Origin of the sequence: Granulicella paludicola (assembly GCF_025685545.1) — a bacterium.
GTDB lineage: Bacteria > Acidobacteriota > Terriglobia > Terriglobales > Acidobacteriaceae > Granulicella > Granulicella paludicola.
Map to the genome: position 1 here is coordinate 1 of NZ_JAGSYC010000024.1, position 57,671 is coordinate 57,671.

The following is a 57,671-nucleotide window of genomic DNA, read 5'->3' on the forward strand; positions in this document are numbered from 1 at the left end:
GGTCCCGAGGCTGACCGGAAAACGAAACCCGCCGAACCAGCGTCACCGCTTGGCCAAACTGAGGATGATGAGGATAGTGAATCGTCAGAGAAACATGGGTAGTGTGTGAGTGCTTCGCAGATGCCCAAGGCCACCCGTGTTGCTGGGTTCTGGACGTGGAAGAAGCTTGGACGAAGCGTCAATGCCGGAGCCAAAGGCATCCGCATTCTTGCGCCGGTCCTGGGCGTTCGCCGGAAGAGGGACACTAGTGCCGAGAAGGACCTCACCGGGCAGAACGAGCCGATGCTGTTGGGTTTCCGCAACGCCTACGTCTTCGATATCTCACAGACCAACGGTGTTGAGTTGCCAGAGATGGAGAGCGTCAACGGCGACCCCGGCGAGAACATCGAGCTCCTGACCGCGTTCCTCACCAGCAAAGGGATTGCAGTGAGCTACAGCGAGAAGATTGCGCCAGCCCTTGGCATCAGCTATGGCGGACACATCGTGTTGCTACCGGGACAGTCGAAGGCTGAAGCCTTCAGCACGCTTGTCCATGAGGCAGGACACGAACTCCTGCACCGCAACGAACGCCGCACGGCAACGACGAAGACCGTGCGCGAGACGGAAGCCGAGGCCGTGGCGTTCGTTGTGGGGAAAGCCCTGGGGCTCGTGACCGGTTCGGCGTCTGCCGACTACATCCAGCTCTATAATGGCAATGCCTTACTCTTGGCCGAGAGCTTGGAAGTCATTCAGCAGACCGCTAGCATCATCCTTGCCGGACTGGAGCGGCGCGACGCGGACGAACTGACAGACGAGGAACTTGCGGCGGTCGCAGCATGAATACCGTGCGCGCGAGCAAGTAACAATCCTCTCGCTACACGAGACTGGGTAGACGGGATGCAGGCACTCCCGTCTACCTTTTTGGCGGCGCGGGAGACACCCTGCGGGGTTCTCCCGGCCCTCTTCCGGCGCCACGAAAGCTGTCATTCACACCGAATTCTGCACAAACGGTCTACACAGTTCCTACACAGCCACGATTAGCCGGATTAACCCATTTCGGATGAGTAATTTCTGAAATGGTATTCACCCTGCGGGAATGACAAGCCTGCGGAAATGACATGGAAAGAGGTTTGGCTGGAAGGTGAAGCGGACTGAATCAGAGGCTCTCAGCTGGCGGCGAAGAGCATGGCCTGGGCTGGTGTGGGGCGGCCCGCGGCGGCGGGCTGCTTGCGGGTGTTTATGGGGGTTCCGGTGGCGCGGGTGAGGAGCGCGTCGGAGGAGCGTTCGCCGAGGCGGTGGATGTGGCAGACCTGGCGCACGAGGTTGGCCATCTTGTTGCGGTAGTCGGTGCCGGCGAAGTCCATGGTAGCGTAGCGGCGTTCGTAGTCGGCGGCGAGGTGGGGGAACGTGTCGCGAACGAAGCTCAGCCAGGTAGGACGCGAGCACGATTTGAGGAACAGCGGGTGAGCTCCCAGAAAGCTGGCACCCGCTGCGGCAGCACGGTTCGCGACGGCGTCGAGCGACTGCAAACTATCGTTGATGCCGGGAAGCAGAGGGGAGCAGAGCACCCCGGCGGTGAGACCGGCTTCGCGCAGTTTGCGGACGGCATCGAAGCGGAGCTCGGGGCGGGGAGCGCGGGGTTCGAGCTGGCGGGCGAGCGCGCTGTCCGTGGTGGTGATGGTGATGTGGATGACGAGTGTGTTCTTCGCGGCGATCTGCTTGAGGAGTTCGATGTCGCGCGTGATGAGGTTCGACTTGGTGATGAGGCCGATGCGAAGGCCTTCGTGTTTCGCGAAGACTTCGAGCAAGGAGCGGGTGATGCCGACGCGGCGCTCGATCGGCTGATAGGGGTCGGTGGCGGTGCCGATGGCGATCTCGTCCTGATGTTTAGCGAGGTTGGGGCCGATGGCGCGGAGCTCCTGTTCGAGGAGCCAGGCGGCGTTCTCCTTGAGGTAGATCTCGCGTTCGAAGGCGAGTGCCCAGGGCTGCTGCGGACCTTCGTAGGTGCCGATGGGGATCTCGGCGATAGGGGCGGGCTGGAGGAACTCGTGGGTGTAGCGGGCGTAGCAGTATTTGCACGCGAACTCGCAGCCGCGATAGGGGTTGATGGACCACGCGAGGGAGAGCTGGCGTTTGGAGACGGACTTGTTGAGGATGGAGCGGGCGGTGAGGGACTTGAACTCGATGAGGTGCCCGTCGTCTGCGTGCGTGGCCAGCGCGGCGAGGCGGGAGAGACCTTTGGGAGCGACGGCCTGGCCGACGATGGGAAAGAGCTGGGGGGTCGTTGTCTGTTTCGCCATATCTTCGCCTCTCAATGATGCTGAGGTTAGGTTCGAACGAGGTCGATGTCAAGAGATAATTTCGCCTTAGTTTCGCTTTTTGAGCGTGGGGCGGCTAAGTTGTAGAAATGATTGGCGAGTGGCAAAACGCGAGTTTTTTAGGGAATCCGAGAAGTTAACGGCGGGAGGTGGGGGCGAAGGGAAGGAAGAAGACGAATTGGGTGCCGGTATTGCTGCCGGGGGCGGGGCTGGCGAAGGTGAAGGTGCCGTGATGGCGTTGGACGATCTCGGAGCTGATGGAGAGACCGAGGCCTCTGCCTTTGCGTCCTTTGGTGGTGAAGAAGGGTTTCAGGATCTTGTCGCGGAGATCGTCGGGGATGCCTCTGCCGGAGTCGGTGATCGAGGCGGTGAGGCCTTCGCTGTCCGGCTGGATGGAGAGTCGCAGGGTACCGCCGTTGGGCATGGCATCAATAGCGTTGCTGACCAGGTTGGCGATGACCTGGCGGATTTCGCCTTCGTGGCAGAGGACGGTGGCGAGGTTCTCGGGCCAGCAGGTCTCCACCTTGATATTGGAGGAGCGCAGCGGAACCTGAAGGAGGGCGAGGGCGGACTCGAAGAGTTCAGGGATGGAGGTGGCGGTGGGACCGGTGTCGTGGCGATAGAACTTGAGGGTGTGCGAGGTGATGCTGGCGATGCGGCCGAGTTCGGTCTGCGCCATGCCGAGATACTGTCGTTCGTCGGGACCAATCGCTCCCATGCCGATGAGGTAGAGGAGGTTCATGACGGATTCGAGGGGGCTATTGATCTCGTGGGCGACGGACGCGGTGATCTTCTCGATGGCGGCCATATTTTCGAGCTTGCGGGCAGCTTCGAGGGCCTCGAGCTGAGACTTGCTGACCATCTCGACCCAGACGGACTTTTCGCGATAGGAGGCGATGAGCAGGGCGATGGTGAAGAGGAGAGCGTTGCCGACACCGATGCGGGCCAAGGCCAGGCCACTGAAGGAGAGTGGTTGCCGGAGGCAGACGCTGCCTTCGTTGGGCATAAAGGCGGCCATGCCGACGTAATGCATACCGCAGATGGCGAGAGCGATGGCGATGGAGGCAAGGAGTCTGCGGCTGGGGCTGGCGACGCCGGTGCGGCTGCGGGCGAGGAGCTGCATGGCAGAAGAGGATGCGGCGATGGCGATGACGAGAGAGAGGACGACGAGATTGGCGTGCCACATGACGCCCTTGTCGAACTTGAGCGCGGACATACCGACGTAGTGCATGGCGCAGATGCCGCAGCCGACGAGGACGGCCTCAAAGAAGTTCGAGTCTGGCTTGCCTTTAAGTTGATTGCGGACGACGCGGTGCATGGCGAAGACGGACGCGGCGATGGCGATGAGGACGGAGAGCAGGGTTCTGTCGATGGAGTAATAGAGGGGGAAGTCGGGCTTCCAGGCGACCATGCCGACGAAGTGCATGGACCAGATGCCGAGACCGAGAGCGAAGCCGCCGAGCGTGGCCCACTGGCGGGGCTTATCGCTGAACTGAGTGTGATCGATGCATTCGAACGCGACGTATCCCGCGAAACAGGCGATCAGAAACGAGCCGAGGATGGTCCATGGATCATAGCTGCCAGGCAAAGAGAACTCCGTGTCACAGAACGGCCAGGAATGGATTGATTCAGTGGAGCGAGTCTAACCGATTGCTGCTTGAGCGGCAGGGAGTTGTGCGTGAGAAGAGTGCGGAAGTTCGCCTAAAAGAGGAAAGAGTCAGGAGGCCGGTTGACGGTGGGCGCGCACGGTTGAGGCTAGCCACAAGGTGAGGGCGAGGGCGAGGAGGACGAGTCCGGCGATGCCAAGGAAAATCGCAGGGTAGCCGTAGTAGCTGATGACGAGGCCAGCGATGGGGCCGGTGAGGAAGAGCGCCAGGTCGACGAAGGCGGAGTAGACGGCGAGGACGGAGCCTCGGGAGGCGGGCGGGAAGTTGTTGGAGACTTCGACGCCAAGGGCAGGGAAGACGAGGGAGAAGCCGAGGCCGGTGAGGCCGCAGCCGATATAGGCGAGTTCGCGGGAGTGGTTGAAGGCGAGCAGGGCGAGACCGAGGGCTTCGATGGCAAAGGAGATGGCGGCGATGGGGAAGCCGCCGAAGCGGTCGATGAGGCCGGCGAAGAGCAGGCGGGCGCAGACGAAGGCCGACCCGTAGATGGTGAGCGAGAGCGCGGCGCCTTCCCAGTGCTGGTGGGCGAAGTAGAGGGTGACGAAGGCGGCGATGACACCGAAGCCCATGCCGCCGAGGGCGAGCGCTAGGCCATAGGGGGTGACGCCGCGGAGGATGTGTCGGATGCCGAGCTGCTCGCCTTCCTGCGCGGCAGTGGAGGCCATGCGGGTGGCGGCGACGAAGGCGATGACGCAGAGGAGGGCGACGAAGAGGCCGAGGGAGGCGATGCCGAACTTCGAGGCGATGAGGATGCCTACGGGAGCTCCGACGGCGATGGGGGTGTAGGTGGCGACGCCGTTCCAGGCGATGACGCGGGCAGTGTTGGTAGGGCCGACGCGGCCGATGCCCCACATGATGGCTCCGACGGCACCGAGGCTTTCTCCGACGCCGAGAGAGAGGCGGCTGATGACGAGCGCGGTGAGGGCGATCCAGAGGGTGTGCTGGAAGAGGCCGGCGAGGACGAGGATGAGGCCGCTGGCTCCGGTGAAGATGAGGGCGCGGCGAACGGTCTGGCGGGGGCCGAGGGTGTCTGCCATGCGGCCCGCGTAGCCACGCGAGGCGAAGGTGGCGATGTACTGCAAGCTGACGAAGAGGCCGGCGAGGATGGCGCTGAGGCCGAGCTGCTGGTGGACGAAGGTCGGCAGCGTGGCGAGGAAGACGCCGATGCAGAGATAGGTGATGAAGGTGAAGAAGACGGCCGGGAGGATGTTGAGGGTGATGTGGCGGTCGGCGGTTCTGGACGCGGCGTCGGCGGGTGGGGTCGTGCTGGGCATTTCGAGTAGTTTATTCGATCGGAAAGTGGGTAGACTCGCTCCATGGAAAGCCCATGGTTCCGCATGACTTTGGAGATGCCGGAAGTTCCTTTTCGTATGCGGCCCTTACGGCCATTGACGGATGAGGAGTTGGAGCGGCTTTCTGCGCGGCAAGATGTCCTCCATATTGAGAGGGAACCGAATGGCGAGCTGGAGGTTAGGCTCGTTGGAGGCACGATAGCCGGTGCCGTCGCCACGGACCTCATGTGTGAGTTGTATGCGTGGAGTGATGATGCGGGCGTAGGCCGGGTGCTGCCGAATGTGGGCTATTTCTTGAGCGATGGTTCGATGCGTGGTCCTCGGGTGTCGTGGGTTACGGAAGCGACATACGCGGTGCATAAAGAGCGGGAAGGAGATGGCTTTCTTCGCGGGGCGCCTCCGTTTGTGATCGAGGTCGTCTCCTTGCAACGGACGCCGCAGGAGTGGCGTGAGCGCATGGAAATTTGGATGGAGAACGGCGTTGAACTTGGGTGGCTGTTCGATCCATCGCGGAAGACGGTCGAGGTTTATCGTGCGGGGCGAGCGATGGAGGAGCGGCATGAGCCGGCGACGATGTGTGGCGAGGGGCCGATAGCTGGGTTTGTGCTGGAGTTGGGGAAGGTTTGGGGGTAGGTGTCGAGTGTGGCGGCGAGGTTGAGGAAGGCAATTCAGTCGCTACGGCTGCCTTTGCTCCGGCCCTTCGACGTTGCTCAGGGCAGAGCGGTAGCGCCTGCGGCGCGGCGGTTATTGGGTCGGCTGAAGCCGGGCCCTCCTGGGTGGTGGCGCTTGTAATGTTTGGGCGCGGGACTGGTTCGTCAACCCGTTCATCCGCGATTATGCTGCTTATGAACGGGGCACCCGGCGATCGCACGAGCTAAAACCAATGGTCGTGCATGCGTTGCAAGAAAGCGGTTGTAATCGGATAGCCCGATGCAGACCCTATTACTGAATCTACCGGGCATTTTGGACATAATGCCGTTTGGTTGTCGTCCACCCATAAGACAATCTCAGCTGGAGCGAAAATAGACAAGCAATAGAAGCACCCACAAGACACGCTGGCTTCGATTTCGACTCGGTTTCGCCATGAGTGTTTGTGCGCAAGAAGATGGTCATCGTTGCCGCCGGGTATTTTTAGATTGAGGCTGAGCGTCATTCAATGATACTCAAGCGCATCTTTCGAAAAAGCGAGCCGAATTATTGACCTGAGCCACCGTTTCCGGCATACTTAGAGGGTTGTCTGCACTCCCGTGCAGGCTAGTCGAGACCACGCCCTTGCGGAACAGCGCATGTATGGGGTGGGAGACGAGGTAATGATGTCCAAGAAAGTTTCCAAGAATATTGCGAAGGCGCGCGCCCTTGTGGAGCAGCGTCCGTATGCCATCGGCGAGGCCATTCCCCTGTTGCAGAAGGCCAAGTGGGCCAAGTTCGACGAGACCGTCGATCTGACGCTGCGCCTGGGTGTCGATACCCGCCACGCTGACCAGATGGTCCGCGGCACGGTGGTTCTTCCCCATGGTCTCGGCGGCAAGTCGAAGATCGTGGCTGTAATCGCTTCGGGCGACAAGGTGCGTGAGGCTGAGGCCGCAGGTGCGGAGTTCTTCGGTGGTGAGGAGCTGGTTGAGAAGATCCAGAAAGAGAACTGGACCGGTTTCGACGCCCTGATCGCCACGCCTGACATGATGCGCTCGGTCGGTAAGCTGGGTAAGGTCCTCGGACCGCGCGGCTTGATGCCGAACCCGAAGACCGGTACCGTGACCACGGATGTAGCTGCGGCGATCGCTGAGATCAAGGCCGGTAAGGTCGAGTTCCGCGCGGACAAGACGGCTCTGGTTCATGTTCCGGTTGGTAAGTTGTCGTTCCCGATTGAGAAGATCGAGCAGAACGCGATGACCGTGATCTCGGCTGTGATGAAGGCGAAGCCTTCGGCGGCCAAGGGCAAGTACGTGAAGCGCATCATTCTGAGCTCGACGATGGGCCCCGGCGTTGAGCTGGATGCGGCAACGGCGGAAGTCGCGGCAAAGGCCTAAGAGCAGGGAATAGGAAGTAGGGAGTAGGGAGTCGTGACGCCCCGTTCCCGATGCAGCTTTCGAGCGATATAGAGATTAGCCGGAGAGATTGGAAGTCCGGCAGTGAAGGTTAGGTTTTTACCATGGCATTGACCAAGGCGAAGAAGAACGCAAAAGTACAAATGATGGCGACGGAGCTCGAGCACTCGACTTCGGCCATCATCGGCACCTTCAAGGGCATGACGGCCGCGAAGGATTTTGAGCTGCGCAAGGTTGTCCGCGCGGCGGGCGGTAACTACCACGTCGTGAAGAACAAGCTGGCTGCGAAGTCGGCTGAGGGCACGAAGGTAGAAGAGGCTCTCAAGGGGCTGAAGGGTGTGTCGTCGGTTGCGTACACCTCAGGTGACCCGGTGGCGCTGGCAAAGGCGCTGACCACCTGGATCAAGGACAACGCAGAGTTCACCTTCAAGCTGGGCATCGTCGACGGCAAGGTGATCAACGTTGCCGAGATTGACTCGCTCTCGAAGCTCCCGGGCAAGGAAGAGCTGTTCTCGAAGCTGCTGTTCCTCATCCAGTCGCCGGCACAGCGCCTGGCTACGGTTATCAACGCGACCGGCCGCAATCTGGCTGTCGTGGTGAACATGGCCGCAGAGCAGGGCAAGTTCGGCGCTCCGGCTGCCGAAGCGAAGGCTGAGGCTCCGGCTGCAGAGGCACCCGCTGCGGAAGCTGCACCTGAGGCTCCGGCCGCAGAGGCTGCTGCAGAGGCACCGGTTGCAGAAGCTCCGGCGGCTGAGGCTGTTGCTGCTGAGCCCGAGGCGACGACGCCTCACTCGGCCGAGCCGGTCGAAGGCTAACCAAGTTTCGTCGCTAGTTTTTCAGGTGCGCAGTCTGGGCGCAACGGAAACCTGAAGAGCGGCGGCAGCCTGAGGCAGACGAGCGCCGCAGGAGAACCAAATACGCAGTACCCAATTTTTAGTAATCACTGGAGAACATCATGGCAGACATTCAGCAGTTGGAAGATCAGATCGTTGCTCTCAGCCTCCTCGAGGCTTCTGAGTTGGTGAAGAAGCTCGAAGAGCGTCTCGGCGTTTCGGCAGCGGCAGCGGTTGCTGCAGCTCCTGCAGCAGGCGGCGGCGCAGCTGCTCCGGCAGCAGAAGAGAAGACCGAGTTCACCGTCATCCTGAAGGATGCCGGCGCGAACAAGATCAACACCATCAAGGCTGTACGCGAAGTGACCGCTCTTGGTCTGAAGGAAGCCAAGGACCTGGTCGACGGCGCTCCGAAGCCTCTGAAGGAGAACATTTCGAAGGACGACGCGGCTGCTATTGCCAAGAAGTTCGACGGAATCGCGACGGTCGAAATCAAGTAGTTATGTACCGGCCAGTTTATCTGGCTTGCACGGAAAGGCAGAGTGCGGTATCCTCTTGAGTGGGGATATCCGCCTCTGCCTTGGTGTGTAAGTGCAGCCGGTTTGCAGGCGGTGGGCTCCCAGAGATTGCAGTCTTTATGGCTGCCAACTTGAACTGAGCTTAAGTTTTGGTAGTAGTTTTCCGGTTCATCCTGGCAATGCGAAGCAGGTTATGGAGCCGGCCACCTTGTGGTTCGAGCGGCGGGTCCGCAGGGTGAAACGTGTGACAAGCGGCAAACTCTTGATCCCTTGGCCAAGGGATCAAAGGGCGGCGACTATTCATCGTTTTTGTTGTGGTGAGATTTCCAAGATTTGCGCATTTGCGCTCTCCGGGCGAGCTGTCCCGAAGGGCGCTTTCGTCGTCTCTGCCAGAGTTTCCAAGCACTAACTGCCTTAGATTCTTCATCTGCCTGATTTTTCAGGGAGATGCCGCATGTTGCGACGCTGTACCCGCTTGAAACGTTGTAACAGTTCGCGCCTTGTGAAGATCAAGGGCGAAGGCACGGAAAAAGTTTATGCCCCGCAGAATGCTTCGCTGGGGTTCTAGTAGCAAGCGCTTCAGGTTGTGTCTCCGCGAGGGGAGCCATGACCGGAACAGGCGCACACTGAGTCCAATGAGGGGGCGCCGCAAACTGCGGAGGCCTTCTCCCTTGAGAGATAAGCCCGCACGGTGGGTGGACGATCTCAGGGCCTCGAACCAAGCAGCCGCCGCCTCACCCGCGACCGGCAAGGAGAGAGCATGTCGAATCCAAACAACCGCGACACGAACATCGCAATGCGGGCCATCCGCCAGCGACTCGACTTTTCCAAGATCCCAACGTCGATCCAGATCCCGAACCTGATTGAGGTGCAGCGCCGCTCGTATGAGCGCTTCCTCCAGATGGACAAACTGCCGCAGGAGCGCGAGGACAACGGACTTCAGTCCGTGTTCACCTCGGTGTTCCCGATCACGGACTTCCGCAACGTTTCGGAGCTTGAGTTTGTCGATTACTCGATCGGCAACTGGGAGTGCAAGTGTGGCTACCTGAAGGGGCTGAACCACCTGCGCACTGCCTGCACCAGCTGCGGCCACATGGTCATCACCGATCCGTTCCATCCCGGCGATGTACTGTGCAAGTTCTGCGGCACGTACAACAAGAACACCCCTGACTTCTGCACCAAGTGCGGTGACCCGGTGGGCCTGCAGTTGAAGTATGACCAGGCTGAATGCGAAGAGCGCTCGATGACCTACAGCGCCCCGCTGAAGGTGACGATCCGTCTGAAGATCTACGACAAGGATCAGGAGACTGGCGTCAAGACCCTGCGCGATATGAAGGAGCAGGAAGTCTTCTTCGGCGATATTCCGCTGATGTCGGCTAACGGCACGTTCATCGTCAACGGCACCGAGCGCGTCATCGTTTCGCAGCTGCACCGTTCGCCCGGCGTCTTCTTCGAGACGGCGAACAACCGCACCTACTTCCTGGGCAAGATCATTCCGTACCGCGGCTCGTGGGTGGAGTTCGAGTACGACCAGAAGAACACGCTGTATGTCCGCATCGATCGCAAGCGCAAGTTCCTGGGAACGATCTTCCTGCGCGCTCTCGGCCTGCGTACGGATGAGGAGATCCTCAAGACCTTCTACACGGTCGATACCCTCAATGTGGCTGAAGGCAAGCTGAGCTGGACGCTGGCGACCGACGAGGTCCCGACGAACCTGCTGGGCAGCCGTACAACTGCGGCTCTGCACAACAGCAAGAAGGAAGAGATTGTTGCTGCGGGCAAGAAGATCGGTAACAACGCGCTGAAGCAGCTTCGTGCTGCAGGCGTGACCTCGGTTGAGGTGGAGACCAGCGAGCTGGAAGGCGCGATGATCGCCGCCGACGTGATCGACATGACCACCGGCGAGCTGATGTACGAGGCCAACGCCGAGCTGACCGCGGACAAGCTGCATAAGATCCTCCAGTCGGGTGTGACGACCTTCCAGGTCTTCTTCCCTGAGCGCGACGACGTAGGCAACATCATTGCCAACACGCTGCGCCGCGACTCGGTGCGCAAGCCCGAGGAAGCGCTGATTGAGATCTACCGCAAGCTGCGTCCCGGCGACCCACCGACGCTCGATACGGCGACCGCCCTGTTCGAAGGTATGTTCTTCGATCCGCGCAAGTATGACTTCTCGCGCGTAGGCCGCCTGAAGTTCAACATCAAGCTGTATGAGAACCAGGACCCGGCGGGCCTCGATCACCGCACGCTGACGCCTGAGGACTTCTACGGCACGATCCGTTACCTGCTGAAGCTGCGCAAGAATATCGGCAACGTTGACGACATCGATCACCTTGGCAACCGCCGCGTCCGCGCTGTAGGCGAGCTCATGGAGAACCAGTTCCGCATCGGACTTGTTCGCATGGAGCGCGCGATCAAGGAGAAGATGAGCGTGTATCAGGAGATGTCGACGGCGATGCCGCACGACCTGATCAACGCGAAGCCGGTGATGGCCGCGATCCGCGAGTTCTTCGGATCGTCACAGCTGTCGCAGTTCATGGATCAGACGAACCCGCTCTCCGAGATCACGCACAAGCGCCGCCTGTCGGCCCTTGGACCTGGTGGTCTGTCGCGTGAGCGCGCTGGCTTCGAAGTCCGCGACGTTCACCCGACCCACTACGGCCGCATCTGCCCGATCGAGACGCCGGAAGGACCGAACATCGGTCTTATCTCGTCGCTGTCGTGCTTTGCGCGCATCAATGAGTATGGTTTCATCGAATCGCCCTACCGCAAGGTGAAGGACGGCGTGGTGCTGGACTACGTTGCTGTGACGAATGCCGGTGAGTCCGGGCTTCGCCAGGGTGATTCGCTCGAGATCTCCGATTCCGTCAAGCTGAACAAGCAGTTGAAGAAGGACGGTAAGCGGACGATGGATCTGGAGCCGTTCAGCTTCTATCTGTCGGCATGGGAAGAGGACCGTCACACGATCGCGCAGGCGAACATCACGCTCGATGCCGAGCTGAACATCGTCGACGATCTGGTCAACGCTCGTAAGCAGGGCAACTTCGTGCTGGTGCCGAAGGCCGAGGTCGACTACGTCGACGTTTCGCCGAAGCAGCTGGTGTCGGTTGCAGCTTCGCTCGTGCCGTTCCTTGAGCATGACGATGCGAACCGCGCGCTGATGGGTGCGAACATGCAGCGCCAGTCGGTGCCGCTGCTTGTAGCTGAAGCGCCGTTCGTCGGAACGGGTATGGAAGGCGTAACGGCGCGCGATTCGGGCGCTGTGATCCTGGCCAAGCGTAACGGTATCGTCGACTCGGTCGATTCTGAGCGCATCATCGTGCGTGTGGAGGGTGAGCACCACCCAACACAGCTGTCGCGCGAGGTTGGTTCGGACATCTATCAGCTGACTAAGTTCAAGCGCTCGAACCAGAACACCTGCATCAACCAGAAGCCCATCGTTCGCCACGGCGACCGTGTGATCAAGGGCCAGGTGATTGCAGATGGTCCTTGCACGGAACAGGGTGAGCTCGGCCTCGGTCGTAACGTTCTCGTAGCGTTCATGCCGTGGCGCGGTTACAACTTCGAGGACGCGATCCTCATCTCGGAGAAGCTGGTCCGCGAGGACTACTACACCTCGATCCACATCGAGGAGTTCGAGATCGAAGCGCGCGACACGAAGCTTGGACCGGAAGAGATCACGCGCGATATCCCGAACGTTTCCGAGCACGCTCTGCGTGACCTGGACGAGTCGGGCATCATCCGCATCGGCGCCAAGATCGGCCATAACGACATCCTGGTCGGAAAGGTCACGCCCAAGGGCGAGACCCAGCTGACGCCGGAAGAGAAGCTGCTGCGCGCCATCTTCGGTGAGAAGGCCGGCGACGTACGCGATGCTTCACTGACGTGCCCTCCGGGCATCGAAGGCACGGTCGTGGATGTTCGTATCTTCAGCCGCAAGGGACAGGAAAAGGACCAGCGTGCACTGCTGATCGAACAGGAGATGGTGGAGAAGCTCGAGCGCAACCTTGCGGACGAGATTCGAATCCTGACGGACGAGCGCCTCAAGCGTCTCGACGACATCCTGGGCGCGAAGGAGGTGCTGGCTGATCTGCACGACGAGCGCACAAACAAGAAGCTGCTCTCGAAGGGCGACATCCTGACGCGCGAGATGATCGAGCTGATCTCGACGCGTAACCTGAAGCGTATTCGTTATACGGACAAGGATCCGCGCGTCAACGAGCAGATCGACGAGATCGAAGAGATGACTTCGCGTCAGATCGACGTACTCCGCAAGATCACCAACGAGAAGATCGGCAAGATGTCCAAGGGCGATGAGTTGTCGCCGGGCGTGATCAAGATGGTGAAGGTGTACATCGCGATGAAGCGCAAGCTTTCGGTCGGCGACAAGATGGCCGGACGCCACGGTAACAAGGGTGTGATCGCGCGCATTCTGCCGGAAGAAGACATGCCGTACCTGCCGGATGGAACGCCGGTAGAGATCGTGCTGAATCCGCTGGGCGTACCTTCGCGTATGAACGTCGGACAGATCCTCGAGACGCACCTTGGCTGGGCAGCACACACGCTCGGACAGAAGGTGGCGGAACTCGCTGCGAAGCACCAGGAAGCTGGTGAGGTGAAGGAGATCTTCAAGGAAGCGTTCAAGAACACGGCAGCGTTGCATCAGCTGCTGGCGCTCGATGACGAGCAGACGATGCGCGTGGCGGCTGGTATGCGTCGCGGCATCTGGTTCGGCACGGCAGTGTTCGATGGCGCGCAGGAGTCGGAGATCAAGGCGCTGCTCGCAGCGGCCGGACTTCCGAGCTCGGGTAAGAGCGAGATGTTTGACGGCATGACGGGTGAGGCTTTCGAGCAGCCTGTCACGGTCGGCTACATCTACATGTTGAAGCTCTCCCACCTTGTCGACGACAAGATCCACGCTCGTTCGATCGGACCGTACTCGCTGATCACGCAGCAGCCGCTGGGTGGCAAGGCGCAGTTCGGCGGACAGCGCTTCGGTGAGATGGAAGTGTGGGCGCTTGAAGCATATGGCGCGGCTTACATTCTGCAGGAGCTCCTCACTGCGAAGTCTGACGATGTGTTCGGCCGTACGAAGATCTACGAGGCCATCGTCAAGGGTGAGGCTGCGATCGAGCCGGGTGTACCGGAGTCGTTCAACGTACTTATCCGCGAGCTGCAATCGCTTTGCCTCGACGTCGAGCTGGTCAAGAAGAAGTCCGACGTTGCGGTAGAGGTTGAAGCTATGCCGGAGCTCGCAGTCGCCGATTAGCTTTTAGCCTCCAGCTGCTAGCTCCTAGCTTGTGTAACGGCTTGAGCTAGCAGCGGAGGCGAAGCAGAGATTGAAGAAGCGCCTGCAGTCAAAAAGCAGGCACGACAGAAGAAACGTAGAAGCAGTAGAACAGCAGCGAAGCTCGCAACAGGCCCTTAGAGTACCGACAGGGCGAAACAAAAAGTTGGCATCGAGCTAAGCACTGCAACGGAGAGAAAATACATGTTCCGCTCCAGTCCCTTTGAAGCAACGGGTCCGATCACGGACTTCGACTCAATCAAGATTCAGCTCGCCAGCCCCGAGAAGATCCGCTCGTGGTCGCATGGTGAGGTCACCAAGCCGGAGACCATCAACTACCGCACCTTCAAGCCTGAACGCGATGGTTTGTTCTGCGCGCGCATCTTTGGACCGATCACCGACTGGGAGTGCCTCTGCGGCAAGTACAAGCGCATGAAGCACCGCGGCGTGATCTGCGACAAGTGCGGCGTTGAGGTCACCCTGTCCAAGGTTCGCCGTGAGCGCCTGGGCCACATCGAGCTGGCTTCGCCCTGCTCGCACGTGTGGTTCTTCAAGGGCTTGCCCTCGCGTATCGGCCATCTGCTAGACATCTCGCTCCGCGAGCTCGAGGCAGTTCTCTACTTCGAGAGCTACGTCGTGGTCGATCCAGGCGACGCGCCCGTGAAGGAGCGCGAGGTCATCAAGGACGAGAACCGCTTCCGCGAGCTCGACCAGCAGTATCGCCCCTCTGGCTTCAAGGCGATGATGGGTGCCGAAGCGATCAAGGAACTGCTCAAGCGCGTTGAGATTGCTGAGCTGTCGATTGAGCTTCGCGAGCGCATGAAGACTGAGACCTCGCTGCAGAAGAAGCTGAAGTATGCGAAGCGTCTGAAGGTTGTAGAGGCGTTCAAGCGTTCGGACAACAAGCCCCAGTGGATGATCCTCGACGTGATCCCCGTGATCCCGCCTGAGCTGCGCCCGCTGGTGCCGCTGGACGGTGGCCGTTTCGCTACGTCGGATCTGAACGATCTGTACCGCCGCGTGATCAACCGTAACAACCGCCTGAAGAAGCTGATGGACCTGCACGCACCTGAGGTCATCGTGCGTAACGAAAAGCGCATGCTGCAGGAGGCCGTCGACGCTCTGTTCGATAACGGTCGCCGTGGCCGCGTTCTCCGTGGTGCGAACAACCGTCCGCTGAAGTCGCTCTCGGATACGCTCAAGGGCAAGCAGGGTCGTTTCCGCCAGAACCTTCTCGGTAAGCGCGTGGATTACTCCGGTCGTTCGGTGATCGTGGTTGGACCCGAGCTGAAGCTGCACCAGTGCGGTCTTCCCAAGAAGATGGCGCTCGAGCTCTTCAAGCCGTTCATCTATCACCGTTTGGAACAGACGGGTCACTGCACGACCATCAAGCAGGCCAAGGAGATGGTGGAGCAGCAGGATTCGATCGTTTGGGACATCCTCGAAGAGGTCATCAAGGACCATCCCGTATTGTTGAACCGCGCCCCGACACTGCATCGCCTGGGTATTCAGGCGTTTGAGCCGGTGCTGGTTGAAGGTAAGGCCATCAAGATCCACCCGCTCGTCTGCACGGCGTTCAATGCCGACTTCGACGGTGATCAGATGGCAGTGCACATCCCGCTGAGCCCGGAGGCGCAGATTGAAGCGTCCGTGCTGATGCTGGCTTCGCACAACATCCTTTCGCCCGCGAGCGGTAACCCGATCACGGTGCCCACACAGGATCTCGTGCTGGGTCTGTACTACCTCACGAAGGCCAAGGTCAACGCCAAGGGCGAAGGCCGCGTGTTCGCGAACATCGAGGAAGTGCTGATGGCGCTCGAGGCCAAGCAGGTCGAGACGCTCACGCCGATCCGTCTGCGCTACACCGGCCCCGTGCTCGACATGACCGTCGCTTATGACGATCAGGACATTCTGCACACCGAGGCTGTGGAGTTCAACAAGCAGTTCATCAACACGACCGTCGGTCGCGCGATCCTGAACGACCGTCTGCCTGAGGGCATGCCGTATGTGAACGGCCTGCTGAAGAAGAAGGGCATCGGTCAGCTGATCAACTACCTGTACCTGAACCTCGGTCTCGAGGTTACGGTGCACTCGCTCGACAACATCAAGGAGCTTGGCTTCCAGTACGCCACGCGCTCGGGTCTGTCGGTCGGCCTGGATGACATGGTCATCCCGGCTTCGAAGTACACCGTTGTACATGAGGCTGAGAAGCAGGTCATCGCGATGCAGCAGCAGTACCTCGACGGCTCCATCACGAACCTTGAGCGTTCGAACAAGGTGACGCAGATGTGGTCGGGTGTGACCGAGAAGGTCGCCGACGACATGTTCAACAACATGAAGCGCGCGGACAAGGAAGGGACCATGAACCCGATTTACATCATGGCCGATTCCGGTGCGCGTGGTTCGAAGCAGCAGATTCGTCAGCTGAGCGGTATGCGCGGACTGATGGCCAAGCCCTCGGGCGAGATCATCGAGACGCCGATCACTGCAAACTTCCGCGAAGGTCTCACCGTTCTGCAGTACTTCATCTCGACCCACGGTGCTCGTAAGGGCCTCGCGGATACGGCGCTGAAGACCGCTGACTCGGGTTACCTCACGCGTCGTCTTGTCGACGTCGCGCAGGACGTGATCATCTCGGAGCTGGATTGCGGCACGGTCGAAGGCATCTACGTGATGCCGATCATCGAAGCCGGTGAGACCATCGAGCCGTTGCGTGACCGTATCATCGGCCGCGTCTCGCTCGAGAAGCTCAAGGACTTCGAGGGCAAGACGATCGTCGAGATCAACGAAGAGATCGACGAAGAGAAGGCGTCGGCTGTGCAGGCTGCGGGTATCGAGAAGGTGAAGATCCGCTCGGTGCTGACCTGCGAATCGAAGCGCGGATGCTGCATTCTGTGCTACGGCCGTAACCTCGGTTCTGGCAAGATGGTCGAGATGGGCGAGGCTGTCGGCGTTATCGCAGCGCAGTCCATCGGCGAGCCTGGCACCCAGCTGACGATGCGTACCTTCCACGTAGGTGGAACGGCTTCGCGTTCGGCGGATGCTTCTCACCTCGAGGTGAAGAACGACGGTAAGGTCGTCTTCATCAACCTCGTCACCGTCCGCAGCAAGGAAGGTGGCCTGGTGGCCTTCAACCGTAACGGCTCAATCGCCGTTATCGATGCGAAGGGCCGTGAGAAAGAGCGCTACGCGATTGTGTACGGCGCGAAGCTGAAGGTAGAAGACGGTGAGGCAGTCAAACTCGGCCAGGTGATCGGCGAGTGGGACCCCTACACGTTCTCGATCCTGACGGAAATCGCCGGCACGATCCAGTTCAAGGACCTGCAGGAAGGCGTCACGCTGAACGAAGAGATCGACGAGGTCACAGGCCTTTCGCGTCTCGTCGTCGGCGAGTCCAGCGATGAAAAGCGCCAGCCGATGATCATCATCAAGTCGGCAAAGGGTACAAAGCGTTACCTGATGCCGTCGCGTGCTCACCTTATGGTGCAGGACGGCGATGAGGTCAACCCGGGCGATATCCTCGCGAAGATCCCGCGTGAAACGACTCGTACGAAGGACATCACGGGCGGTCTGCCGCGCGTGGTCGAGCTCTTCGAGGCACGTAAGCCGCGTGATCCGGCGATCATCTCGAAGATCGACGGTGTGGTTCGCTTCGGCGATGTCAGCAAGGGACAACGTAAGGTGTACGTCACTGCGGACAACGGCCAGGAAGAGGAGTACAGCGTTCCTCGCGGTGTGTACGTCAACGTGCAGGAAGGCGAGCGCCTTCGTGCCGGTGATGCGCTGATCGACGGACCTCGTAACCCGCACGACATCCTTGAGGTGCTGGGCGAGCGCGAGCTGCAGATGTATCTCGTCGACCAGATCCAGGAGGTCTACCGTCTCCAGGGCGTGTCCATTTCGGACAAGCATATCGAGACAATCGTCCGCCAGATGCTGCGCTGGGTGAAGGTCGAAGAGGTTGGCGATTCCAACTTCCTGCTCGAGCAGCAGATCGACCGCTTCCGCTTCAACGCTGAGAACCAGCGCGTGCTGATCGAAGGTGGCCGTCCGGCCATCGGCCGTCCGCTGTTGCTGGGTATCACGAAGGCGTCGCTCTCGACCGATAGCTTCATCTCGGCTGCGAGCTTCCAGGAGACCACGCGTGTTCTTACAGAGGCTTCGATCAATGGCTCTGTCGATACACTGCGCGGCCTGAAGGAGAACGTCATCGTGGGTCGCCTGATCCCTGCCGGTACGGGCATGCTGTACTACCGCAACATCCAGCTCTCCCCCGAGCTGGAAGAGGCGGCAGCTCAGGTGCAGCAGGAGGTCACTGCGGCGATCGAAGCCGAAGAGCGCGAGCTGGAACAGATGCGCATGGAAGGCGAACAGGAAGAGATGGCTGCCGAATAGGCGCTATCACAATCGAAACTACGAACGGGCGGACTCGAGAGAGTCCGCCCGTTTTTGCGTGAAGATCTGGTTCACCGATCGCAAGCATAGCCTATGTGTTTCAGCGGATACCTTACGGATCTACAGGTTACTTCTTCGTGGCTGAATGTCCGAAGCTTGTTCCGGCGAACTCGATGCTTACGACGGGGCCGCCCTGGGAGAGTTGGCCTACCTCTCGGATGAAGGCTGGGACGTCGCCTTCCAAGACCCACAGCATGATGTCTTTGGGCTGTTTATCGATGATGGGGGCGATCACTGCGGCGACTCCGCCGAGGTTTGGGTGGATGCGGAAGACGGTGGCCTTTCGTGTGCGGCCTGCGATGCGGAAGGACTGCTCGCCCGTGCTGGTGAAGTCGAGTTTGATGAGACGGCCCTTATCTGTGGTCGCTACCATGCCCACGCTGAAGGCAGCGTCTCGGCTCACGTTGAGAACGAGGCTGCCGACCATGCCGTTAGCGACGTCGTTGGGCAGATCCATGTGGTTGGACTCGGTCTTGGTCTCGCCCTTTTTGTTGGTGGTCTTCACGGTGACCATGCCGGTTGCCGCTTCGACGGTGATGTCGGTGTCTTCCTTGAAGAAGGGTCCGTGCTGTACGTGGCGATCGCGCACTAGCTGGAAGGTGCCGTGCTGACGGAAGACGGTGGTCTCTTCATCCACGGAGCCGTCCAGAAAGCGGAAGGTGAGTGTGGTGTGGACTTCGTCGCCTGTTGCGTACTGGATGAGTTCACCATCGCCGAGCTGCTTGCCTGTCTCGGAACGGACCACGAGGAAACCGCGCTCTGCTCCCAGCGTGTGCTTTACGGTGATTGGTTCGCTATGGGCTGCCCCTGCCGCCAGCATGATGGCTAATCCCGCACCTACGAGTTTCATGTATCCCTGCCTCCGCGCGGCTTTTCCGCATTCACTCTACTCAGATGCAAATGGGAGGATGGCGCGGAATCAGTTCGATAAATTCTCAGAGGCGGCGACCTCGCGCTGCTGGGTGAGGCTTGCGAGTGCGAGGCCTTCTTCGTGCTTTTGGGCGATGAACTTGCTGCTGCCGACACGCTGCGAGGTGTAGATGCCTGCGTGGCCTGAGAAGAGGTAGGCGATGACACAGGCGATGCCTGCATAGGCTCCGGCTTCTGCGCCGAAGAGTTCTACGGCCATCAGCGTAGAGGCGATGGGCGTGTTGGCGGCTCCGGCGAAGACGGCTACGAAGCCCATCGCAGCGAGCAGCGAGGGAGAGAGCGGGATGAGATGTGAGAGGGCGTTGCCAAGCGTGGCGCCGATGTAGAAGAGAGGCGTGACCTCGCCGCCTTTGAAGCCGAAGCCGAGCGTGACGGCGGTGAAGAGGGTTTTTGCAGCGAAGTCCCATGGAGCTACCTTGCCGGTGAACGAGCCGACGATGGTAGGGATGCCGAGGCCAAGGTACTTGAGCGTGTGGGCTGTGCCGAGAGCGAAGACGACTGTGGTGATCAGCAGGCCTCCGATGAAGGGACGCAGCGGGGCGCTGGGGATGTGGTTCTTGGCGAAGTGCGCGATGGCGTGGGTGAGCTTGGCGAAGATCATTGCGACCAGGCCGAAGACGATGCCTGCGAGGACCGCGTAGAGGATTCCTAGCGCGGTGATGGGCGGGATATCGGAGACGGGGTAGTGGGTGTGGCCCATGTGAATGCGGGTGAGGATCTGGTGGGTGACGAGGTCTCCGACGACGGCTGCGAGGAAACACGGAGCGATGGCGGTGTAGTCGATGCGGCCGAAGGCGAGGACTTCGAGGCCGAAGACAGCGCCGGCAAGCGGAGTTCCGAAGACGGAGCCGAAGCCAGCGGCGATACCTGCCATCAGTAGCGTGCGGCGTTCATGCGGAGCGAGACGGAGCGGCTTTGAGAGTTGGTCAGCGAGCGAGGCACCGGTCTGGAGGGCGGTGCCTTCGCGGCCCGCGGAGCCGCCGAAGAGATGCGTCATAAAGGTGCCGATGAGGATCAGCGGCGTCATGCGGGCGGGGATCGTGTCCTTCGGCTTGTGAATCTCTTCGAGGAGCAGATTGTTGCCTGCGACGACGGATGCGCCGAAGCGTGCGTACATGAGGCCAACCAGCCAGCCAGCGGGCGCGAGCAGGAGGATGAGCCAAGTGTGAGCTTCGCGGAGTCGCGTGGCGAGGTCAAGGGACCAGAGCAGGAGCGCGGAGGCGGCTCCGGCCATGAGGCCAACGAGGGACGCAATGGGGATCCAGCGACCGAGCTCGACGAGCATCAGCGACTGTTCGCGAAGGGAGTTGCGGAGGGAGGTTTTGGGCAATGGGTCTCCTTTGAGATGTAGGAGTCATCAGCACCGACCGTGAGGTCGGGCGTCTGCGGCGAACCCCATCGCCTTGATTTGATAGCTCAAGCGTAGCAGCGAGAAAAAGCAGAGTCAACGCATTAGCGAGGCAGAAACTGTTCAGACGTAAAGGTGGAGGCGGGCAGACCATCGGCGTTGTAGAGGTTGTCGGCGACATAGCCCTGCCAGCCAAAGCGGACGTACATGGGAGCCGCGACAGACTTTGCGTGGACGAGGACGGTGGTGCCCTGGATGGTGGCTTGTGCGGGGACGAAGTGGTGGTCGGCTCCGGCGATCTCGAAGCTGTTGAGCGATTTGCTGTGGGTCATGAGGCCTTCGGCGTGATCGAACCAGACGCGCATCGCGGCGCCGCCGTCGCGCTGTGACTCAGGGGTGGCCTGGTGCAACGTCGGGCCGAGGTAGTTTACGTGATCTCCGTAGACGAGTGTGCGAGCGGCCAAGGCAAGGCGTGCGGCTACGGTTTTCTTGTCTGGCGGGTGGACGTTGTCGAACTGGCCGACATCGAGTGTGACGGCCATTGCTGTGTTGGCGACGGCGAGCGATCGGCGCTGCTGGTCGCGAACGGTGCCCCAGTCTTCCTCGGGTGAGTTGAAGCTGGCGATCTGCACATAGAGGAACGGCAGATCACCTTGCGCGAAGTGGGCGCGCCAGTCGCCGATCATGGAGCTGAAAAGTCGACCGTAGTAGGGGGCGCGATCGTGCGCCGAGTTGGTCTCACCCTGATACCAGAGAAAGCCTTTGAGGCTCATCGGCGTCAGCGGCGCGATCATGCCGTTGTAGAGGCCGGCGGGTAACCATGAAGTCGGGTCGGGGTGCCAGGGGTGTTTAGGCGCGGGCTTGCCACTGGACTTGGCTTCGTCGTTTTCGCGTGTTTCGGCGGCATTGATGGCGTTGGAGTCTGCGATGGATGCGGCGAAAGTAGCACGGCTGGCGAAGGCGGGCAGCAGAGCGGGATCGCTGCCGAGTGTGTCGAGGCTGGTCCACGAATCGGCGGGTGTTCCTCCCCAGGTGCTGTCGATGAGACCTATGGGTACGTTCTCGTGGGCGGCGATCTCGCGACCGAAGAAGTAGGCGACGGCGGAGAACTCCTTGGCGGTGGCCGGTGTGCATTGCGTCCAGGTTCCACCGACGTCGTTGAGCGGGAAGTCGGAGCTCTTGCGAGTGATGAGGAGGAGTCGCAGCTTAGGGTTGGTCGCTGCAGCGATCTCTTTCTCGCTGTCGTTCATGACCGCGTTGAAGAAACCGGCAAGAGGAAACTCCATATTGCTTTGACCGGAGGCGAGCCAGACATCGCCCACGAGGAGATCGGAGACGGTCTTTTCAGGGCCGTCGCCAGTGATCGTGAGTGTGTACGGTCCGCCCGCCGATTCGGGATTGAGATAGAGACTCCACTTACCGAGCGCGTTCGCTTCAGCGGCGAGGGTCTGCTGGTGAAAGTGCGCCGTCAGATGCGCTCCCGGTGTGGCCCATCCCCAGAGGTGAATGGGGCCACCGCGCTGCAGCACAGCGTGGTCGGAGATGGCGTTGGGAAGGCGGACTTCTGCCTGAAGGACGGGCGAAAAGCACAGTGTTAGAGCTGCGGCATAGAGCAGGCGCATGGGGAACCTCGGAGAGATATCTAGGGTGTGGGTAGAAAGCCGGGCGCGTCGTCAGCGCTGGCTTCGAGCGCGACCTTCCACTGTCCGGCGACCTTCTTCCAGACGGTGATATTGCGGCCGGAGAGTGTGACGGGCTGGCCGTTCTTGTCTTTGGCGGTGGCGGTGTAATGTCCCCAAGTGAAGCCACTGTTGCCACCGGGGGACATCTGGGCGCCTTCGGCGTACCAGGCGAGTTGGTAATCCTTTGGGTCCCAGACGGCAGCAGCGGCGATGGCTGCGCGGCCCCGGACAGGCGGCTTGCCGTTCTGCAGCGTGACGCCGTCCTCGGCGAACCAGGCGGCGAAGGCTTTGCCGCCTCCAGCGATGGTGGCGTCGGAGAACTGACCTTCGAGCTTGACGAGTTCGATCTCGCCGGGCGAGAGGGTGGGCATGGTGAGCGGACTCAGCGTGGGACCCTTGCCTAGCGGAGCGGCGCTGATGCCGGGCAGCGTGGCCTGGTTCTGTGCAGCGTCGGCGAGAGACGTCGGCGCCGTCACGATCAGAAGTAGAACAGCGAAGGTGGGAACGCGCTGGATCGCGAAAGGCTTCATGCTGGCGATTGTATCGAGGCTGTGGTTTGTGATGTAAGTGAGCGGCAAATCCGGCTATACTTCCGCATCATGAACGCTTCCACCGAGATGTCTGACGCAGGGAGTCAGCCGGATGAGGTGCATGTCGAGTTCACTCTTGCGCTGGGCGAAGGCAAGGTCCATGCCGAGGCCATTGTGCCCACGGCGAAGGTGACGCTGACGCAGCTGCTGCCGGTGCTGCAGGGCTTGTCGTCAAGCATCATTGGGGCGGTGGTGGGGCAAGTAGAGGAGGAGGGCCATGCGATCTCCTGCAAAGCCGGTTGTGGAGCGTGTTGCCGACAGCTGGTGCCGATCAGCTTGTTCGAAGCAGAGGCGATGGCAGAGTGGATTCGAAGCCTGTCGCAAGAGCAGCAGGTAGGACTGCAACAGCGATTTGATCATGCCTTGCGGACGTTCGCGTCGACGGGGTTCCTGGAGCAACTCGATCCGGCGAAGCTGAAAGATTTGAGTCTTGAGGAGCGAAAAGTCATGGGACAGGAGTATGTGCGACAAGGGGTGGCGTGTCCTTTTTTACAGGATGAGTCGTGCAGCATCCATCCCAATCGCCCGCTGATCTGCCGTGAATACCTAGTGACGTCTCCTGCGGAGTGCTGCTCGCATCCGACGCCGGAGACGGTGAAGATTGTGCCAATGCCGGTGACCCTGAGCAGTGCTCTGTACCGCGCGGGCAGGATGCTGCCGGGCGAGGTGAATGGCTGGATTCCTCTCGTGTTTCTGATGGCGTGGATGAAGATGGGAGCGCGGCCTGGAGACAGCTTTGAGGCTGGCGGACCTAAGCTACTCGCGGCGTTTCTGGAGCAGTGCGGCACGGCGTAAGCTGTTATGCTTCGCGCATGAGTCATGTTTTGTGGGTTGTGCTTCGTTGCATTGCCATTGCGGTACTGGCTGCGTTCGCCTGGCGACGGAAGAGCCTTACACCGTGGATATTTGTGGGCATGGTGGTAGGGCTTGAGCTCGGCTGCGATCTACCGCATGTCGCGGTGCAGCTGCGTGTGTTTTCAGACATCTTTCTGCGGCTGATCAAGACGATTGTGGCTCCGCTGATTCTCGCAACGCTGGTGGTGGGCATCGCCGGGCATGGCGACTTGAAGAGTGTTGGGCGCATTGGGATCAAGTCGCTGATCTACTTCGAGGTGGTGACGACGCTGGCGCTTGCGATCGGACTGATTGCGATCAATGTGAGCAAGGCAGGTGTGGGTGTCGATGCTGGCACGGCTGCTTCTCCCGTTGCAGGCGTCATCGCCGCTCCTCCGATGCACTGGGATGACTTTCTGCTGCATGTGTTTCCCGAGAACATTGCGAAGAGCGTGGCGGAAGGGCAGATTCTCCAGGTCGCGGTGTTTGCGGTGTTCTTTGGCATTGCGTTATCTCAATTGAAGGAGGAGAAGCGCGAGCCGGTGGTGAAGCTGTTCGAGAGCGTGAGCGAGGTGATGTTCAAGTTCACGAATGTGGTGATGTATCTTTCACCGCTGGCGGTGTGCGCGGCGATTGCATATACCGTCGGTCACAGCGGGCTTGGCGTTCTGGTGAACCTGGGCAAACTGCTGCTGACGTTGTATGGGGCTTTGATCGCTTTTCTGCTGCTGGTGCTGCTGCCAATCATGCTGCTGTTCCGCATACCGGTGATGCGGTTTATCCAGGCGATTGCAGAACCCGCGACGATTGCCTTCGGGACGGCAACGAGTGAAGCTGCGCTGCCGACGGCGATGGAGAATATGGAGGCGCTGGGTGTGCCTCGGCGCATAGTGGCGTTCGTGATTCCGGCGGGTTACAGCTTCAATCTCGATGGTTCGACGCTGTACCTCGCGGTGGCGGGGATATTTGTGGCGCAGGCTGGCGGAATTCATATGTCGATTGGCGAGCAGCTGGCGATGATGCTGACACTGCTGCTGACCAGCAAGGGTGTAGCAGGAGTGCCGCGCGCAACGATGGTGGTGATTCTGGCGACGGCTGCGACGTTCCATCTGCCCCTGGAGCCGGTGGCGATGATTCTCGGCGTAGATGTGCTGATGGATATGGCGCGCACGATGGTGAACGTGATTGGGAATTGCCTGGCCAGTGCAGTGGTGGCTAAGTGGGAGGGTGAGTTCGGGACGGAGCTACCGAGTGAGGCTGTGCTGGAGGGTGTTGAGGCTTAGAGAGTCATCTGATTTGCGAGACAGTCGTTAGATAACGAAGAAGGCCCGGTCTTTACAGACCGGGCCTTCTTCGTCTCACGGTACTACTGCGGGCAGGGGTTTGTTGGGTCGGAGGTGTGGTTGTTGACGGAGCCTGGTTTGGCCGGGTTGCCGCCTGCGGGGGTGGTGTTTGTGGTGGGCAGTGACTCCAGCGTGCAGGGGGATCCGCCGGTGCTGGTGGGAGCGTTCGGGCTACTACTGCTGACGGGACCGGGCTTCGTGTTCTCACTGGGGAGGATGCCGCTGGTGTGCATCCAGAAGGTGGCCATGCGGGTCCAGTGCTCTGCAGGAGTTCCTATAGGGTGGACGCCGAAGCCGTGACCGCCTGAGGCGAAGTAGTGAAGCTCAGCGGGGATGTGAGCGTCCATAAGCGCGCGGTAATAGACGATGGCGTTGCGGCCGTAGGTCTTATCGTTCTCTGCCTGGAAGACAAAGGTAGGCGGCGTGAACTTGTTCGGCGTGTAGACGGGGTTGAGCTCTTTTTCGGTGGGATCGTCGGTGAGATAGGCCGGGTAGGCGACGATGGCGAAGTTAGGGCGAGCATCCCGAGGCGTACCGTTCACGGTGGGTACGTCTGGAGCTGCAGCGGTGGACAAGATGTGCGCATCGTCCGGGTGGGTGCTGAGCAGGACGGCGAGGTTGCCGCCAGCGGAGTAACCGACGACGCCGATGCGGTCAGGCGAGAAGTGCCACTCGGAGGCATGAGCGCGGGCGATGCGCATGGCCTGCTGCGCGTCTTCGAGGTCGGCGGGGTCGGTCGGGTAGTGGCCTGCGGAACCTTCAGGCTGTGGCACTCGATATTTCACGAGCAGGCACGTGACGCCGATCGAGGTGAGCCAGTCACAGGTGTCCGTGCCTTCACCATTCCACGCGAGTCGAACGTAACCGCCGCCGGGAAAGACGAGCGCGGCAACGTGAGCGTCCTTCGAGGGCACCGGAGAGTAAACGGTGAGGGTCGGCTTGGAGACGTTGGTGAGCCGCTGCGAGCGCTTGCCATTGAAGAGACCGTCGGTGGGCTTGGTGACGTCGACCTCCGCGTCGCTGGTCATCGGCGGCTCAGGTGCGCCGTGCGGCCAGAGCGGCAGAACCGTCTGCTGTGCGTGGGCGGTGGCAACGAGGAGCGTAGCGCCGAAGATGGCGATGAAGAGAGAGGTGACCCGAGTTGTCATGCGGTACATCGTATGGGAAAAGCGAGGAGTAGGGAATAGGCATAGCCCGGGAGTGAGGAATAGAGCGTAGGGAATAATGGACGCAGGAGCCAGCGTCGCCAAATAGAGCGTACAAAGGAACGTCATAAAGGCTGCGAGTTTGAGTGCGGGAGATCGTTGATGGGCTGCAGGTATGTAGTTTTTCTGTCTGTATGGATTGTGTTGAGCGCGGCAGGTGGGGCACAGAGCTTCGATTGCGAAAAGGCCGCTACAAATGTGGAGAAGGCTGTGTGTGCGGATTCGTCGCTGAGTCTCGCTGACGATCGACTGGCGGCGGCTTATAAGCAGGTGATGAGTGCTCTGCCGCCGGATGCGAAGGTGACGATCCGCGAGGGTGAGGCGAGCTGGCTGCGGTCGCTGGAGAATGCCTGCGCGCATAAGCCGGCGTTTCAGGAGAACTTCACGACGTGCCTGAAGCGGATGTACAAGGAGCGGACAGTCACGCTGCAGAAGATGGTGGTGAGTAAAGGCGGCGTCAAGTTCGTGATGCTGGAGAAGACGCTGCTAACCAGGGACAGCGCGGACGACATAGGCAATAAGGACATCGAAGAGAACCCGGGGTTCGGGACTCTGCACGTGAGCTGGCCGCAGGCGCTGACGGATGCGCCGGAGTGGAAGGCCTGGAATGCCGAGGTGCTGGCGGAGACGCAGAAGGAGGCCGGCGGCACGGGCGAGCTTGATCAGCCATGGAAGAAGGAGTGGGCTGCGGACTCCGAAACCGAGGTGACGGCGACAGTGGATGCGATCAGCGGAGGGATTGTGTCGACGCAGGTGTCGATCGAAGGTATGGGCCATGGGGCTGCTCATCCGGGGGAGGCAACGCATGAGTTTCACTGGTTGCTGAAGGATGGCCGCAAGCTAAAGACTTCCGATGTGTTTCTTCCGGGGACAGGGTGGGAGAGTGCTCTGGAGAGGCGGTGCCGCGCTTCGTTGAAGATCCAGATCGGGAAGGACTATGAGGAGTACGTGGGAAAGGAATTCCAGAAGACGCTGGATGAGGTTGTATTGAATCCAGAGAACTGGACGATGGATGGGACGGGGATGACGATCAGTTTCCCTGAGTACTCAGTGACGCCACGGATGGACCCGGCAGAACCGGTGACTGCGCCATGGGCAACGCTGAAGGGGATGCTGGCGGTGGGGTTTGAGCTGCCGAAGTAATCGCACGCTGAAGAGAGATCGTCTTATGTCCTATAGGCCAATCCGTTTGATATCGCCAAAGCTGGACAGTTCCAGGTCAGGCAGGATTGATACACTGGTTGGATGCTGCGAGCGACGCTGTTGACGCGCCGCGACTGAGCTGGGACCTCTGATCATAATGAGTGAGTATTTACGGAAGATTAAATCGCCGGCAGATGTAAAGAAGCTGGGGATGGTTGAGCTGGAACGGCTGGCTGAGGAGATTCGCGATCGTCTGATCCAGGACGTCGCGAAGACGGGCGGACATATCGGTCCGAACCTCGGGGTCGTGGAGCTGACCATCGCGATGCACTACGTTTTCGATACGCCGCGGGACAGCTTTGTGTTCGATGTGAGCCACCAGAGCTACGTCCACAAGCTGCTTACGGGACGCGAAGACAGATTTGATACGATTCGACAGCCGGGTGGTTTGAACGGCTTTATGCTGCGCACGGAGAGTGAGCATGATTCGTTCGGTGCGGGGCATGCAGGCACAGCTCTGAGCGCTGCGCTGGGCATGGCGGTCGCGCGCGACATGAGCGGCGGCACGGAGAAGATTGTTGCGCTCGCAGGTGACGCGGCGTTCACCAATGGCATCAGCTTCGAGGCGTTGAACAACGTGGCCTCGACGAAACAGATGCTCATCATTCTGAACGATAACGAGTGGTCGATCGATAAGAATGTCGGGGCGATTGCGGAGTACTTCCACAAGATTGCGACGAACCCGACATACGTGAATCTGCACGATCGCGCGACGGGGCTGATCGAAAAATTCGGTGGACGCGCGGCTGCGCATCTTGCACGCAAGGCGGAAGAGGCTGCGAAGGGCATCGTGGGTCGCGGCATGTTGTTTGAAGAGTTTGGGCTGAATTACTACGGGCCGGTTGACGGACACAATCTGCCGATGCTGATTGAGACGTTCAAATTTCTTAAGACGCAGAACAAGCCAGTGATCCTTCACGCACTGACGCAGAAGGGTCGTGGATTTGCTCCGGCGATGGAGCAGCAGAAGAAGTTTCATGGCCTCGGCTCGTTCGATCCTGAGACGGGAGCGACGAAGCCTGCGCCTCAGAAGACCTACTCGGAAGTGTTTGCTGAGACGTTGACCAAGCTAGCCAACGTGGACGATAAGGTCGTCGCGATCACGGCGGCGATGCCGAATGGCACGGCTCTCGATCTGTTCCGTCCGATGCATCCAAAGCGGTATTTTGATGTGGGTATCGCAGAGGAGCATGCTGTGCTGTTTGCGGCTGGTATGGCGACCAAGGGATATAAGCCGTTCTGCGCGATCTACTCGACGTTCCTGCAGAGGGCATTCGATCAGATCGTGCACGATGTGGCACTGCAGGAGCTGCAGGTGGTCTTCTGCATGGACCGCGGTGGCCTGAGCGGCGATGATGGGCCGACACATCATGGTCTGTTCGACATTAGCTATCTACGCGGGATTCCAAACATCATCCACATGGATCCGAAGGACGAGGATGAGCTGCAGGACATGATGCAGACAGCGTTGGAGCACAAGGGGCCGAGCGCAATCCGTTATCCGCGTGGGATTGGTCCGGGGTCGGTGCTGAAGGACGTTCCGGTGGCGTTGGAGATTGGCAAGGCCGAGGTGCTGCAGGACGGCAGCGATATCGCGATCTTCGCGCTCGGCAACATGGTGGCAGAGGCGACGAAGCTTGCGAAGCTCCTCGCTGCGGAAGGGCAGAGCGCGGCGGTGATCAATGCTCGGTTTGCGAAGCCACTCGACGTGGACTGCGTGGCGAAGTACGCGCGCAAGTGCGGCGTCCTGGTGACGATGGAAGATCATGTGCTGGCGGGCGGGTTTGGTTCGGCGGTCCTGGAGGCTCTGAGTGGAGCAGAACTCGAGGTGCCGGTTGTGCGCGTTGGATGGCCAGACCAGTTCATCGAACACGGCAAAGCTGAAGATCTGCGCGCGAAGTATGGGCTGACGCCTGAGGCTGCGCTGGTAAGAGTGCGACCGCATTTGAAGCACGCTGTGGTGAGTTAGAAGCACCGCAAGTAAAGGCCCGCATCGAAATGATGCGGGCCTTTACCTTGACTTGAGATCAATTTGCAGCGAGAAGTTCGAGGGTGCGCTTTTGACGATAGGCGAAGGTCGCGGCGAGCTGTCGGCGGATGAAGAGACTGTTCGCGAGAGAGCCGAGGGGGCCCAAGGGAAGTTCGTACTCCACGGCGTCGATCAGGTGCGTACCCGATGTGTTGGCCGTCAGAGTGTGGCAATGGCGCCAGTACTTGAATGGGCCTCTGAGTTGCGTGTCGCAGAAGCCGCGCAACCAAGTGAAGTTTTCGATAGAGGCTTCCCATTTTGTGCGGATGGGTGAGAAGGGAATCGGTCTGATGGTGAGCGTGAGGCGCGTGCCAGTGCCTGCAATGATCCTGTCAGAGCCCGGGAACGCTTCCGGCGATGGTGGCGGAGCGATAAAGGTAGCGGCCTCAATCCGGGCGTCCTGCCATGCAGGCATCAGACGTGGCAGGTTATCGGGGTCCGCGAAGAATGCGAAGACCGTCTCGAGCGGATAGTTGAGTTGCTGCTCGGCCTTGAAGTGGAATCGCATATGAGACCGAGTGTAGAGGATAGAGTGCGGTGCAAGCCGAACGCTTTGCGAGCCTGTTGATGCGGGGCGACTTTTGTGGAGATTTATTCAGAAGAGACGATGCGGTCTGAAGTTGTGGCGAAACAAATAAAAGCGGCGTCCGCAAGGGACGCCGCTTTTGCCAGGGAGGCTTAGTCGCTCAGTCTTACAGGCGTTGTTAGTTGGGCATCAGAACGGAGTCGATCACGTGGATCACGCCGTTGGACTGGAATACATCCGCAGTGGTGACATAAGCAGAGCCACCCTTTTCATCGGTGATCTTGACCTTACCCATGTCGAGTGTGAAGGTGAGCATGCCACCCTCAACAGTCTTTGCGGAGTAGGTGCCGCCACCCTTCTTGATCATCTTGATGAGTTCCTTCGAAGAGATCTTGCCGGGGACAACGTGGTAGGTGAGGATCTTGACGAGTGTCGCCTTGTTCTCAGGCTTCACGAGTGTATCGACGGTGCCAGCCGGGAGCTTGGCGAAGGCATCATCAGTCGGTGCGAAAACGGTAAAGGGCCCGGGGCTGTTGAGCGTGTCGACCAGGCCCGCTGCCTTGACGGCTGCGACGAGGGTCTTGTGGATCGGCGAATTGACTGCGTTCTCGACGATGGTCTTGGTGGGGAACATCTCAGCGCCGCCGACGGTGGGGTCGGCCTTCTGAGCAGAGGCGCCGAAGGAGGTAATGGCGAGCGTAGCAGCGGCCATCAATGTAAGCAGAGACTTCTTCATAGTGTTTTCCTTCGAGGAGCAGATTTGCGGTCATGAATCATCCGCTTGGTTGCCTTCGCTCCGGATGCAAAGGCACACATGGACAGAACGGAGTCTATGCCGATCTGGATTGCGGCGTTCGCGATGTTGTTGTCGGGCGCAACGGAATGGGGGATTGCAATGATGTCATCAGAAGCGGAATCGGACAACAGCGAACGTATGCCGACTTACCTGCGTGCCATGGGTCGATCCAAGTCAGGTAACAGTTAGCAATGATTGGACGTCTTACTGATGTGGCCTTTTGTGTGGTGAGTGTATGAGTTCGGAGAGAACGTTAACCGCTGGTACTGTTGACAAAGCCGAGGCAGCCACTTCAACTAGAGTTCAGGAGCGGAGTTTCGATGGAGACGCGGGCCTTGAATCAGCAGGAAGTGCTACCGGCGGAGATGGGGTGCGAGATGCTCAAAGAAGAGCTTTCCCAATTGGGAAGTCGTGATGAGCATGCACGCGGCCTGTGGCTGGTGGGCCTGTATAAGCTGAGCAAGACTGTATTCTTCGGCGTGATCGGGATCGGCGCGTTACGGTTTCTTCATCACAACTTTGGCGAGTTTGTAGCGCAACTGATCGATGCGCAGCGAATCATCGACCCCGAAAGTCATCTGGCCAGCATTCTGATGGACAAAGCTGACCTGGTGCAGAGCCATCAGCTGCGGCAGTTCAGCATGCTGACGATTGGTTACGCTCTGCTGTGCCTGATCGAAGGTACAGGGCTCGTGATGCGACGGGTGTGGGCCGAATACTTTACGGTCTTCGTTACTTTGCTGGGGATTCCAATTGAGGTGTACGAGCTGATGGATCATTTCACGTGGCTGAAGGTGGGCGTGATGGCGATCAACTTGGCTGTGCTTGGCTACCTGTTATGGGTGCTGAAGCTGAAGCGCACCCAAGATGCCGAACTGGCTCGCCAGTAGCCGGGGTTGCGCGTGCAGTGGGCACGCCCGTCACAATCAAGACGATAAGGTCATTCGATACTAAATTCTGAAACAGGCCTCGACTTTCGCTTTTTCATCGCCTTAGCAGAAGGTCGCAGCTCTGGCAATTGAGCAAGTAGGGACGACTCAGAGGAGATAACACTAGCTGTAGTGGTGTGGGGCTAGGCTACGTCTACATTTTGTCTTTTCCACATTTTCAGTGGAAAAAGAGTTCCGAACTGTCAAGTTTTCGCTTGCCAGCGAGAGGAATCCCAGCGATTCTGAAGTGGAAGCAAGTGGTAGAAAGTGGCGAAAGTTGGAGCAGGCCACAAAATCTAACCATCTGTAGCGATGGTACGGCAGCAGACTACGAAAAGCGAGTCTTCGGCTAGGTACCTTCGGAGGTTTTGAGGTGCTTCGTGGAAGCCATCTAGCGCGCGTGGACGAGAAGGGCCGACTCAAGGTTCCTGCCGAGTTCAAGCGCCTGTTTGACGAGAAGTACGGACAAAGCTTCTTTATTACGAGTTTCGACGGTGAGCGGGCGGAGATTTTCCCGATGCCGGAGTGGGAAAAGATAGAGGCGACGATGGCGGAACGGCCATCGAGCGACGAAAAGACGCGGTTCCTGAACTTCACCAACTATTTCGGTGGAGTGGTCGAGATGGATTCTCAGGGACGATTGCTACTTCCGCAGAACCTGCGCGAGAAGGCCGGGCTTGAAGGCGAGCTTGCCGTGCTGGGACTGCAGAACCGAATTGCAGCGGTGAACGACGAGCAACAACTGGCGAAGCTGAAATCGGCTCCGCTGACGGGCGCGGACTTTGCGGCACTGGCTATTCCGGGAATGTAAGCAGGCACGATCCCGGCAGCACGACGGGTTCAGAACGACACGAATCCCAAGTTCAAGTTTTGATGGACAGCTTCTTAGTGAAGCGCATGAGGCGGACGATATGGCTGAACCGCAACATGTACCGGTTCTTTTAGAGGAGAGTTTGGAGTATTTGAATGTGCGCCGCGGCGGCGTGGTTTGTGACGCGACCCTCGGATTTGCGGGACACAGCTCAGCGATCGCTCGCAGGCTGGGACCGCAAGGCAAGCTGATCGCGTTCGACCGCGATGAGCAGGCGATGGCGAAGGCCAAGGTAAGGCTGGCAGAGCTTGCCGAAGAGCTTGGCGGAGAGATGCCGACGGTTGAGTTTGTGCCGCGGCCGTTCTCGGATATTGCCGAGGTGCTGAAGCCGGAGTCGCTGGATGGTCTGCTTGCTGATTTTGGTGTGAGCAGCATGCAGCTGGATCAGGCGCACAGAGGTTTTAGTTTTCGGGCCGATGGGCCGCTGGACATGCGGATGGATCCGCGCAGCGAGCTGACGGCCGAACAAGTGGTAAATCAGGTTGACGAGGAAGACCTCGCCAATCTGATTTACGAATACGGAGAGGAAAGGAGGTCGCGGAGAATCGCCAGAGCTATTGTGCGGGCGCGGCCGGTGACGACGACAGCAGAACTTGCTCGAATCGTCTCGGCCTGCGCCCCGCCAATAAAAGGCGAGAAGATTCATCCGGCGACCAGGACCTTCCAGGCACTTCGTATTCGCGTGAATGATGAGTTGGGCGAGATTCAATCGCTGCTGAAGAGCGCGGAGTCTCTGTTGAAGCCGGGTGGTCGAGTGGTGCTGATCAGCTTTCACTCGTTGGAAGACCGGCTGGTGAAGGACAAGTTCAAAGAGGCAGCAGCGGATGGACGCCTTGATGTGCTGACGCGGAAGCCGGTAGTGGCGACGGAACAGGAGTCGCTGCGGAATCCGCGGTCGAGAAGCGCGAAGCTGCGTGCGGCTGAAAAGTTGGAAGTGAAGCAAGGCAAGGTAAGCAGTAGTCAGCAAAGAACAAGCAACAAATACCGGAGGCGGTAGGCATGGCGACGATGGTGATGGGACAAGAGATGGAGCAGATGCAGGGACGCCGCCAGTCGGCCAGTGCTGTTCGCCGCGCGTTGAGCGTGGCGGAGCGCAACCGCGAACTCTTTGAGCAGCAGCAGGCTCGCCGTCGTGGACCTACGCCCGAGATGTTCTTCACCAAGCACTTGGACAATAGCCGCTTGGTGAAGGCGGACGATCCCGATCGCCGTGCCGAGATGAAGCGCTTCACCCTGGTGATGAGCCTGTTCTTCGCGCTGACCATGGTGTACGTCTGGCAGCACTTCTCCGCGATCGAGGTTGGCTACAACGTCGAGGCGCAGAAGCAGCAGGTTGAGCAGATGCGTGAGGACAATCGTCAACTGCGATTGCAGCAGGCAGAACTTAGCGATCCGGGCCGCATCGATGCGCTGGCTCGGCAACTGGGAATGCAGCAGCCGATGCCGGGGCAGGTTGTTCGCCAGGAAGGCCCACTCGATGGGCAGCCCGTACTGGCACAGGCGCACGTGCCCGTAATGTCGGCGAACTAGCGCTAATCGGAGTGTTATCACAAAGACCCAATAGGAAGTAACAATGAAGACGCCGCCACGCAAGACACTGACCGCACCGATCCGCAGAGTGCGCTTTGTCTGGGTGGCGTTTTTCTTTTGCGTATGGGCAGGCGTCATTGGCGCTCGCTTAACGTGGCTGCAGATCTGGCGGCACTCTGAGTTTGCGGAGCGCGCTGAAAAGCAGCAGCAACGGACCTTCGAGGTAGCTCCACGGCGAGGTGTACTTTACGACCGCAACCTGCGCGAGATGGCGATGACGGTGCTGGTGGACAGCATCTACGCCGTGCCGAGTGAATTGGGTGACAACAAAGACAGCGACGCCCAGTTGCTGGCGAAGATCGTACACATAGACCCTGCAGAGAAGTTTACGAGCGAGTCGCAGATACAAGGTCGGCTGAACGCGCAGCGCAACTTTGCATGGATCGCCCGTAAGGTGGATGCGGATACAGCGACACGCGTGCGAGAACTGAATCTGAAGGGCATCTATTTTCAAAAAGAATTCAAACGCTTCTATCCGAACGGAGAAGAAGGCGCGCAGATGCTGGGCTATGTTGGCACGGATGACAATGGCCTCGGCGGCATGGAGTTGAAGTTCGATGAAGAGCTGCACGGGCAGCCCGGGCATGTGCTGACGGCCATCGATGCGAAACGGCATGTGATGGGGTCAGTGCAGAGCGATCCGGAGCCGGGTGCGAACCTGATGCTGAGCATCGATTCGAACATCCAATACATGGCGGAGCAGGCGTTGGATGCGCAGATGGCGAAGGTGAAGGCGGCGCATGGAACGGTCGTTGTGCAGGACCCGCACACTGGACAAATCCTTGCACTGGCGATCAGTCCGCGCTTCAACCCCAACGACAAGCGGCATATGGATGCGAGCGTTCTGACAAATCTTGCGGTGAGCGATGTCTATGAGCCTGGGTCGACGTTCAAGCTTGTGACCTATTCCGCTGCCGTCGATGCTGCTGGCGTCGAGCCCACGGAAATTGTCGACTGCCAGGGTGGTGTGATCAATCTGTATGGGCGTCTGATCCACGACGACAAGAGCGATGCCGGTATGGGCCGTGTGACGGTGCAGAAGGCGTTGGAGAAGTCGAGCGACGTGGCAGCGGTAAAGCTCGCGCTGAAGCTTGGGCCACAGAAATTCTACGACTACATGCGGTCGTATGGTTTCGGCGATAGGTCGGGCATCGAACTGCCGAGTGAGACGCGCGGTCTACTGCAGAAGCCGAAGCGCTGGACCGCGACCAGCATCGGTTCGCTCGCGATTGGGCAGGAGATTGCGGTGACACCTGTGCAGCTTGTGACGATGGTGTCGACGATTGCGAACGGTGGCGTCTATATGCCACCGCACGTCCTTCTGCAAGAGAGCGATGGAATGAAGAGCGAAGCTAAGTTGCAGGCTGAGCCTTTCCGGCCTACAGATCACCTGCCTGCGCAGCTGCCGGAGGGAGCGCATCGTGTCATCAAGGAGACCTCGGCAGCGAAGATGCGGGCGATGATGCAGGGCATCGTGGAAGAAGGCACGGGCAAGGCTGCACAGCTGAACGGCTACAGCTCCGCGGGTAAGACGGGCACGGCAAACAAGGTAGACCCAGCGACACACGCTTACTCACACACGAAACTGGTTGCGAGTTTTGCAGGGTTCGCCCCAGTGAATAATCCGGCGATCAGCGTGACGGTGGTCATCGATACGCCGACGGTCGGCAGCTTGTACGGAGCTGCTGTGAGCGCGCCGGTGTTTCATGACGTGGCGCAACAGGTGCTTGAGTATCTCGGTGTGCCTCATGATCAGGCAGTGAAGACTCCTCAGCAGATGATGGAAGCTGCCAAGACGGCGGACACGGATGACACGCAGGATGCGCAGGTGGGTGATCTGAATGCGCTGTTCGACGAAGTGAACAGTCTGCCGGCAGATGATCCGTTGCGCCAGCCCGCAAACGCAGCAGCCATGGCACAGAACGCACAGGCCGCAGCGGAGAAGGAAGCTGTTGCCCAGCAGTCCCCCGCGCCAAAACACGCATGGACAAATCTGCCGGACAAAGTGCTCGCCGCGTTCCATGCGAATGGCGATACAACTTCGGTGATGCCGGATGCGAACACGCGCGAGGCAAAGGTGCAGCCGCCAGATGTGAAGCCAGCAGTGCAGGCGCAGCCCAAGGGTTCTGTGTATGTCGATAGCGGCAAGCGTGTAGCGGTGCCGGACTTCAGCGGGGCAGCATTGCGCGATGTGGTGGAAAAGGCTGGGATCGCGGGACTGCATGTGCAGACAGTGGGCAGTGGTGTGGCGCACGAACAGGCTCCGGTAGCAGGCACGATGGTACCGATGGGCACTGAGGTCGTTGTGCGATTTGCACGCTAAAAACTAGAAGATTGATGAGCTAGGATCGTCGTATGAGATGGAGTGAAGTGATTGCGGCGATGCAGGCGGTACACACGTCCGGTCGCGGCGATGTGGACGTGCATGGCGTTCAATATGACTCACGACGTGTGAGTGCGGGCGATGTGTTTGTCGCTATGCGCGGTGGGACGACCGATGGTAACAAGTATATCGATGTAGCACTTCAAAAGGGTGCCTCTGCCGTCGTGACGGACTCGCTCGAGGTTTTTGTAGATCTGCGTTCGCAGCAGCCGGAGCTTGCTCTGGCTCTTGTGGAGCATGGTCGACGTGCGTTGGCTGAGGTGAGTGCGAGAGTCTTTGGTGATCCACAAAAGGTGCTGAAGCTGAGTGCCGTGACAGGCACGAACGGCAAGACTACGACAGCGTTCCTATTGGAGCAATTGCTGCAAAGTGCAGGGCGCAAGTGCGTGTTGCTCGGCACCATCGAGACGCATGTAGCCGGCGAAGTGCGCGAGAGTGAACACACAACTCCCGAGAGCCGCGATGTGCTGGCGTTATTTGCGGAAGGTGTTCGCACGGGTTGCACGGAAGCTGTGATGGAGATGAGCAGCCATGCGCTGGATCAGGAGCGCGTGTGGGGACTGCCGGTGGACGTGGCGATGTTCACGAACCTGACGCAGGACCACCTCGACTATCACGGGACGATGGAGAGGTATGCTGCAGCGAAGGCGCGTTTATTTGCGGGGGTGGGAGCAGCGTCGCCCCGGGTTGCGGTGATCAACCTTGATGATCCGCGCGGCGATGATATGTGCCGCGAGTTTTGTGGTGAGATATTGATGACGTATGGCATCGACTCTGGTAAATGGCGAGCAACGGAGGTCACGCTGCGGGCCGGGCAGACTCAATTCAATTGGCAGACGCCTCATGGGGCAGTCGCTATCTCGTCACCGCTTACTGGCCGAGTAAATGTGTACAACCTGTTGGCAGCAGGATGTGCGGCGTTCGCACGCGGATTGTCGGTCGATGATATTGCGGCGGGAGCGAAAGGTCTTCGCCAGGTGCCGGGACGATTTGAGGTGGTACCGGGCTCCGACGTGGCTGGTTTCACTGTTGTGGTGGACTATGCACACACGGATGACGCTCTGATCAATTTGATTGCGCTGGCTCGCGATCTCGTGAAGGAGCAGCGTGGTCGCGTGATTACGCTGTTCGGCTGTGGCGGTGATCGTGATCGAACCAAGCGTCCGAAGATGGGCCGTGCCGCTGGCAATGGCAGTGACTTCGTTGTTGTAACTAGTGATAACCCACGCAGTGAAAAGCCTTTGGCCATCATTGATGAGGTGCTCGTTGGTGTGCGCGAAACCGGTGTGACATTTGTAGTTGAGCCAGATCGCGCTGCTGCTATTGCTGCTGCGATAGGTGCAGCGAAGTCTGGGGACATCGTGCTGCTCGCAGGCAAAGGGCATGAGAAGGTGCAGATCTTCGCCGGTGGTCCAGTACCTTTCGACGATGTAGAAGAGGCTGCGCGCGTATTGCGAGAGGGTGGCAAATGAAGTTGGCGCTGGGGCAGATCGCGGACTGGATTCACGCTGAAGGTATCTTCGATACGAATGCGGAGGCGGTGGGGTATTCGATCGATACACGTACGATCGGAGCGGGCGAGCTGTTTTTTTCCGTCACTGGCGAGCGAGTCAACGGTCACGACTATGTGGAGATAGCGATTGCCAACGGTGCGGTGGCTGCAGTAGTGAGCCAGCGCTGGCTGCCTCCAGCGAACTTCGATGAAGCAAAGCTGCTGCGGGTCCCGGATGATTGCGATGACTGCGTGCTGGTGGCGATGCAGAACCTGGCCCATGCCGTCAGAAGGCGTTGGGGCAAGCGCGTGATCGGGGTGACGGGCTCCGCAGGTAAGACGACCACGAAGGAGTGTATCGCCACCGCCCTCAGTTCTCGGTTCTCGGTTCTTAAGACAGAGGGCAACTTCAATAACCATTTTGGCGTGCCGCTGACACTGTTGCGACTGGAGCCAGAGCACGAAGTGCTGGTGCTCGAGATGGGCATGAACCACGCTGGTGAGATTGCTGCGCTCGCGAAGATCGCAGAGCCGGATTGGGGCGTGGTGTCGAACGTCGGGATGGCTCATGCGGAATTTTTTCCTGACGGGATAGAGGGTATCGCTCGTGCGAAGCGGGAGCTGATAGAAGCGCTACCAGAACGTGGCCTTGCTATTTTGAATGGCGATGATGCACGCGTGCGCGCTTTCTCCAACGGTCGAGAAGACTGCACCGTACTGTACGGCACGAGCGAGGGCTGTGCTGTTTCCGCGAGGAGCATTGAGGACCTTGGATTGAATGGGACTGAGTTCGATCTGCACGTCGAAGGTGCATACGGTGACGATTCGACTCGTCCTGCGCTGCGCGTCGTGCTGCGTTTGCCTGGAAGGCACAATGTCTTGAATGCGCTGGCCGCGTTTGCTGTCGCCAGCCGCAGCGGTGTGCCAATGCTCGCTGCGATGGCTGCGTTGGAGCAGATGCGACCGACAGACAAGCGTGGCAACCTTCTCAGCTGGCATGGTGCAGAGATTGTGAATGACACATATAACTCAAACCCCACGGCTCTCCTGTCGATGATTGAGGCGTTGAAGAAGACCGATGCGAAGCGTCGGGTGCTAATCGTAGGTGAGATGCTGGAGCTTGGCGCAGAAGGACCTCGGCTCCATGCAGAGTGCGGAGCGGCGGCGGCGACTGCCAAGATTGACGTGGTTGTCGGCGTGCGTGGGCTCGCGAGCGAACTTGTAAAAGCCGCTGGAGCGCGGGGCATCGCCGCAGAGTTTGTCGACAGCGCAGAGCAGGCCGGCGCATGGATGAAAGAGAATCTGCGTGAGGGGGATGTTGTGTTGCTGAAGGCCTCACGTGGTGTGCGATTGGAGCGCGCGCTGGCAGCGCTGGAAGCTTGATTGCTGCAGTGCTGATCTGGCTGGAAACGGCTGATTCACAGGGCCTGGGCAGCGTAAGATGACGATGGGTTGCGTGTGAGACGCAGCAAAAATGCACGTGTGAGGCACATCCTTTGCTCTATTGGCTGTTGTATCAGAAGCTGTTTCCGTACTTCCGATTGTTCCGCATCTTTCGTTACGTAACGCTGCGCTGTGTACTGGCGAGCGTTACGGCGCTGCTGATCGGGTTACTGATCGGACCGTTCGTGATCGAGCGGTTGCGCGAGTTTCAAATCGGCCAGTATGTGCGCGAGGATGGGCCGCAGAGCCACTTGAAGAAAGGCGGCACGCCGACCATGGGTGGCGTACTGATCTGCATTGCGATCGTGGTACCCGCACTGCTATGGAGCGATCTGAGCGACCCGCTCGTGTGGCTCGTCGTCCTGTCAACGCTAGCATTTGCTGCTATCGGGTTTACAGATGATTACATCAAGGTGGTAAAGAAGCGGAGCCTGGGACTGACCTCGCGCCAGAAGCTGGCACTGCAATTTACTGCGAGTGCTGCAGTTGCGATTGCGCTAATTTGGTTGGATAGGCGGGGCGAGTACTCAACGCGGCTGGTGGTGCCCTTCCTTAAAGGCTATCGGCCGAACCTGATCATCGACAGTCTTCTCAAGACGCACCTCTGGCCTTTGGCGTTTATTCCATTCGTGCTATTCGTTATGCTCGTCATCACGGGATCAAGCAATGCGGTGAACCTTACGGATGGTCTTGACGGCCTTGCCATCGGTTGCACGATTATTGCAGCGGGTGCGTTGACGGCGCTGACCTATGTGAGTGGACATGCGGTCTTCAGCGACTACCTCGAGTTGCAGCGCATGCCTATGGTGAGTGAGCTGACGATTTACTGCGGCGCGATGGTGGGCGCGAGCATCGGCTTCCTCTGGTACAACGCGCATCCGGCGGAGATCTTTATGGGCGACGTGGGCTCGCTGATGCTAGGCGGCGCGATTGCGACGGTCGCAGTAGCGATCAAGCAAGAACTGTTGCTGCCGTTCATCGGCGGCGTGTTCATCATGGAGGCTCTGAGCGTGATCCTGCAGGTAGGCAGCTACAAGCTGCGAGGTGGCAAGCGCATCTTCAAGATGGCACCGATTCATCACCACTTCGAGTTGCTCGGCTGGAGCGAGAGTAAAGTGATTGCGAGGTTCTGGATTCTGGCGCTAGTGTTTGCGCTGTTTGCGCTGACGACGCTGAAGCTGAGGTAGCAATGGACAGGAACTAACGATGACTCTGGAACTCAAGAACAAGCGCGTACTCGTTGTCGGTCTCGGTAAGAGCGGGCTTGCAGCAGCGCGGTTTCTCAAGGAGCGCGGTGCGACGGTGACTGTGAGCGATGCTCGCCCGGCGACGCTGATCAAGGAGCTGCCGAGTCTGCTGGAGCAGGGCTTTGCTGTCGAGACAGGTAGCCATGGCCTGCTGACGTTTCGCCGCCAGGACCTGATCGTGGTGAGCCCCGGCGTGCCGATGTCGACGCCTGAGCTGATGCAGGTGAAGGCCCTGGGGATGCGTGTCATCGGGGAGATGGAGCTTGGCTCGCAGTACCTGCAAGGCGAGATGATTGCGATCACCGGTTCCAATGGCAAGACGACCACGACGACGCTGATGGGCGAGATTCTGAACGCTGCGGGCAGGCCGACGCTGGTGGGTGGCAACATAGGAACCCCGGTGACGGCGCTGGTTGCGGAGAGTACACCGGATTCGTGGAGTGTGCTGGAGGTTTCGAGCTTTCAGCTGGAAACGATTGAAAGCTTCAAGCCGCGTATCGCGATGGTGTTGAATATCACGCCAGACCACCTGGATCGGCACGGCAGCTTTGAGGCCTACGCCGCGGCGAAGGCGCGCATCACAGAGAATCAGACCGTAGAGGACTTTCTCATTCTGAACGCGGAGAACAAGGCCGCACAAATGGTCGCTGCAAAGACAAGTGCAAAGATCTACTGGTTTAGCCCGCGCAGGCCTATCAAGCAGGGCGCGTTCGTGCATGGTGAGTCGGTGCTCTTTCTCGCAAAGGAAGGTGGCGTGGCAGAGCCTGTGATGCCGGTGGCGGAGATTCCGCTGGCTGGCAGCCACAATGTAGAGAATGTGCTGGCGGCGGTGTGTGCGGCGCGACTAGCGGGTATCGATAGCGAGACCATCCGTGCCGCAGTGGCGTCATTCAAGGCCGTTGAACACCGCCTGGAGTTCGTGCGTGAACTTGGCGGTGTGCGCTACTACAACGACTCGAAGGCCACGAATGTCGATGCAACCGAGAAGGCGATTGCTGCCTTTCCTGGCGGCATTCACTTGATTCTCGGCGGCAAGGACAAGGACTCGGACTACGCCACGCTGGAACCGCTGCTGTGCGAGCGCGTCAAGACGGTTATCACCATTGGTTCGGCTGCAGAAAAGATTGAGCGCCAGCTCGCGGGTATCGCGAAGATAGAGAGTGCGGAGACATTGGCACGGGCGGTTGCTAAGGCGCAGGAGATTGCGGTCGCAGGCGATACCGTTTTGCTGGCTCCCGCATGCGCAAGCTTTGACCAGTTTGAAAACTACGAGCACCGTGGCAGGGTGTTCAAGGAATTGGTAGCGAGCTTGCAGTAAGGCGGCAAAGATGGCGAAGCGCGTTGGTGTAGACAAGTGGATGTTCGGCACGGTGCTGTTGCTGATGCTGTTCGGTCTGGTGATGGTGTTCTCGGCTTCGGCCGTGCTGGCTAAGGCAACGCTGGGCTCGCCGTATGCGTACGTCAGCAAGCAGGCCGCGTGGGCGCTGCTGGGTCTGGTTGCGCTGTTTATCCTGATGCGCGTTGACTATCGCAAATACAACAATCCAGCGATCATCTTTCCGGCCATGATTGCCACCGCCGTGATGCTGCTTGGAGTCTTCGCCTGGCGTTCCATGAATGGTGCGCATCGCTGGCTGCATCTCGGTCCTGCATCGCTACAGCCCTCTGAGCTGGCGAAGCCGGTGATCGTGCTGTTTCTTGCGTGGTTTCTGCAGACGCGCATTCATCAGATCGACGACATCAAGCAGACGATCCTGCCAGCCGTGATTCCTCCGCTTGTGTACATTGCACTGATTTTGAAAGAGCCCGACCTGGGCACGGCGCTCGTCTGCGCGGCTGTTCTCATGCTTATGCTGTTCCTCGCGGGACTGCCCATGCGCTGGATTGCTGTGGCGCTGGCTTGCGCGGCGCCCGTGATGTACTGGATGCTCTTTCATGTGGCTTGGCGCGCCAAGCGCATGATGGTCTTCTTCAATCCCGAAGCTGATCCGAAGGGTGCAGGCTTTCATATCCTGCAATCACTGATCGCGGTGGGTTCGGGTGGACTGTATGGCCGAGGCTTGATGGAAGGCCTGCAGAAACTCTTCTACCTTCCGGAGCCGCATACGGACTTCATCTTCGCAAACATCTGCGAAGAGCTGGGACTGATCGGCGCGCTCTGCGTGGTGGCAGCATTTTGCATACTCGGTTATCGCGGACTGCGTGCTGCGTTCTTATCGACGGATCCGTTCGCGCGCTTCCTTGCGTTCGGTCTCACGATGGCCTTATTGGTGCAGGCGTTCTTCAACATTAGTGTGGTGGTGGCACTGCTGCCCACGAAGGGCATTCCGCTGCCGCTTATCTCATCGGGTGGAACCAGCGTGTTCGTCACACTGGCTTGCATGGGAGTGCTGTTGAACGTAACGAGAGAGATCGACTGATGCAGGCGGCAGCAGATAAGTCTTTGAGGGTAATGATCGCTGGTGGTGGGACCGGCGGGCACGTAGTACCAGCGCTGGCGATTGGCCGAAGGCTACGCGATGATCATAACGCAGACGTCGTGTTTGTCGGCACAGCGCGCGGTATTGAGACAAAGCTGATTCCGGAAGCGGGCTTCAGGCTTGAACTGGTGCGGTCAGGTCAGTTGAAGAACGTGAGCCTGATGACGCGGTTGCGTACGGCGATGGATGTTCCATTGGGTGTGCTGCATTGCATGTCGTTGATTCGGGCGTTCAAGCCACAGGTGGTGGTGGGTGTGGGTGGGTATGCGAGCGGGCCCGCCATGCTGGCCGCTGTGCTGCTGCGCGTTCCCACACTGGTGTACGAGCCGAATGCCGTGCCGGGGTTGACGAACCGCGTGCTTGGCAAACGGGTTCGTTCGGCGGCAGTAAACTTCGCACAAACCACGCAGTACTTCAACCACGCCGAGGTCACGGGCGTGCCGGTGCGGCCGGAGATCTTTGAGATTGCACCGAAGACAAGCGGAGCTCCACGCCTTCTGGTTACGGCAGGCAGTAATGGGGCGCTGGTCTTCAATGAGACGATGCCGAAGATCGTGGCGCAATTGCTGGTTGACGTTCCAGACCTGACCATCGTGCACCAGTCCGGGCCTCGCAAGCTGGATGAGACTCGTACCGCGTTTTCAGAGAGCGGTGCTAACCCTGCGCGATGGAGTGTCGAAGCATTCCTGACCGACATGCCCGCGCAGTACGCGGCTGCCGACCTGGTGCTGGCTCGCTCGGGAAGCACGGTTGCTGAGTTGTGCGCTGCTGGGCGGCCCTCGCTCCTCGTCCCGTTTGCGGCTGCGGCCGATGATCACCAGCGCAAGAATGCCGAGGTGCTCGTCGCAGCAGGTGCCGCAGAGATGCTGTTGCAGAAGGACGTCACGCCACAGTCACTGCGCTCGGCTCTCGTGGGACTGCTCACAGATGCTCCGCGTCGAGACGCTATGGCTCAAAACGCTCGCGCTCTCGCCAAACCTGGTGCGCTCGATCGCATCGCAGAGATGGTGCTGAAATTGGCTAGGCCGTGAGGTTGTGTTCGACACTCATCTGAGATCCCAGACAAGAAGGGCTGAGGAGTGATCCTCAGCCCTTCTTATATCTCGATTATCTCGATTTTGATTAGCGATGACCGCCGCCTCCACCACCGTGGGAGCCGCCGCCTCCGCCGCCGTGAGAGCCACCACCACCGCCACCGCCGTGGAAGCCGCCACCACCGCCAGCATTACCGCCGCCGCGGCTTACGTTCGGTGCTGCCCCACCACCACCGCCGCGAAAGCTTTGGGCGCCTCCGCCAGCATTTCCGCCGCGGTTGAAGTTCTGACCGCCGCCAACGTTACCGCCGCCGCGATTGAAGTTCTGAGCTCCGCCAACGTTACCGCCACCGCGATTGAAGTTCTGAGCTCCGCCGCCATGGTTGAAGTTCTGACCGCCACCGCCGCGATTGAAGTTGCCTCCATTGCCGCCACGGAAACCTGCGTTGTAGCCTCCGCGAGAGAAGGAGTTGCCGCCGGGGCGACCATTGAATCCTGCGTAGCTCCGGTTATAGAAGTTGCCACGGAAGCCTCCGCCGAAGTGGCCGTAGGCACGGTTGTACCAGAAGTGTCCGCCGTTCCAGTAACCGCCATAGAAGCCAATACCGAAGTAACCGAAGCCGTAGTTGATGCCGCCATAGTAGCCGATGCTGCGGCCCCAATAGCCGCCGCGCCAGAAGTAGCGGCCGCCGCCCCAACCCCAATAACCCGGGGTCCAAAGAGCGCCGATATAGGGAGGCTCAACCCACGCGCCGCCTACCCAGTAGTAACCGCCAGGACCCCATGCCCAGTAGCCGGGAGTCCAGAGGTAGCCGTCACCGGGGCATTCGGGCTGTTGATAATCGGGGATTGCAGGAGGTGCGATGTCTGCCGTGATCGCTCCCGGAGGCGGTGCCTGATCCTGATACTGTCCCTGGCCTTGGTCCTGATATTGGCCTTGATCTTGATATTGGCCCTGTGGAGGAGCCTGATTCTGGTACTGCCCTTGGTCCTGATACTGACCCTGGGGAGGAGGCGGAGCTTGATTCTGATACTGACCGGGATTTTGGTTCGGGTCGGGGTAGTTGTTCTGATAAGCAGCCTGAGCCCGCGCCGTGGTGGCTGCGAGAAGCCCGAGCAAAACGGTGGTGCTTGCTGCGGTCGTACGAAGTGCGCGGGTGTAATTCATGACATCTCCTTGTCCGCTTCGGTCCACTCCCATCTGATGCAGGGATTGTGGTTCATGAAGCGGAGAGATTTTCCAGCCCTGGGATGGCGGGTCAGGCTCTCGTACAGAATAGACACGTCTCCTTAGTCTTTGTTGCGTTTTCTGGAGTGCTCTGCTGTCGAGCTCAATAATCGGCCATAGACAGGTACGACCCTGAACTCTGTGACCATCATCGCCGCCTCCTGACCTTGGTTGCCGACTATTTGCTATCAACAGGTTACGCCTTGCCGCTATGTCCATCGCAATGCAGTACGCCAAGGAACCGGCTCCACGGGCCGACGGCATCACGGTACTGTGCGGCGAGGATGCGCGAGATTTGATGCAGGTGAGTCAAATCGTGGGTAGACCATGTGGCAAGCAGCTGAGAAAGCGTGACGGCCCCGAAGGCCGGGTGCGTCCCTCGGCGTTCGAGGTCTTGCGGCGTCAGGTTCAGAGCCTGCAGACGGGCAAGTCCGGAGGAGCGTAGTGAGGAGAAATCGGCAAGAAGTTCGTGGACAGGGCGCGTATCGCTCAGGTGCGCCTCGCGCTGAAACACCGGGAAGGTTTCGGATTCGCCTGCCCGCAGGATGATCTGGATGCGCGGCAGCCAGTCCGTGCGCTCGCCGTGGATGAGGTGCGCCAATACCTGGGAAATCGTCCAGGTGCCTTCGCCCTCGGTCGTATGGAGCAACTCGTCAGGCAAATTCCCTAGTAGGGCAGTCATCGCAGCTGGTGTCGAGGAGAGCAGAGCGATCGTCGAAGCGAGTTCTCGTTGCATCTGTCGATCTTAGCTGGGACTGCGAAGAATTGATTCAACCCATACTGAGTGGCGCTACAATCTATATCTCGGGCTCCCCAAGACAACTCAGGCATTTCCAAACCTCGCCAGGGAGAACTGCACATGCGTGTAAGTAAAGCCAAGGTAGAAGCCGTCGTTTCCGCGCACGAAGGAAAGAGGGCGGAGTGTGGTCACTTTCCCACACCCGATGATGCGACCGTATTCGCTGCTGAGATCGTTCGAATGATGTTGGAAAAGACGGCCTACGGCGGCACCTTTGCCGTGAGCGTCTCGCACGTCCACAGCCAGCGGAGCGGCCAGAGTAACTTCATCGTCGCCTTCTCCGGCCATCATCCCGACTGCCTTCCAAATCGAGCCGATACCACGCATCTGCTTAATCTGGACCTGGCTGAAGATGTACATCCGCTTGCCCATCGCGCGAGGGTCTCGTACTCAAACACAGCAGATCTTGCATATCACCCCATGCATGTCACCACGCAGGAGTTTCTTAGGCGGGCGTTCCGCAAGCACGAGAACATAACTGCGACTGACGTGAATACACAGCTCACGACTTTCAAGAACCTGATCTGGTTGCCGCCAAAGCAGGTAGGACTTGGACCGAGGCTGCAGTTGTTTTCGCAGTTCGGTAAGAAGCTGATGCCTTTGGGAGCAATCGGGCTGGCCATTCGACTGGGCGTTCTGGCACCAGGCGATGAGGCCGCTGTGGTGACCTCGGTACGCAGGTTTATTCGCGCGGACCTCAAAAGCATCAAAGCTCCCCCTGCAGCTGTTGAAGAGTCGCAACGCTATCAGGAGTTGGCGAAGTTCCTCGAAGACCTGCTGATGTCTCGCACGGTAAACGACCCAGAAGGTCAGAGCACCTTGTTGTTGGCAACCCAGGTCTATGCCGAAAAGTCGATTGCGGCTGTACAGAAGTCGGTCGTCGAGGCATGGGGAGCCAATGCGCTGGGTCGCTTTTGTGCCGAGCCAAAGGGACTGCGTTACGCGCGGCAATCCAGCATTCTCGCGATTAACGATCTTCAGTATGGTTCTCTGCAGGGCCAACTGGCGTTCTGGTACAGCTACACCGAGCACAGAGATTTTTCGCAGAAACTCTTCATCTACGGTCAGAATAACGACGATCGAGCGGCTGGACACGGCGCCTATATGTTGCCTTGCTCCTCCTGTGCTACCCGTTCCGCAAGCATGATGACAGGCCTGCTGCCGCCAGTGGTCATTGCGGCGCCCGATCCCGTGAACATGAACTGGATGATTGCGACCGAAAAGCAGATCATGGATCGATTGAACGCGTTGTATCCACACAAGCTCGATTTCGTGTCCGGACAAGTGCTTGCCAGGGCCGTTACGGAGCAGCGGCGTACGATGGCGTCTCCTAAGCCTGAGGCGTTCTTCCTGGAAATTGCAAAGGCCCGCGCTGTGCGTATGTCGATCGAACTGTAGAGAGCTGAAAGTTGGCAAGCTTCTTCGCAATGTGCGAGAGAATAGCGGAATGAGTTTGCCAGCACATGCTTTATTTGCGCCGTCGCAGCGGGTCCACTTTATCGGGATCGGCGGTATTGGGATGAGTGGGATCGCTGAAATCCTGTTAACGATGGGGTATGCCGTCTCCGGCTCGGATATGCGCGCCTCCGCTTCGACCGAGCGCCTGGTTGGGCTCGGCGCGACTGTCTTCATAGGCCATGCGGCGGCCAACGCTGCCGCGACCGACGTCGTTGTGACCAGCTCCGCGGTGGCGAAGGACAATCCCGAGGTGCTTGAAGCGCGCTCTCGCAAGATTCCGGTGATCCCACGTGCGGAGATGCTGGCTGAGTTGATGCGGCTGAAGTACGGTATCGCCGTCGCCGGCATGCATGGCAAAACGACCACCACCAGCATGGTCGCGGCAGTGCTCGCAGGCGGAGAGCTCGATCCGACGGTGGTGGTTGGCGGTCGCGTCGACGCCATGGGGTCCAATGCGCGGCTGGGTAAATCGCAGTACCTCGTAGCGGAGGCCGACGAAAGCGATCGTAGCTTCCTGAAGTTGCCACCCGTGCTGGCGATCGTGACCAACCTTGACCGCGAGCATATGGAAAGCTACAGCGGCATGGCCGACGTGGAGAACTGTTTCGTCGAGTTCATGGATAAGGTGCCGTTTTATGGAGCGGTCACAGCCTGCGTGGATAACGCGATGCTGCGCGCGATCCTGCCGCGCGTGAAGCGCAAGGTCTACACCTATGGCGAAAGCGCCGATGCGGACTTTCGTCTGAGAATGCTTCCCGCTGCGGGTACCGGATCGCACGCGCGGTTTGAGGTCAACGCCAAGGGGCTGCTGCTGGGGCCGTTTTCGCTCAATGTGCCCGGTAAGCACAACGTACTGAATGCGACGGCGGCGGTAGCCATCGGCGTGCAGCTCGGCATCTCCCCTGAAAAGATCGCAGAGGGGCTGGCCAGCTTCAGCGGGGTCGACCGCCGGTTCCAGATTCGCGGGGTTGTGAAGGGCATCACCGTGGTCGATGACTACGGCCATCATCCCACCGAGATCAAGGCCACGCTGCAGGCCGCGCGCGAGTGTGGCTATGGCCGCGTGCTGGTGCTCTTCCAGCCGCACCGTTACACCCGCACCCGCGATCTGATGAGCGACTTTGCGACCTCCTTCGGCGATGCGGATGCGGTGCAGGTGCTGGACATCTACGCCGCCAGTGAGCAGCCCATCGAGGGCATCAGCGGCGAGTCACTTGCCGCGGCGATCCGCGAGCAGGGCGGCGGCCGCGTGAACTATGCGGCGTCCATGGCAGAGGCGGTAGAGCGCATCGCCGCCGACGCCCGACCCGGCGAGATGATCCTGACGCTGGGCGCAGGCAGCGTCTCGCAGGCTGGGCCGATGCTTCTGGAGGCCCTGGCAGGGAGTTAGGTGACGGGCGCTCTTTCTTGTAAGGCAGTTTTGCGGCGCATGCAGGTTGCTGCGGCGATACCCGGCGAAAAAGGGAACCTCCCGCCAGCCCATTCCGCCTTATAGTGAAGGTTGGCGATTCTTCCGCGGCCTTGCTCGGGCATGCGGAGATGAAGATGGGAAAGCAGCGCGGAGCTGGTTCCGCAGCGGTGCTCGAGACGCCGGAGACGGCTTATGCCTCGGGATATACCTCTGCGAGTGAACCGGCGTGGCGTGGGCAGGAGCCTGCTCCGGCGGGTGCGCTGCAGCGCGGCTATGCTGGCGATTCCTCGCAGCCTAACGGTTACGGCACAGAGGAAGAGGAGTATCGCCCGCGTCGCGGCGCGCTGCGACCGAGCCTTAGGACCATGCTGCGCAGCACTGCTGGCCGCATTGCGCTTGGAGTCGTCCTACTCGTGCTGGTCGGCGGGCTCGTTCTGGCCGCTGCTGCAGTCCGCTTCTATCTGCTGCACGATCCTCATTTCCTCGTGGCTTCCAGTGATGACATCCAGATCACCGGCAACACCCACATGACCCGCGCCCAGCTACTGGACGTCTTCGGTGGCGATTTGGAGCGGAACGTCTTCCGCATCTCGCTCACAGATCGCCAGGCCGACCTGGAGCGTCTGCCCTGGGTTAGCCATGCCAGCGTGATGCGACTGCTGCCGAACCGACTCGCCGTGCAGATTACGGAGCGGACTCCGGTCGCCTTCTCGCGGCAGGGCACGCAGATCGGCCTCGTCGACGCCAGCGGCGTGCTGCTCGATATGGGAGCGAACACCGCCAGCGATGCCCATTACTCCTTCCCTGTGCTCACCGGTATTTTGCCCAACGATCCCGCGCCGACACGCGCAGCCCGCATGGCTGTCTACCAGAAGTTCATGCAGGAGCTCGACAGCAACGGCCAGCACCTTACCAAGTCGGTCAGCGAGGTCGATGTCACCGAGCCTGATGACCTGAAGGCGATGCTTGCCACCGGCGGACCGGAGATTCTGGTCCATTTTGGCGACGACCAGTTTCTCAGCCGCTATAGCCAGTTTCAGAAGCTGCTGCCTGAGTGGAAGCAGCAGTATCCCAAGCTCGCTTCTGCCGATATGAGATATCAGGGGCAGATCGTGCTCGAGATGCACAAGGATGGCGACAATGTCGGACCTCCTGCTCCGACATCACTCGCTGCCGAAGCTGCAGCCGAGGCAACTAAGCCTCTAGCCCCGGCGCCGCTGGCTAAGTTGCCGGCGGCCAAGCCTATACCCAAAGCCAAGATCGTTCCGGCAAAGGCTGCGAAGGCCGCTAAGAAGAAGTCCGGCAAGCCTGTTGCGAAGAAGGTTGCGGGCAAGCCGAAGAAGGTTGTGGGCAGGCCCGCTGTCGCGCACAAGGCAAGCCATAAGTAGAAAGCAATGCACGGTTTGAGGGAAGACGATGAATGCGAAGACCGACAACCTGATTACAGTGCTCGATGCAGGCAGCTCCAAGAGCTGCGTGCTGGTGGCCGAACTCGTCGACGGTGTGCTGCGTTACCGCGGCCACGGTGTGGAGACCTCGAAGGGCATGCGCCGCGGTGTTATCAGCGACCTCGGCCCGGCGGCTGAGGCCATAGACGCAGCTGCTCTGCGCGCGGAGAAGACGACCAAGGCTCCCATTGAAACCGCTGTCGTTGGCGTCGGCGGCCCTCACATGCGCGGCATGAACTCGCAGGGCGGCATCAACATGGGCAGCCGCATGAAGGAGATCACCAAGGAAGACGTCCGCGCCGCGATCGACCGCGCCCGCTCCATCAGCCTTGCTCCGGACCGCGAGGTCCTACACCTGCTGCCCCAGCAGTTCATCCTCGACGACCAGGGCGGTATCCACGACCCGGTCGGCATGGTCGGCAACCGGCTTGAGGTCGGGCTGCATCTTGTCACCTGCTCCGGTAGCGCCTCGCAAAACGTGGTCACCTGCGCCAACCGCGCTGGACTTGAAGTGCTGGATACGGTCTTCGAAGGCATTGCCGCAGCCGAGGCTGTGCTTTCGGCGGATGAACGCGAACTGGGTGTCTGCCTCGCCGACATCGGCGCGCACTCGACGGAGATTGCCGTGTACTTCGAAGGCGCGGTCGCGCATACGGCGGTGTTGCCCATCGGTGGCGACCACTTCACGAACGATCTTGCCGTCGGCCTGCAGGTGAGCGTGGAAGAGGCGGAGCAGCTGAAGCGGATGTACGGCAGCTGTGTCGTCACCTCGATTCCGCAGTTGAATGAGATCGAAGTAGGCGGCAACCTCGCGACCGGGGGACAGCAGGCCCGCATGGTGCGCCAGCGGTTTCTGGCAGAGATTCTTGAACCGCGTGCCCGCGAGATGCTTACCATGTTGCGCGACAACCTGCGTCACGGCGGCGTGTTGGAGGCTATGGGCTCGGGCTGCGTCTTCACGGGCGGCGGAGCGCATCTGGCCGGCTTGCTGGATAACGCCGAGAGCACGTTGCGCGTTCCCGCACGCATCGGCTACCCGGTGCCACTGAGCCGCATGCCGCCGGAGCTGGCAAAGCCGGAGTTTTCAGCCGCCATCGGACTTCTGCTCTATACACAGCGCACGCAGGCCAAGCGCGCAGCTGACGAACAGGGCCTAAAACAAAAGCTCTTGTCTATGTTTGCAGGCAGTTATTAGGCCTTGTCCAAGCCGGCGGCTTACAAATGGCCGCCGCGAAGGTCAAACGAGCATCGTGCCGCAGGGCAAAATTCAAGCGAAACGCCTGAGGAAAATGACCGAGGCAAGTTTCGGTTCCGGGACGGGAGAGACGGTAGACTTACAGATATGAGTTTTCGCAATCTTTTTGGTGTTATTTTTCTAGGGCTTGGTCTGAGCGCGGCAGCGCACGCCCAGCTGGGTGTGTACGGCATGTACTCGGTCAACCAGAACACAGGTGTGCAGTGCCTCGTGGATTCTCCGAATACCTGCTCGAACGGCGTAGCGGGGCGCACAAGCGCGACCAGTGCGTCCGGCACGGTGTACGGCTCGCCGTCGACGGGCCACGTCAATCCGCAGGGACTTTCAGGCGGCGTCTTCTACGACTTCAAGACGTACGGCCCGGTGCGCTTCGGTGTCGATGTTCGTGGTGGCGATGCTCACTCGAACAAGTCGGCGTCGGATTCAACGGGCGGCACCAACAGCACGCGTTCCAACTACGTGCTCGTCGGCCTGCGCGGTTCGGTCAAGACACCGATCTCCTGGGTGAAGCCCTACGCTCAGATCTCTGTGGGCTACAACCGGTCCAACGTGACAGAGCCAAGCTGCTCCACGCTGAACGGTGGAACGCTGCAGTGCCAGAATGGCCAGGTCACGACGACACCGGCTCGCAACTATGACAACTTCCTGCAGTATGAGGGCTTCGTCGGTGCGGACATCCGTATCGCGTCGTTCATCGACTGGCGCGCGGTCGAAGTCGGTCTGGGTAACATGAACCGTATCGGCAGCAGCTCGGTCTATGACGGTAACTCCTCGGTCGGTGTTCGCTCGCTGGGCGCGGGCATTGTGCTTCATCTGCCGTAGGCAGGACCTCAGTACGAGTGGATACGGAGCAGTATGTCTCGGGGTTGGGATACGAGGCGTGCTGCTCTCTATCGTTCAAAAAGCTGTACGGCATAAAAAGGTGTAGCGAAGTAGATGCGCGACGAACGAATTGGTGAGGCCTTCTCCCGATTTGCGGCGCAAAATGAGGATGAGAGCAGTACGCGCAGGCGCTAGATCGCAGGTGCATCAGGAGATTTGAGCCATGTCCTTTCCCCCCAACGACGGAGCAGAAGTAGACAACGCTGGCGGACCGCTGCGTATCCACTACCACGACGAGATTCAGAGCACAGCGCGGATCAAGGTGATCGGCGTCGGCGGCGGCGGCGGTAATGCCGTCAACCGCATGATTGCAGCCGGCGTTGTGGGCGTAGAGTTCATCGCTGCAAACACGGATGCGCAGGCCCTGGAGAGCTCGAGCGCGCCGGTGAAGCTGCAGCTCGGCGTCAAGCTGACCAGTGGCCTTGGAGCAGGCGCGAACCCGGACATCGGGCGCCGCGCGGCGCTGGAGGATTCGGACAAGATCATCGAAGCGCTCGAAGGCGCGGACATGGTCTTCGTCACCGCAGGCATGGGCGGCGGAACGGGCACAGGCGCGGCGCCGGTGATCGCTTCTCTCGCCAGTGAGATGGGTGCGCTAACCGTTGCTGTGGTCACGCGGCCGTTCGGCTTCGAAGGCAAGCGCCGCACGCTGCAGGCTGAGCGCGGGATGCAGGAGCTGCTCGATGCTGTCGACACGCTGATTGTGATTCCGAACGAGAAGCTGTTGGCTGTCGCAAAGGACGCTGGCTTCTTTGAGAGCTTCCGCATTGCGGATGATGTGCTGCGCCAGGGCGTCCAGGGCATCTCGGACATTATCACGATTCCCGGTGTGATCAATCGCGACTTCGCCGACGTGAAGACCACGATGGCGGGGATGGGCTACGCAGTGATGGGAACGGCGGTTCGCTCGGGTCCGGACCGTGCTCGCGAGGCCGCAATGGCTGCGATGGCGAGCCCGCTGCTGGAGGCCGGAGCCATCGATGGAGCGCGCGGCATCCTGATCAACATCACGGGTTCCAGCAACCTGAAGCTGAGCGAAGTGAACGAGGCTTCGACCATCATCCAGAACGCGGCGCATGAGGACGCGAACATCATCTTCGGTGCCGTGATGGACGAGAAGATGGGCGACGAGATCAAGCTGACCGTGATCGCTACAGGCTTCCGCGAGGACAACAAGCCGGAGCGTCGCGAGCGCATGCTGGCAGAACCCGCAATGCCGACCGCGCATCGGGAGGCTCCGCCTGTTCCGGTGCAGCCGCGTGCTGAGACGTTTGCTCCGCCGGTGATGGCGCCAGAGCCGGTGGTGCGATTTGCGAACGAGGCTGAGCCCGCGCAGGCGCCCTACACGCCGCCGATGCCTCGCTTTGCCAGCGAGGTTGCGACCGAGTCAGGTACACCAACGACCTCAAGCTACTACGAGGCGGCGCGCCAGCAGGCTCGGCAGGAGGTTGTGCCGGTCATCTCTGCGCCAGTACAGGAGACATCGGTATCGGAGCCCGAGGTGATCGAACGGTTGGATGTGCCCGTACATGAGCAGGCGCAGCTGGTGCCGGTGAAGTCGTCCGTGTTCGACGATGATTTTTTCCGCGAGCCGAAGTCTGCAGTACCGGCATCTTCGGAGCCAACGCCTGTGCATGAGCCGTTGCCGCAGCGGACGCCTGAGCCTGTGGTCGCTGTCGCTCCGGCGGAGCCTGTCTTCTCGTCGCCGGCGGCGGTCGCGGAGCCAGGGAATCTATGGCCGCAGGCGCGGGTGCCTTCGTTCTCCGGCTATGCTGGCGGCGATAGCCACTCGGCGGCGGAAAGCGATGAGCTCGATATTCCGGCGTTTCTGCGGAAAAAGCCCTAAAGGCAGGGAACAGGGATTAGGAAGTGCGGATGAAGTTTGGGCTAAAGGTTGGAGCGGCGTTGCTGGTTGGAGTAGTCGCGGTTGCAGGTGCTGCTGCGGGTACAGCGAGAAAGCCTGTAAGGAGGGCTGCGGCGCATCATGCGGAGCATGCACGCCCGATTCGTGGCCGCTCCGTCCGCTCGGCAGTTCATGAGTCTGGTGCGACCCGCGTGGTTCGTGGCCGCGTGGTGCGTGGCCGAGTTGTTGTGGGTAGACGCGCTCGGTATGGTGAGCGGTTTACGGCCAGCAGCTTCGCTGACGATGTCACGTTTGGCGATGTCACTGCAGGTGAAGATCCGATCGTGCGGCAGGCTGCGATTCAAGCGCTTGCTGGCATGAACGGGACCGCGATGGCGATCGATCCATCGACTGGACGCATTCTGGCGATGGTGAATCAGAAGCTGGCGTTGAGCGCTGGCGCTGAGCCGTGCTCGACGATCAAGGTGGCAGTTGCGCTGGCGGCGCTGAAGGAAGGCATCATCACCGCCGATACGCCGGTGAACCTGGGCGGACATTACACGCTCGATCTCACGCATGCTCTGGCGAAGAGCGTGAACCTTTACTTCGAGGTGCTCGGTCGCGCGATGGGCTTCGATCGGGTGAAGTACTATGCGAACCAGTTTGGTCTTGGAGAGCTTGCTGGATATCACATTCAGGGTGAACATCTGGGCGTTTATCCGGATACAGAGCTGCCGCAGGCGAGCGGCGGTGTTGGACGCATGTGCTCGTTTGGCGAAAGCATCAGCATGACTCCGCTGCAGCTGGGAGCGTTGGTGAGCGCGATTGCCAATGGCGGAACGCTTTATTATCTGCAACATCCGACCTCGCAGGCGGAGGTATCGAATCTGCAGCCTCAGGTGAAGCGACAGCTGGATATTGCCAACGTGATCCCGCAGATTCTGCCAGGCATGCAAGGCGCGGTCGACTTCCGAAATGGGACAGCGCGCTCGCTTCGGACCAATTTCGCGCAGTTTCCCGTATTCGGAAAGACGGGAACATGCTCGAATAATGGAACGCGCTTCGGCTGGTTTGTCTCGTATGCGGACACGCCGAAGGGGCGGATTGTCACGGTGATCTTCCTTGAGGGAGGACGACCGACGTTTGGACCGAAGGCTGCTGAACTTACCGGGGCGTTTTATCGAGCGATGTATGAGGGCGGATATTTTTCGCCGAAGGATTCCATGGGCGGAAGCAACGGGCGATAGGGTACCCCTCCCCCCGTACTTCAGTCTCAAAGTCTTGAAAGCACAGCAGTTTGGTCTGACTTAGAAGGGTTTAGGTCTAAGTTTGCAAGGAATACGTGTAGAACCGGCCCACCACAAGCGGTTCTAAGTTGATCCCTACTTCCATTATAGCGAGTGGGATGTAGTACATGTGCAATTCTTTTTCCGGCTCTTAGCTTATTGGTTTGTTGGGTTTACAGGTTTCTGTGGCCTCGAAAGGGGTTGACAGGAATTTGTGACAGCGATGTCCGTGCGTGTGTACGCCGCAGGGCATCAGAACAAGGAAGAGATCGAAGAGGGCCATGAAGATTCTTACGGCAGCAGAGATGGGAGCGGCGGACCGCAGGTCGGTGGAAGCCGGGGTTCCGATATCGGTGTTGATGGAGAATGCGGGCCGGGCAGTCGCCCTGTTCTGTCTTCGGGAGTATCCGGGAGACGGGCTGGTGGTGGTGTTGTGCGGAAAGGGCAACAACGGCGGAGACGGGCTGGTGGCGGCGCGGCACATGGCGGAGGCGGGCCGGAAGGTCCGGGTGTTGCTGCTGGTGTCCTCAGACCAGCTGACGGCAGAGCCGAAGAAGGCGTTTGTGGCTGCGGTGATGACGGCGATGGGGCTTCATACAGCGCAGGGAGCGGCGAAGCTGGAGGTACGCGAGGTGATGGACGAGGCGCACCTGCCGGAGTGTATGGAGGGAGCGGAGCTTGTGGTGGATGCCGTGGTAGGGACCGGGTTCAAACCTCCTTTGAGGGGTTTGGGAGCCAAGGCAGGGGAGTTGCTGGCGGGGATGTCGGTGCCGGTGGTCGCGGTGGATATGCCGAGTGGATGGGATGCGGATTCGATCGAGCAGAAGGCGGAAGGAGCGTTTCGGGCGGATGCGGTGGTGACGTTTGCGGCTCCGAAGCTGGCGCATGTGTTTGGAGACATGGCGAAGCAGGTGCTGGTGGCTGCGATTGGCACGCCATCGGTGGCGATTGTGACGGCGTCGCGTCTGCGGTGGGCGGGGTCGCAGAAGGTGATTGCGGAAAAGCCGCGGGATTCGAACAGCAACAAGGGCAAGTATGGGCACGTGCTGGTGCTGGGTGGAGCGCTAGGCAAGGCGGGAGCTCCGTCGATGGCAAGTCTTTCAGCGATGCGCACGGGAGCGGGGCTGGTGACGGCTGCGGTTCCGGCGGAGGTACTGCCGACGGTGGCGGCGGTGGCTCCGGAGCTGATGCTGACGCCGCTCCGTGAGCAGGGAGTCGGGAGCAGGGAACAGGGTGTGGATGGGCTGGTGGGTGGAATCGCGCTGGACCATCTGAGCGAGGAGCAGCTGCCCGCGTTGATGAAGGGCATTTCGGTGGTGGCGATTGGACCGGGGCTGGGGCAGGAAGGGACGACGCCGGAGTTTGTGCGCAGCTTTGTGGAAAGGGTGACGGTGCCGATGGTGATCGATGCCGATGCTCTGAATGCGTTTGCGGGGAAGGCTGGACTCCTGGGCAAGGCGGCGAAGGATGGGCGCGTAGTGGTGCTGACGCCGCATCCAGGCGAGATGGCGCGGCTGGTGGGGATGACGGTGAAAGAGGTCGAGGCTGACCGGATCGGGCTGGCTCGGCGCTTTGCGACCGAGCATCAGGTGACGCTGGTGCTAAAGGGGTGGCGGACGCTGATTGCGCATCCGGATGGAAGCATTGGCGTGAATACGACCGGGAATCCGGGGATGTCGAAGGGTGGGAGCGGAGATATTCTGACGGGGATTGTGGCC

General features: G+C 59.9%; 43 protein-coding genes and 1 riboswitch (1 of these 44 running past the window's edge). Of the genes, 31 read left to right on the forward strand and 12 right to left on the reverse strand.

What is annotated here, in order from left to right:
• Positions 1–105 precede the first annotated feature (105 nt).
• Complete coding sequence (locus tag OHL14_RS09390; RefSeq protein WP_317890407.1) at positions 106–819, forward strand: zincin-like metallopeptidase domain-containing protein; 714 nt, start codon at positions 106–108, stop codon at positions 817–819.
• 326 nt (positions 820–1,145) lie between these two features.
• On the opposite strand, the gene OHL14_RS09395 is transcribed toward OHL14_RS09390, so the two are convergent.
• The 3 genes from OHL14_RS09395 to OHL14_RS09405 all read right to left on the reverse strand — a co-directional run bounded on the left by OHL14_RS09395 (position 1,146) and on the right by OHL14_RS09405 (position 5,235).
• Complete coding sequence (locus OHL14_RS09395; RefSeq protein ID WP_263379085.1) at positions 1,146–2,279, reverse strand: SPL family radical SAM protein; 1,134 nt, start codon at positions 2,277–2,279, stop codon at positions 1,146–1,148.
• Positions 2,280–2,433: 154 nt separating this feature from the next.
• Positions 2,434–3,885 (reverse strand): MHYT domain-containing protein, encoded by a 1,452-nt coding sequence (locus tag OHL14_RS09400; RefSeq protein ID WP_263379086.1) that lies wholly within the window; start codon positions 3,883–3,885, stop codon positions 2,434–2,436.
• Positions 3,886–4,014: 129 nt separating this feature from the next.
• Complete coding sequence (locus OHL14_RS09405; protein WP_263379087.1) at positions 4,015–5,235, reverse strand: MFS transporter; 1,221 nt, start codon at positions 5,233–5,235, stop codon at positions 4,015–4,017.
• Positions 5,236–5,277: 42 nt separating this feature from the next.
• Between OHL14_RS09405 and OHL14_RS09410 the strand changes: the two genes are divergently transcribed.
• From OHL14_RS09410 to rpoC, 6 genes are all read left to right on the forward strand, one after another.
• Complete coding sequence (locus OHL14_RS09410) at positions 5,278–5,886, forward strand: Uma2 family endonuclease (protein ID WP_263379088.1); 609 nt, start codon at positions 5,278–5,280, stop codon at positions 5,884–5,886.
• 680 nt (positions 5,887–6,566) lie between these two features.
• A complete protein-coding gene (gene rplA, locus OHL14_RS09415) occupies positions 6,567–7,280 on the forward strand; it encodes a 50S ribosomal protein L1 (RefSeq protein ID WP_263379562.1) in 714 nt (237 codons plus the stop codon).
• A 122-nt stretch (positions 7,281–7,402) separates the two neighbouring features.
• Positions 7,403–8,113 carry a 50S ribosomal protein L10 gene (gene rplJ / locus OHL14_RS09420; protein ID WP_263379089.1) on the forward strand — a complete coding sequence of 237 codons (711 nt, stop codon included), beginning with the start codon at positions 7,403–7,405 and terminating at the stop codon, positions 8,111–8,113.
• Positions 8,114–8,253: 140 nt separating this feature from the next.
• The gene (gene rplL / locus OHL14_RS09425; protein WP_263379090.1) at positions 8,254–8,628 is read left to right on the forward strand and encodes a 50S ribosomal protein L7/L12; all 375 of its coding nucleotides are present in this window, start codon (positions 8,254–8,256) and stop codon (positions 8,626–8,628) included.
• A 778-nt stretch (positions 8,629–9,406) separates the two neighbouring features.
• A complete protein-coding gene (rpoB, locus tag OHL14_RS09430; RefSeq protein WP_263379091.1) occupies positions 9,407–13,915 on the forward strand; it encodes a DNA-directed RNA polymerase subunit beta in 4,509 nt (1,502 codons plus the stop codon).
• Between the two features lie 222 nt (positions 13,916–14,137).
• Positions 14,138–18,328, forward strand: a complete 4,191-nt coding sequence (rpoC, locus tag OHL14_RS09435) for a DNA-directed RNA polymerase subunit beta' (protein WP_263379092.1) — start codon at positions 14,138–14,140, stop codon at positions 18,326–18,328.
• Positions 18,329–18,455: 127 nt separating this feature from the next.
• Here the strand turns inward: rpoC and OHL14_RS09440 are convergent, their stop codons facing one another.
• The 4 genes from OHL14_RS09440 to OHL14_RS09455 all read right to left on the reverse strand — a co-directional run bounded on the left by OHL14_RS09440 (position 18,456) and on the right by OHL14_RS09455 (position 22,878).
• Positions 18,456–19,238, reverse strand: coding sequence for a hypothetical protein (locus tag OHL14_RS09440; protein WP_263379093.1), 783 nt, complete (start codon positions 19,236–19,238; stop codon positions 18,456–18,458).
• A gap of 69 nt (positions 19,239–19,307) precedes the next feature.
• Complete coding sequence (locus tag OHL14_RS09445) at positions 19,308–20,648, reverse strand: voltage-gated chloride channel family protein (RefSeq protein WP_263379094.1); 1,341 nt, start codon at positions 20,646–20,648, stop codon at positions 19,308–19,310.
• A gap of 11 nt (positions 20,649–20,659) precedes the next feature.
• Positions 20,660–20,730, reverse strand: a riboswitch (Fluoride riboswitch).
• A gap of 40 nt (positions 20,731–20,770) precedes the next feature.
• A complete protein-coding gene (locus tag OHL14_RS09450) occupies positions 20,771–22,288 on the reverse strand; it encodes a sialate O-acetylesterase (RefSeq protein ID WP_263379095.1) in 1,518 nt (505 codons plus the stop codon).
• 20 nt (positions 22,289–22,308) lie between these two features.
• Complete coding sequence (locus OHL14_RS09455) at positions 22,309–22,878, reverse strand: YybH family protein (RefSeq protein WP_263379096.1); 570 nt, start codon at positions 22,876–22,878, stop codon at positions 22,309–22,311.
• A gap of 69 nt (positions 22,879–22,947) precedes the next feature.
• On the opposite strand from OHL14_RS09455, the gene OHL14_RS09460 reads away from it, so the two are divergent.
• Together OHL14_RS09460 and OHL14_RS09465 are read left to right on the forward strand one after the other, a co-directional pair.
• A complete protein-coding gene (locus tag OHL14_RS09460) occupies positions 22,948–23,733 on the forward strand; it encodes a YkgJ family cysteine cluster protein (protein WP_263379097.1) in 786 nt (261 codons plus the stop codon).
• Positions 23,734–23,750: 17 nt separating this feature from the next.
• The gene (locus OHL14_RS09465) at positions 23,751–25,055 is read left to right on the forward strand and encodes a dicarboxylate/amino acid:cation symporter (RefSeq protein ID WP_263379098.1); all 1,305 of its coding nucleotides are present in this window, start codon (positions 23,751–23,753) and stop codon (positions 25,053–25,055) included.
• An 83-nt stretch (positions 25,056–25,138) separates the two neighbouring features.
• On the opposite strand, the gene OHL14_RS09470 is transcribed toward OHL14_RS09465, so the two are convergent.
• The gene (locus tag OHL14_RS09470; RefSeq protein WP_263379099.1) at positions 25,139–26,263 is read right to left on the reverse strand and encodes an alpha/beta hydrolase; all 1,125 of its coding nucleotides are present in this window, start codon (positions 26,261–26,263) and stop codon (positions 25,139–25,141) included.
• 159 nt (positions 26,264–26,422) lie between these two features.
• Between OHL14_RS09470 and OHL14_RS09475 the strand changes: the two genes are divergently transcribed.
• Positions 26,423–27,463 (forward strand): DUF3298 domain-containing protein, encoded by a 1,041-nt coding sequence (locus tag OHL14_RS09475; protein ID WP_263379100.1) that lies wholly within the window; start codon positions 26,423–26,425, stop codon positions 27,461–27,463.
• A 157-nt stretch (positions 27,464–27,620) separates the two neighbouring features.
• Positions 27,621–29,492 carry a 1-deoxy-D-xylulose-5-phosphate synthase gene (gene dxs / locus OHL14_RS09480; RefSeq protein ID WP_263379101.1) on the forward strand — a complete coding sequence of 624 codons (1,872 nt, stop codon included), beginning with the start codon at positions 27,621–27,623 and terminating at the stop codon, positions 29,490–29,492.
• Between the two features lie 58 nt (positions 29,493–29,550).
• On the opposite strand, the gene OHL14_RS09485 is transcribed toward dxs, so the two are convergent.
• Together OHL14_RS09485 and OHL14_RS09490 are read right to left on the reverse strand one after the other, a co-directional pair.
• On the reverse strand, positions 29,551–30,060 hold the full coding sequence (locus OHL14_RS09485; RefSeq protein WP_263379102.1) for an SRPBCC family protein: 510 nt from the start codon (positions 30,058–30,060) through the stop codon (positions 29,551–29,553).
• A gap of 196 nt (positions 30,061–30,256) precedes the next feature.
• Entirely contained in the window at positions 30,257–30,814 is a 558-nt protein-coding gene (locus OHL14_RS09490; RefSeq protein ID WP_263379103.1) for a fasciclin domain-containing protein, read from the reverse strand.
• 96 nt (positions 30,815–30,910) lie between these two features.
• Between OHL14_RS09490 and OHL14_RS09495 the strand changes: the two genes are divergently transcribed.
• From OHL14_RS09495 to murG, 12 genes are all read left to right on the forward strand, one after another.
• Positions 30,911–31,063, forward strand: a complete 153-nt coding sequence (locus OHL14_RS09495; protein WP_263379104.1) for a hypothetical protein — start codon at positions 30,911–30,913, stop codon at positions 31,061–31,063.
• Positions 31,064–31,194: 131 nt separating this feature from the next.
• A complete protein-coding gene (locus OHL14_RS09500) occupies positions 31,195–31,764 on the forward strand; it encodes a DUF2127 domain-containing protein (protein WP_263379105.1) in 570 nt (189 codons plus the stop codon).
• A gap of 412 nt (positions 31,765–32,176) precedes the next feature.
• Entirely contained in the window at positions 32,177–32,614 is a 438-nt protein-coding gene (locus tag OHL14_RS09505; RefSeq protein WP_263379106.1) for a division/cell wall cluster transcriptional repressor MraZ, read from the forward strand.
• Positions 32,615–32,714: 100 nt separating this feature from the next.
• Positions 32,715–33,671: a 16S rRNA (cytosine(1402)-N(4))-methyltransferase RsmH gene (rsmH, locus tag OHL14_RS09510; RefSeq protein WP_263379107.1), complete on the forward strand. Its 957-nt coding sequence runs from the start codon at positions 32,715–32,717 to the stop codon at positions 33,669–33,671.
• A 2-nt stretch (positions 33,672–33,673) separates the two neighbouring features.
• Positions 33,674–34,204, forward strand: a complete 531-nt coding sequence (locus tag OHL14_RS09515) for a septum formation initiator family protein (RefSeq protein ID WP_263379108.1) — start codon at positions 33,674–33,676, stop codon at positions 34,202–34,204.
• A 43-nt stretch (positions 34,205–34,247) separates the two neighbouring features.
• The gene (locus tag OHL14_RS09520; protein WP_263379109.1) at positions 34,248–36,587 is read left to right on the forward strand and encodes a penicillin-binding protein; all 2,340 of its coding nucleotides are present in this window, start codon (positions 34,248–34,250) and stop codon (positions 36,585–36,587) included.
• A gap of 32 nt (positions 36,588–36,619) precedes the next feature.
• Positions 36,620–38,119, forward strand: a complete 1,500-nt coding sequence (locus OHL14_RS09525) for a UDP-N-acetylmuramoyl-L-alanyl-D-glutamate--2,6-diaminopimelate ligase (protein WP_263379110.1) — start codon at positions 36,620–36,622, stop codon at positions 38,117–38,119.
• Positions 38,116–39,522, forward strand: coding sequence for a UDP-N-acetylmuramoyl-tripeptide--D-alanyl-D-alanine ligase (locus OHL14_RS09530; protein ID WP_263379111.1), 1,407 nt, complete (start codon positions 38,116–38,118; stop codon positions 39,520–39,522). Before OHL14_RS09525 ends, OHL14_RS09530 begins: the two co-directional genes overlap by 4 nt.
• A 113-nt stretch (positions 39,523–39,635) precedes the next feature.
• Complete coding sequence (mraY, locus tag OHL14_RS09535) at positions 39,636–40,769, forward strand: phospho-N-acetylmuramoyl-pentapeptide-transferase (RefSeq protein WP_263379112.1); 1,134 nt, start codon at positions 39,636–39,638, stop codon at positions 40,767–40,769.
• A 25-nt stretch (positions 40,770–40,794) separates the two neighbouring features.
• Positions 40,795–42,147 (forward strand): UDP-N-acetylmuramoyl-L-alanine--D-glutamate ligase, encoded by a 1,353-nt coding sequence (murD, locus tag OHL14_RS09540; protein WP_263379563.1) that lies wholly within the window; start codon positions 40,795–40,797, stop codon positions 42,145–42,147.
• Positions 42,148–42,157: 10 nt separating this feature from the next.
• The gene (ftsW, locus tag OHL14_RS09545; RefSeq protein WP_263379113.1) at positions 42,158–43,249 is read left to right on the forward strand and encodes a putative lipid II flippase FtsW; all 1,092 of its coding nucleotides are present in this window, start codon (positions 42,158–42,160) and stop codon (positions 43,247–43,249) included.
• A complete protein-coding gene (gene murG, locus OHL14_RS09550) occupies positions 43,249–44,340 on the forward strand; it encodes an undecaprenyldiphospho-muramoylpentapeptide beta-N-acetylglucosaminyltransferase (protein WP_263379114.1) in 1,092 nt (363 codons plus the stop codon). Before ftsW ends, murG begins: the two co-directional genes overlap by 1 nt.
• Positions 44,341–44,431: 91 nt before the next feature.
• Here the strand turns inward: murG and OHL14_RS09555 are convergent, their stop codons facing one another.
• On the reverse strand, positions 44,432–45,511 hold the full coding sequence (locus OHL14_RS09555; protein WP_263379115.1) for a YXWGXW repeat-containing protein: 1,080 nt from the start codon (positions 45,509–45,511) through the stop codon (positions 44,432–44,434).
• Between the two features lie 256 nt (positions 45,512–45,767).
• Positions 45,768–46,307 (reverse strand): DinB family protein, encoded by a 540-nt coding sequence (locus OHL14_RS09560; RefSeq protein WP_263379116.1) that lies wholly within the window; start codon positions 46,305–46,307, stop codon positions 45,768–45,770.
• Positions 46,308–46,430: 123 nt separating this feature from the next.
• Between OHL14_RS09560 and OHL14_RS09565 the strand changes: the two genes are divergently transcribed.
• The 8 genes from OHL14_RS09565 to OHL14_RS09600 all read left to right on the forward strand — a co-directional run.
• Positions 46,431–47,768 (forward strand): hypothetical protein, encoded by a 1,338-nt coding sequence (locus OHL14_RS09565; protein ID WP_263379117.1) that lies wholly within the window; start codon positions 46,431–46,433, stop codon positions 47,766–47,768.
• A 49-nt stretch (positions 47,769–47,817) separates the two neighbouring features.
• Positions 47,818–49,218, forward strand: a complete 1,401-nt coding sequence (gene murC, locus OHL14_RS09570) for a UDP-N-acetylmuramate--L-alanine ligase (protein WP_263379118.1) — start codon at positions 47,818–47,820, stop codon at positions 49,216–49,218.
• Positions 49,219–49,373: 155 nt separating this feature from the next.
• Positions 49,374–50,627: a cell division protein FtsQ/DivIB gene (locus tag OHL14_RS09575; RefSeq protein ID WP_263379119.1), complete on the forward strand. Its 1,254-nt coding sequence runs from the start codon at positions 49,374–49,376 to the stop codon at positions 50,625–50,627.
• A gap of 28 nt (positions 50,628–50,655) precedes the next feature.
• Positions 50,656–51,882, forward strand: coding sequence for a cell division protein FtsA (gene ftsA / locus OHL14_RS09580; protein ID WP_263379120.1), 1,227 nt, complete (start codon positions 50,656–50,658; stop codon positions 51,880–51,882).
• Between the two features lie 147 nt (positions 51,883–52,029).
• On the forward strand, positions 52,030–52,764 hold the full coding sequence (locus OHL14_RS09585) for a hypothetical protein (protein WP_263379121.1): 735 nt from the start codon (positions 52,030–52,032) through the stop codon (positions 52,762–52,764).
• Between the two features lie 223 nt (positions 52,765–52,987).
• Positions 52,988–54,670 (forward strand): cell division protein FtsZ, encoded by a 1,683-nt coding sequence (ftsZ, locus tag OHL14_RS09590; protein WP_263379122.1) that lies wholly within the window; start codon positions 52,988–52,990, stop codon positions 54,668–54,670.
• Positions 54,671–54,699: 29 nt separating this feature from the next.
• Positions 54,700–55,914, forward strand: coding sequence for a penicillin-binding transpeptidase domain-containing protein (locus tag OHL14_RS09595; protein ID WP_263379123.1), 1,215 nt, complete (start codon positions 54,700–54,702; stop codon positions 55,912–55,914).
• Positions 55,915–56,234: 320 nt separating this feature from the next.
• On the forward strand, positions 56,235–57,671 hold the 5' portion of the coding sequence (locus OHL14_RS09600; protein ID WP_263379124.1) for an NAD(P)H-hydrate dehydratase. It continues 237 nt past the right edge of the window; 1,437 of the gene's 1,674 nt are visible here — the first part of the coding sequence; the start codon lies at positions 56,235–56,237; the stop codon falls past the right edge of the window.

What these genes read in the sequence shown, in the direction of transcription:
- ftsZ (WP_263379122.1), top strand. Translation starts at nt 52,988, where the DNA reads ATGTCCTTTCCCCCCAACGACGGAGCAGAAGTAGACAACGCTGGCGGA.
- OHL14_RS09490 (WP_263379103.1), bottom strand. Translation starts at nt 30,814, where the DNA reads ATGAAGAAGTCTCTGCTTACATTGATGGCCGCTGCTACGCTCGCCATT.
- OHL14_RS09525 (WP_263379110.1), top strand. Translation starts at nt 36,620, where the DNA reads ATGAGATGGAGTGAAGTGATTGCGGCGATGCAGGCGGTACACACGTCC.
- OHL14_RS09565 (WP_263379117.1), top strand. Translation starts at nt 46,431, where the DNA reads ATGCGTGTAAGTAAAGCCAAGGTAGAAGCCGTCGTTTCCGCGCACGAA.
- OHL14_RS09500 (WP_263379105.1), top strand. Translation starts at nt 31,195, where the DNA reads ATGGAGACGCGGGCCTTGAATCAGCAGGAAGTGCTACCGGCGGAGATG.
- OHL14_RS09460 (WP_263379097.1), top strand. Translation starts at nt 22,948, where the DNA reads ATGAACGCTTCCACCGAGATGTCTGACGCAGGGAGTCAGCCGGATGAG.
- rpoB (WP_263379091.1), top strand. Translation starts at nt 9,407, where the DNA reads ATGTCGAATCCAAACAACCGCGACACGAACATCGCAATGCGGGCCATC.
- OHL14_RS09475 (WP_263379100.1), top strand. Translation starts at nt 26,423, where the DNA reads ATGGGCTGCAGGTATGTAGTTTTTCTGTCTGTATGGATTGTGTTGAGC.
- OHL14_RS09560 (WP_263379116.1), bottom strand. Translation starts at nt 46,307, where the DNA reads ATGCAACGAGAACTCGCTTCGACGATCGCTCTGCTCTCCTCGACACCA.
- dxs (WP_263379101.1), top strand. Translation starts at nt 27,621, where the DNA reads ATGAGTGAGTATTTACGGAAGATTAAATCGCCGGCAGATGTAAAGAAG.
- ftsW (WP_263379113.1), top strand. Translation starts at nt 42,158, where the DNA reads ATGGCGAAGCGCGTTGGTGTAGACAAGTGGATGTTCGGCACGGTGCTG.
- OHL14_RS09595 (WP_263379123.1), top strand. Translation starts at nt 54,700, where the DNA reads ATGAAGTTTGGGCTAAAGGTTGGAGCGGCGTTGCTGGTTGGAGTAGTC.
- OHL14_RS09515 (WP_263379108.1), top strand. Translation starts at nt 33,674, where the DNA reads ATGGCGACGATGGTGATGGGACAAGAGATGGAGCAGATGCAGGGACGC.
- rsmH (WP_263379107.1), top strand. Translation starts at nt 32,715, where the DNA reads ATGGCTGAACCGCAACATGTACCGGTTCTTTTAGAGGAGAGTTTGGAG.
- rplL (WP_263379090.1), top strand. Translation starts at nt 8,254, where the DNA reads ATGGCAGACATTCAGCAGTTGGAAGATCAGATCGTTGCTCTCAGCCTC.
- OHL14_RS09485 (WP_263379102.1), bottom strand. Translation starts at nt 30,060, where the DNA reads ATGCGATTCCACTTCAAGGCCGAGCAGCAACTCAACTATCCGCTCGAG.
- OHL14_RS09450 (WP_263379095.1), bottom strand. Translation starts at nt 22,288, where the DNA reads ATGCGCCTGCTCTATGCCGCAGCTCTAACACTGTGCTTTTCGCCCGTC.
- murG (WP_263379114.1), top strand. Translation starts at nt 43,249, where the DNA reads ATGCAGGCGGCAGCAGATAAGTCTTTGAGGGTAATGATCGCTGGTGGT.
- OHL14_RS09455 (WP_263379096.1), bottom strand. Translation starts at nt 22,878, where the DNA reads ATGAAGCCTTTCGCGATCCAGCGCGTTCCCACCTTCGCTGTTCTACTT.
- OHL14_RS09495 (WP_263379104.1), top strand. Translation starts at nt 30,911, where the DNA reads ATGCCGATCTGGATTGCGGCGTTCGCGATGTTGTTGTCGGGCGCAACG.
- OHL14_RS09440 (WP_263379093.1), bottom strand. Translation starts at nt 19,238, where the DNA reads ATGAAACTCGTAGGTGCGGGATTAGCCATCATGCTGGCGGCAGGGGCA.
- rplA (WP_263379562.1), top strand. Translation starts at nt 6,567, where the DNA reads ATGTCCAAGAAAGTTTCCAAGAATATTGCGAAGGCGCGCGCCCTTGTG.
- rpoC (WP_263379092.1), top strand. Translation starts at nt 14,138, where the DNA reads ATGTTCCGCTCCAGTCCCTTTGAAGCAACGGGTCCGATCACGGACTTC.
- OHL14_RS09585 (WP_263379121.1), top strand. Translation starts at nt 52,030, where the DNA reads ATGAGTTTTCGCAATCTTTTTGGTGTTATTTTTCTAGGGCTTGGTCTG.
- OHL14_RS09555 (WP_263379115.1), bottom strand. Translation starts at nt 45,511, where the DNA reads ATGAATTACACCCGCGCACTTCGTACGACCGCAGCAAGCACCACCGTT.
- OHL14_RS09530 (WP_263379111.1), top strand. Translation starts at nt 38,116, where the DNA reads ATGAAGTTGGCGCTGGGGCAGATCGCGGACTGGATTCACGCTGAAGGT.
- ftsA (WP_263379120.1), top strand. Translation starts at nt 50,656, where the DNA reads ATGAATGCGAAGACCGACAACCTGATTACAGTGCTCGATGCAGGCAGC.
- OHL14_RS09410 (WP_263379088.1), top strand. Translation starts at nt 5,278, where the DNA reads ATGGAAAGCCCATGGTTCCGCATGACTTTGGAGATGCCGGAAGTTCCT.
- rplJ (WP_263379089.1), top strand. Translation starts at nt 7,403, where the DNA reads ATGGCATTGACCAAGGCGAAGAAGAACGCAAAAGTACAAATGATGGCG.
- OHL14_RS09405 (WP_263379087.1), bottom strand. Translation starts at nt 5,235, where the DNA reads ATGCCCAGCACGACCCCACCCGCCGACGCCGCGTCCAGAACCGCCGAC.
- OHL14_RS09575 (WP_263379119.1), top strand. Translation starts at nt 49,374, where the DNA reads ATGGGAAAGCAGCGCGGAGCTGGTTCCGCAGCGGTGCTCGAGACGCCG.
- OHL14_RS09470 (WP_263379099.1), bottom strand. Translation starts at nt 26,263, where the DNA reads ATGACAACTCGGGTCACCTCTCTCTTCATCGCCATCTTCGGCGCTACG.
- OHL14_RS09520 (WP_263379109.1), top strand. Translation starts at nt 34,248, where the DNA reads ATGAAGACGCCGCCACGCAAGACACTGACCGCACCGATCCGCAGAGTG.
- OHL14_RS09395 (WP_263379085.1), bottom strand. Translation starts at nt 2,279, where the DNA reads ATGGCGAAACAGACAACGACCCCCCAGCTCTTTCCCATCGTCGGCCAG.
- murC (WP_263379118.1), top strand. Translation starts at nt 47,818, where the DNA reads ATGAGTTTGCCAGCACATGCTTTATTTGCGCCGTCGCAGCGGGTCCAC.
- OHL14_RS09465 (WP_263379098.1), top strand. Translation starts at nt 23,751, where the DNA reads ATGAGTCATGTTTTGTGGGTTGTGCTTCGTTGCATTGCCATTGCGGTA.